The following is a 43059-nucleotide window of genomic DNA, read 5'->3' on the forward strand; positions in this document are numbered from 1 at the left end:
CCCCCCCCCCCCCCCCCCCCCCCCCCCCCCCCCCCCCCCCCCCCCCCCCCCCCCCCCCCCCCCCCCCCCCCCCCCCCCCCCCCCCCCCCCCCCCCGGTCCCGTACGAGCGAGGGGCTTACTTCTCCGACTGCTTGCGCCAGCGGATGCCCGCCTCCAGGAAGCCGTCGATCTCGCCGTCCAGGACGGACTGCGGGTTGCCGACCTCGAACTCCGTACGGAGGTCCTTGACCATCTGGTACGGGTGGAGCACGTACGAACGCATCTGGTTGCCCCAGGAGCTGCCGCTGTCCTTGAGGGCGTCCATCTTGGCCCGCTCCTCCTGGCGCTGGCGCTCCAGGAGCTTGGCCTGGAGGACGTTCATGGCGCTCGCCTTGTTCTGGATCTGGGAGCGCTCGTTCTGGCAGGAGACGACGATGCCGGTCGGAAGGTGCGTGATGCGCACGGCCGAGTCGGTCGTGTTGACGCCCTGGCCGCCGGGGCCCGAGGCGCGGTAGACGTCCACGCGCAGCTCGGACTCGTCGATCTCGACGTGGTCGGAGGACTCGACGACGGGGAGGATCTCGACGCCCGCGAAGGACGTCTGGCGGCGGCCCTGGTTGTCGAAGGGCGAGATGCGGACGAGCCGGTGGGTGCCCTGCTCGACGGAGAGCGTGCCGTAGGCGTACGGGGCCTTCACGACGAAGGTGGTGGACTTGATGCCCGCCTCTTCCGCGTACGAGGTCTCGTAGATCTCCGTCGGGTAGCCGTGGCGCTCCGCCCAGCGCAGGTACATGCGCTGGAGCCGCTCGGCGAAGTCGGAGGCGTCGACGCCGCCGGCCTCGGCCCGGATGTTGACCAGGGCCTCGCGCTCGTCGTACTCGCCGGAGAGGAGGGTGCGGACCTCCATCTCGTCGAGGGCCTTGCGGACGGAGGTCAGTTCCGTCTCGGCCTCGGCGAGGGTGTCCGGGTCGTCCATCTCCTCGGCGAGCTCGAAGAGCACCGCGAGGTCGTCGATCCGGCCGCGCAGGGTCTCGGCCTTGCGGACCTCGGCCTGGAGGTGCGAAAGCTTGCTCGTGATCTTCTGCGCCGCCTCCGGGTCGTCCCACAGGGACGGGGCCGCGGCCTGCTCTTCGAGCACGGCGATGTCGGCCCTCAGCTTCTCGAGGTCCAGGACGGCCTCGATCGACCCCATGGTCGAGGAGAGGGACTTCAGCTCTTCGGATACATCGACGACTGCCACGCGTCCAGCGTAACGGCTCGGCGCCGCGCCTACGGCAGGGAGGACTGCTTGGAGTCCTGCGGCGGGGCCTCCGCGTCCCCGGAGGCCGCCAGGTAGCCGCCCGCGCCGAGCGCGCCGGCGATGACGACCGCCGCGACGGTGAGGGTGATGCGGCGCTTGCGGACGGCCTTGTGGCGGGCCGAACCGGGGCGGCGGGCGCCGGCGGGACGCGGGGCGCGCGCCGTGCCGAGGGGGCCGCCGGAGAGCTCGTCGGGGGCCGGGACCCGCATGGAGGTGTGGGTGTCGCGGTGGGAGTCGGCGGAGGCGCCGGGGACGAGCGGGACGGCGGCGCGGCGGGGGCCGGGCTCGCCGGTGCCCGTGCCGGTGGCGTACGTCTCCTCCTCGTACGGCTCCGGGGCCGGCTCGGCGCCGGGCTCGTCGACGTCCAGCGGCGGGATGCCCTTGAGCATCGGCAGGACGTCCGCGAGGCGGGCGGCGAGCTCGGAGGCGCGCAGCCGGGAGGCGGGGGCCTTGGCGAGGCACTGGACGATCAGCTGCCACAGCTCCTCGGGGATGCCGGGCAGCGGGACGACGGTCTCGGTGACGTGGCGGCGCAGGACCGCTCCGGGGTGGCCGCCGCCGAACGGGGTGAAGCCGGCGAGCAGCTCGTACAGGACGGTCGCGAGGGCGTAGATGTCGACGGCGGCGCGGGGCGGGAGGCCCTCGACGATCTCGGGGGCGAGGTAGTCGGGGGTGCCGATGATCCGGGTGGCCTTGGTGCGGCCGGGGGTGTCGATCAGCTTGGCGACGCCGAAGTCGGTGAGGAGGGCGGGGTGGGCGCCGCCGGGGCCGAGCGGGCCCTCCATGTCGAGCAGGATGTTCTCCGGCTTGACGTCCCGGTGGACGACTCCGGCCTTGTGCGCGACGGCGAGGGCCTCGGCGACGTCCTTGACGATCGCGACGGCGGCCTCGGGCGCGAGACGCCGCTCGCGGTCGAGGCGGGTGCGCAGGTCGGTGCCGCGGACGAGGTCCATGACGAGGGCGAGGTCGTTGCCGTCGACGACGAGGTCGCGGACCTTGACCACGCGGGGGTGGTCGAGGCCGAGGAGCGCGGTCCGCTCCTGGACGAAGCGGCCGACGAGCTCCTGGTCGGACGCCAGGTCCTCGCGCAGCAGTTTGACGGCGACGGGCCCCTCGGGTCCCTCGCCGAGCCACACCGTTCCGGCGCTGCCCCGCCCGAGGATCTGATGGGCGGTGTAGCGGCTGCCGATGTTCCGTGCCAAGACTGCTCCCTCAGCGGCTGCGGTTCTCGACAAAGCTACGCGTCCACGGCCGCCGGTCTCGACCTCCGAGGGGAAATCACCCCTCGGAAGTCGACAAATCGGCAGTGTTACTGCCCTGTACCGCCGGTAGCACCCCCGGAACCGGTGGCTTCGCCGATCGAGGAGATCCAGTCGGTGATGGCCGAGATGCCGTCGCCGATGGCCTCCCAGTAGCCCTTGCCCTGGGCGATCCAGTCCTGGAGGGGCGTGAGGTCCCAGATGAGCCAGCCGGCGACCACGAACAGGACGATCATGATCAGGCAGCCCTTGAGGCAGCCGAGACCGGGGATGTGCACCGGGTTCGCGCTGCGCTGGCGCGGCGGGCGCGGCTCGCGGGGCGCGGGGGCCTGGGGCGGCGGCTGCGGCGGCGTGTACTGCTGCTGGGGCGGGGCGGCGTACTGCTGGGGCGGGGGCGGCGGGGGCGCGTACTGCTGCTGGGGCTGCTGGTACGGCTGGGGCGCGCGCTGCGGGGCCGGGCGCTGCTGCTGGTACGGCGGGGGCGGCTGCTGGCCGTACTGCTGCTGACCGTACTGCTGCTGGCCGTACGCACCGGGCCGGGCGTCCTGCGGCGGCTGCGGCTGGCGCTGCGGGCGGCGGCGCAGCGGGTCCTCGCTCGGGTCCAGGTACTGCACCTGGGTCTGCTCGTTGCGGTCGCGGACCTGTCGCAGCTGGGTCTGCCAGGGGTGCGGGTCCTCCGGCTGCCCGGTCTGGGGGGCCTGAGGCGGTACGGGGGGCATGACGGCCGTCGGGTCGGCGGCGCCCGGGCCGCTGGTCGGCATGACGCTGGTCGCGGCGGCGGGGTCGTACTGCGGGGGCGTCCCGGCGGCGGCCGCGGCTCCGGCGGCGCCGGTGGGCAGCACCTGGGTGGGGTCGGCGGCACCCGGGGTCTGCGCCTGCGGGGTGCCCGGGACGGGCGCGGGTGCCGGGTCGGGGGCGAGGAGCGCGCCGACGCCCTCCGCGGCCTGGATCTGCGCGGACGTGGCGTGCACGCCGATGCCGGCGGCGACCGCGCGCAGGCCGCGGGCGAGGTTCACGGCGCTCGGCCGCTGGTCGGGGTTCTTGCTGAGGCAGCGCTCTATGACCGTCCACAGCGGTCCGGGCACGGTCGAGGGGCGGCGGGGCTCCTCGCTGAGGTGCTGGTGGAGGACCTCGAGGGCGGTGCCGCCCGTGAACGGGGGCCGGCCGGTGACCAGCTCGTACAGGAGGATGCCCGCGCCGTAGATGTCGACGGCGGAGGTCTGCGGGCGGCCCTCGGCGGACTCCGGCGCCACGTACGCGGGCGTGCCGACGAACTCGTGGGTGCGGGTCAGGCCCGGGGAGTCGGCGAGGCGCGCGATGCCGAAGTCGGTCAGCATCGGGTGCATCTGGCCGCCGTGCTCGGCGAGCAGGACGTTGGCCGGCTTGAGGTCGCGGTGGACGACGCCGTCGGCGTGGCTGGCGGCGAGCGCGTCGGCGATCTGGGCGGTGAGGAGCGCGGCGGCGACCGGGGTGAGCGGGCCGCTCTCCCGGATGTACCGGTGCAGGTCGGGGCCCTCGACGAGGTCCATGACGAGGGCGAGGACATCGCCCTCGACGACCAGGTCGCGGGTGCGCACGATGTTCGGGTGGGTGAGCCGGAGCAGCACGGACCGCTCGCGCAGGAAGCGCATCACGATGTCCGCGTCGTTGGCCAGCTCCTCCTTGAGGACCTTGATCGCGACGGTCTCGCCGGGCTCGCCGGGCACGGCCGCCTCGGCGCCCGCCGTCTCCCGCTGGCGGGCTCGCCAGACGGTGCCCGTGGCGCCGCGGCCGAGCGGCTCCTCGAGCAGGTACTTGCTGCCGATAGGCCGCACGTCACGCGCTCCCTGCTGATCGTGGTCCTGGGGTGTTCCCTGATGTGTCCCCGGGGTCCCTGTCCTCTGTTGTGACCCGTCCGGGCGTCCGACCCACTTTAGTGCCGCCGAACGGGTCACAGGCCGGTCGTCCACAGGCCGTTTCCGCTGCCGTGTCCGAGCCCCGCCCGAGGTCCTGGGCGGACCGAACTTGTCCGGAAGAAGACGCTCCACGGGAGGCGACGGTTGCCATGCATGCTCCGAAGGCATGCCCAACCAGGCTATTTCTCGTCCTCGGCCGACCATTCAAGATCACTTGTGGCCGACCCGCGGGCGTGTTGTCGGTGGCAGGTGCGAGGATGCCTACAGCACGTCGCATCGACGGGGTCGGGAGCCCCGCGCCGTGCCGACCTGTACCGGGCGATGCGTCCGTGCCGGGTGGGGGGAGACACAGGGCGGTTCCCCCCTGCCGAGCCGGCTCGCGCAGAAGGGACCGCTGACGGCGATGCAGATCCGGCTGACCGTCCTCGCGCCGTACGCCGGCCACGGCGCCGGGCGCGCCTGCGACGTGCTCGTCACGGCCCCCGCCGGGACGGCCCTGGCCGCCGTGGCCTCGAACGTCGCCGCCGCCGTCACCGGCCCCGAGACCTCCGCCTCGGGCAGCACCGTGCTCTACGCGGGCGCGGAGCGGCTCGACGGCCGGCGCTGCGTCCTCGGCGAGCCCCCGCTCGTCGACGGCGCGGTCCTCTCCCTCCAGGTGCCAGGACCGGACGACCGGGCCGACGAGACGGCCTCCGCCCGGCTGCACGTGGTGGCCGGACCCGACGCGGGCGGGGTGCACCTGCTGCACGGCGGAGCGATCAGAATCGGCCGTTCCGTCGACGCCGACGTGCCGCTCGACGACCCGGACGTCTCCCGCTCCCACTGCACGGTGACCGTCGGCGAGGACGGCCGGGTCACGGTCTGCGACCGCGGCTCCACGAACGGCACGACGCTCGACGGCGCCCCCGTCGGCGACCGCCCCGTCCCGCTCCGGCCGGGCGCGCTGCTGCGGCTCGGCGAGTCCGCCGTGCGCCTGACGGGCGCCGCCGGTACGGACGCGCTGGCGACCGCCCCCGACGGCGAGGGCCACCTGCGCGTCGCGCACGGGACGGACCGGGGGGCGTCCTCGGACGACACCCCGCACGGCGGGGCGCTCGGCATCGCGCTCGGGGAGACCACCCACGGCGGGGCCCGCGGCATCGCGTTCGGCGAGGTCTACGACGGTGGCAACGCGCACGCGGGGGACGCGCACGACGGCCCCTCCGGCCTCGACGGGGCCGAGCCGCACGGCAGGACCCGACAGGCCGACCCGGCCGCCGCACCCACGCCTCCCGTCAAGCGCGGGCTCGGCGCGTGGGCCCGGCGCCTCGCGGGCGGCCGCGAGGAGCACCCGGCCCCCGCCGCCGACCGCCACCCCTCCCCCGACACGCACGCCGGCACCCGCCCAGGACCCCTCACGCGGGCCGGCGCCCCCGGCCCCGTACCGGTCGCCGACACCTGGCCCGACCCGGCCACCGTCCTCCTCACCGCCCTCGGCCCCGGCCCCCGGCTCTGGGAGCGGGCCCAGGACCACCCCGAGTCCCTCGTCGTCCGGCTCGGCACGACGGACCGCGCCGAACTCTCCGGCGTCCCCGTCACCGTCGGCCTGCGCGAGGCCGGCTCCCTCGGCCTCGCGGGCCCCGGCGACCGGCTCACCGGGCTCGCGCGCTCGGTCGTGGCCCAGCTCGCCGCCCTGCACTCCCCCTCCGACCTGGAGATCGTGCTCATCAGCGCCGACCGGAACCGCTCCCTGGAGGAGCGGCGCCGCGCCTGGGGCTGGCTCGGCTGGCTCCCGCACGTCCGGCCCGCCCACGGCCAGGACTGCCGGCTGCTCCTGGCGTACGACCGCGAGCAGGCCCAGGCCCGTACGGCCGAGCTGACCCGGCGGCTCGACGACGGCCCGCTCGGCCCCGGCTGGCCCAGCGCCGACCGCGCCTCCGTCGCCGAGGCCGCCGCCCGCCACGACGGGCCGACGACCGTCGTCGTCGTCGACGGCGACCCCGGCTCCGCCGCCCTGCGCGAGACGGTCGCGCGGCTCGCGGGCGCCGGCGCGGCCGCCGGCATCCACCTCCTGTGCCTCGCCGAAGCGCCCGCCGCCACCCCGGACTCGCCGCTCGCCGCCACGTACGAGGCCGCGTGCGCCGCGTCCCTCGCCTTCCGCGAATGCGGCGCCGCCGCGCTCCTCAGCGGTGACGTGGCGACGGCGCTGCGGCTGCTGCGCACATCCGGCGGGCGGCTCGCGGGCCACGGCACGGTCGGCGTGGTGGACGCGGTCTCCGTCGCCTGGGCCGAGCGGTTCGGCCGGGCCCTCGCCCCGCTGCGCCCCGAGACGGCCGCGGCGCCGGGCGCCCGGGCCTCCGCGCTGCCGCCGTCCGCCCGCCTCCTCGACGAGCTCGGGCTCGCCCGGGCCACCCCCGCCTCCCTCATGGCCCGCTGGGCCTCCGCCGCGGACGGCACCGCCGTCCTGGGCGCCGGCCCGCGCGGGCCGCTCGCCGTGGACCTCACCAAGGAGGGCCCGCACCTGCTGATCGAGGGCCCGGCCGGCAGCGGGCGCACGGAACTGCTCCGCTCGATCGCCGCCTCGCTCGCGGCGGGCGGCCGCCCGGACCGCCTCGGCCTGCTCCTCGTGGACGGCGCGGGCGGCGAGCGCGGCGAAGGACTCGCGGTCTGTACGGAGCTGCCGCACGTCACCGAGCACCTGGTCGCCTCGGACCCGGTACGGATGCGGGAGTTCGCGCAGGCGCTCGGCGCCGAGCTGAAGCGCCGGGCGGAGCTCCTGGGCGACGGCCACTTCGCGGACCGCCGGGGGGCGGCGCGTGCCGCCGACCGGATGATCGGGCAGCGCGCCCCGAGCGCGGCGGAATCCGTGCCGCAGGGCGCCCGCGCGACCGTCCGCCTCCCGGACACCGCCGACCTCACGGACCGCCCGAGCGGCCGCACGCTCCGCACGGGCGACGGCCCGATCGGCGCGCTCCCGAACACGAACGACCTGAACCCCCGCACGAGCGGCCGCACCCTCCGCACAACCGCCGCGGAGGCGCAGGGCCGCGCCGCGTACCCGGGCGCGGACGACGTGCCGGGACGGGTCCCGTACCCCGGCAGCGAGGACCTGACAGGCCGGGCGAGCGGACGCGTGCCCTACCCGGGCGCGGACGACGTGACGGGCCGTACGAGCGGACGGGTCGCGTACCCCGGCGCGGACGACGTCACCGGACGGCCCAGCGGGCGCGTCCCCCGCCCGGCCGGTGCAGGCGATCTCGCTGAGCGCCCGAGCGGGCGCGTCCCCCGGGCCGGGGATCTGGCCGACCGTTCCAGCGGGCGCGTCCCCCGGGCGGGGGACGGGGCGCTCGACGAGCGTTCCGGGGCGCGGGCGCGGGCCGGCGGGGAGGCCTTCCTGGCCGATACGCCCAGTGGGCGGCTCCCGCGCCGGGAGGGCGGGGCCGTCGACGACCGCCCGAGCAGCCGCACCCTCCGCACGACCGACGGCGACCTCACCGACCACCCGAGCGCCCGCACCCTCCGCACGGGCGCCGACGACGTGACCGGCCGGGCGAGCGGACGCGCCCCGTACCCCGGCGCCGACGACGTCACCGGACGGCCCAGCGGGCGCGTCTCCGTCCCCGAGGAGGTCGCGGGGCGGATTCCTCGGCCCGCCTCCGGGGAGTCGGCTGCCGCGCGGGCCGGTGGTGTCGGGCAGTTGCCTCGGCTCGTCGTGCTCGTCGACGACTACGACGCCCTGGTCGCGCCCGCGCTCGGTGCCCCCGGGCGGCCCGCCGCCGGGTCCGTCGTGCGGGCCCTGGAGGCCGTCGCGCGGAACGGGGAGCGGCTCGGCGTGCACCTCGTGGCGACCTCGTCGCGCCCCGACCGCACCTCCGACACGGAGCTGGCCCACGGGGCCCGGCTGCGGATCGTGCTCGACGCTCCTCCGGTGGCGGCGGGCCCGGACGTGCCGGCCGCCGGGCGGGGCCGTCTCGGGCATCCGGACGGCCGGGTGACCCCGTTCCAGGCGGGCCGCGTGACGGGCCGGATCCCCCGGACGGCGACGCTCCGGCCGACGGTCGTCCCGCTGGAGTGGGAGCGGATGGGCGACCCGCCCACCCGGCGCCCGGTCCGCGAGCTGGGCAACGGCCCGACGGACCTGGCCCTTCTGGCGAGCGCCCTCGACCGCGCGGCGCGCTCGGTCGAGGCGACGCCCGTACCCCCGCTGACCCCCACCCCGCACGCCTGACGGCGCGTCACGAGGGCGTCACGATCGCCCACTTGGAGCCGAAGGCGGTATTGCGGGGCCCCGCACCCCGGCGTAGACCTGTCGGACGGACAGCGAAGCGCACGGGAGAGACGGGGCAGCGATGCGTACAACTCTTCGTCCACGCAGGGCACGCAGGACACGCAGGACAAGCGCGGCACGCACGGCCGCAGTGTCCCTGACCGCGTTAGCCACGCTGACCGCCCTCGCGGGCTGCGGCAGCGACGACGGCGACAGCACGTTGCCGTCCGACCCCCCGCTCTCCCTCAAGGGCGAGAAGATCGAGGTCGCCGCCGTCTGGACGGGCCCCGAGCAGGAGAACTTCACCAAGGTCCTGAAGGAGTTCGAGAAGCGCACCGGCGCGACCGTCACCTTCGTGCCCGCGCAGGACCCGATCGTGAACTTCCTCGGTACGAAGATCGCCGGTGGCGCGCCGCCCGACGTGGCGATGCTCCCGCAGGTGGGCGCGATCCAGCAGGCCGCCGCCCAGAAGTGGCTGAAGCCGGTCGGCCCGGAGGGCAGGGCGGCGCTCGCGGCGAACTACTCGCGCGGCTGGCAGGAGCTCGGCGCGGTGGGCGGCACCCAGTACGGGGTCTACTTCAAGGCCGCCAACAAGTCCCTCGTCTGGTACAACACCGCCGTCTTCGACAGCGCGGGCGCCGCGGAGCCGAAGACCTGGCAGGAGTTCCTCGCCACCGCCGAGACGGTCTCGGCCTCCGGCGTGACCCCGGTCTCGGTCGGCGGCGCGGACGGCTGGACCCTCACCGACTGGTTCGAGAACGTCTACCTCTCCCAGGCGGGCCCGGCCAAGTACGACCAGCTGGCGAAGCACGAGATCAAGTGGACGGACCCGTCCGTCGCCGCCGCCCTCAAGACCCTCGCCGAGCTCTTCGGCAACCCGTCGCTGATCGCGGGCGGTTCGGCCGGCGCGCTGCAGACGGAGTACCCGGCCTCGGTCACGCAGACCTTCACGGGCGGCGACCAGCCCAAGGGCGCGATGGTCTTCGAGGGCGACTTCGCCGCGGTCAACATCGCGCAGACGAAGGCGGAGATCGGGAAGGACGCGAAGGTCTTCCCCTTCCCCAAGACCGGCGGCACGTCCCCGGTGGTGACGGCGGGCGACGCGGCCGTGGCCCTGAAGGACACCAAGGGCGCGCAGGCGCTGCTCGCCTTCCTCGCCTCCCCGGACGCGGCGCGGATCTGGGCGGCCGAGGGCGGGTTCCTCTCCCCCAACAAGAACCTGGACCCGGCGGCGTACCCGAACGACGTCCAGCGCGAGATCGCCAAGGCCCTCATCGGCGCGGGTGACGACTTCCGCTTCGACATGTCGGACCAGATGCCGCAGTCGTTCGGCGGGACGCCGGGCAAGGGCGAATGGAAGGCGCTCCAGGACTTCCTGAAGAACCCTGAGGACATCGCCGGGACCCAGGCGCGCCTGGAGGCGGACGCGGCGAAGGCGTACAAGGGCTGAGGCCCCCATGCCACGCATCACGAGAAGGAGCAGGACCGTCGCGGCCGGGTTCCTGCTCCCCGCCCTGGTTCTCCTCGGCGCGCTCGTCGTCTACCCGATCGGGTACTCCGTCCGGCGTTCGCTCTTCGACCGTTCCGGCGGCTCGTTCGTCGGCCTCGACAACTACCTCGCGCTCGTCACCGACGACTCCCTGCGCACCGCCGTCCGCAACAACCTGATCTGGCTGGTGGTGGCCCCGGCGGTCGCCACCGCGCTCGGTCTGGTCTTCGCCGTGCTCACCGAACGGGTGCGCTGGGGGACGGCGTTCAAGCTGGTCGTCTTCATGCCGATGGCGATCTCGATGCTGGCCGCCGGGATCATCTTCCGGCTGGTGTACGAGCAGGACCCGGACCGGGGCGTCGCCAACGCGGTCTGGGTCGGGGTCCACGACACCTTCGCCGAGGCGTCCGGCTTCCCCCGGGCCCGGCCGCTGCCCGTGCACCCGTTGAAGGCGGCGGGTGGCGGCGCGTTCGTCACGAAGGAGCCGGTACGGGCCGGGGCGCCCGTCCTCCTCCCGCTGGTCGGGGTGGCGCCGGGGCGGATGCCGAAGGACGCGCGCCCCGCTCACGCGCCGACCGCGAAGGACGGCGAGATCACCGGAACCGCCTGGCTGGACTTCACCCGGGGCGGCGGCGGGAAGCCGAACGTGGCCGATCCGGGCGAGCTCGGCCTCAAGGGGCTGCGGATCGAGGCCGTACGGGACGGGAAGGTGGTCGCCACGGCCACGGCGGCGGCCGACGGCGGCTTCGCCCTGCCCGCCGACCGCGCCGAAGGAGCCGTACTCCGGCTGCCCGCGAGCAATTTCCGGGAGCAGTACGACGGCGTGGAGTGGCTGGGCCCCGAGCTCGTCACCCCGGCCGTGATCGGGTCGTACGTGTGGATGTGGGCCGGGTTCGCGATGGTCCTGATCGGCGCCGGGCTCGCGGCCGTACCGCGCGAACTCCTGGAGGCGGCGCGGGTGGACGGGGCGAACGAGTGGCAGGTGTTCCGGCGGATCACGGTGCCGCTCCTGGCGCCGGTCCTCGTGGTCGTCCTCGTCACCCTGATGATCAACGTGCTGAAGGTCTTCGACCTGGTCTTCGTCATCGCGCCGGGCTCCGCGCAGGACGACGCGAACGTGCTCGCGCTCCAGCTGTACCGCTCGTCCTTCGGCACGGACGCGGATCTCGGGGTCGGTTCGGCCATCTCCGTCGTCCTGCTCCTTCTCGTGCTGCCGGTGATGGTGGTCAACATCCGCCGCATCCGAAGGGAGTCACGCCGATGAAGAGCTCCGGAGTCCCGCCGATGAAGGGCTTCGCGGCGAAAGCCTCGGCACGCGCGGCCGGGGGCGCCGTCCGGGTCTTCCTCCTGCTCGCCGGCCTCTTCTGGCTGCTGCCGACGGTCGGGCTGCTGCTCTCCTCGCTCCGCTCGCCGTCCGACATCGCGGCGAGCGGCTGGTGGCGGGTGTTCACCGCCCCGGCCCAGCTGACCACCGAGAACTACACCCGCCTCCTCGCGAACGACACGATCACGGGCTCTCTCCTCTCCACGGTCCTGATCACCGTCCCGGCCACGCTCCTGGTCCTCCTCATCGGCTCGCTCGCCGGTTACGCCTTCGCGTGGCTGGAGTTCCCGGGCCGGGACTGGTGGTTCCTGGGCGTGGTGGCGCTGCTCGTGGTCCCGGTGCAGGTGGCCCTGGTCCCGGTGTCGAAGCTGTTCGGGGCGGTGGGTCTCTTCGAGACGACGGCGGGGGTGGTCCTCTTCCACACGGCCTTCGGCCTGCCGTTCGCGATCTTCCTGCTGCGGAACTTCTTCGCGGAGATCCCGCGCGAGCTCCTGGAGGCGGCGCGGCTCGACGGGGCGGGCGAGATCCGGCTGTTCACGCGTGTGGTGCTGCCGCTCGGCGGTCCGGCGATCGCCTCGCTGGGGATCTTCCAGTTCCTGTGGGTGTGGAACGACATGCTGATCGCGCTGATCTTCGCGGACTCGCAGTCGCCGCCGATCACGGTGGCGCTCCAGCAGCAGGTGCGGCAGTTCGGCAACAACGTGGACGTGCTCGCGCCGGGGGCGTTCGTGTCGATGGTGGTGCCGCTGGTGGTGTTCTTCGCGTTCCAGCGGCAGTTCGCGTCGGGGGTGATGGCGGGCGCGGTGAAGTAGGCGGGGTTACGCGCGCAGCGCGCAGCGCGGACCGAGCCCCGCGCCGGGCGGCCCCGCGCCGGTCACGCCGTGAGCGCCGCGACCGCCGAGCGTGCGAGTTCGTCCAGGTACCCCTTGGGCAGGGGCGTGCGGACGACGACGAGGCGCCAGTAGAGCGGGCCGACGGCCAGGTCGAGGGCCTTGCCGGGGTCGGCGCCCTCGGGGAGTTCGCCGCGCGCGACGGCCTCGCGGACGATCTGGGTCATGACGCCCTGCTGCCCGTCGAGGAGCACGGCCTTGACGGTCTCGGCGATCTCGGGGTGCCGGGCGGCCTCGACGAGCAGGTCCGGGATGACCTGCGAGGCGACCGGGTGGCGCAGGGCGTGCGAGGCGACTTCGAGGAGGGCGCGCACGTCCCCGTAGAGGGAGCCGCTGGCGGGTGCCGGCAGGCCCTGGGCGGCGAAGGCGCCGACGAGGTCGAGGACGAGGGAGAGCTTGGACTTCCAGCGCCGGTAGACGGCCGTCTTGCCGACTCCCGCGCGGCGCGCGATGCCCTCGATGGACATCCGGGCGTAGCCGACGGCCGCGAGCTCCTCGAAGACGGCGGCGCGGATGGCCTCGGTCACGTCCTCGCGGAGTACGGCGGCTCCGGCGGGGGCGCGGCGGGGGGTCGGATCGGTCATGAACGGCATCCTAACCAACCGCGATATCCCGGAGCCGTTGCGACGATACGGTTGCGTTCCGTCGTGAGGGCGCCCTACTCTCCCCGTAGCGACGATACGGACCCGTCCCATCGCCGACGACATCACGCGCCCCCGCACCCTCGTCGAAAGCGCCCGCCCGTGACCACGACCCTGGCCCCCGCCGTACCAGCCCCGACAGCCGCGAGGGAGGCCCCCGAGGACCTCGCCGCCCTCGCCCGCCGCCACGGCCTGAGCGTCAGCGGCGCCCGCCCCTCGCTCCCCGTCTACGTGCGGGAGCTCTGGTCGCGCCGCGACTTCGTCACCGCCTTCGCGACCGCCCGCCTCACCTCCCAGTTCAGCCAGGCGCGCCTCGGCCAGGTCTGGCAGGTGATGACCCCGCTGCTCAACGCGGCCGTGTACTACCTGATCTTCGGCATCGTGATGAACGCGAAGAACGGCGTGCCGGACTACGTGCCCTTCCTGATCACGGGCATCTTCGTGTGGACCTTCACCGCCAACACGGTCCAGGCGGGAACCCGCGCGATCAGCGGCAACCTGGGCCTGGTCCGCGCCCTGCACTTCCCCCGCGCGAGCCTGCCGATCTCGCTCGCGTTCCAGCAGCTCCAGCAGCTGCTGTTCTCGCTCGCCGCGCTCGTCGTGATGCTGGCCTGCTTCGGCGAGTTCCCCACCTGGAGCTGGCTGCTCGCCGTCCCGGCGCTGTTCCTCCAGTCGCTGTTCAGCACGGGCGTGGCGCTGGTGCTCGCCCGGCTCGCCGCCCGCACCCCGGACATCAGCCAGCTGATGCCGTTCGTGCTCCGCACCTGGATGTACGCCTCGGGCGCCATGTTCTCGATCCAGAACCTGGCGGGCAGCGGGCGCTTCCCGCACGCCGTGGTGATCGCGCTCCAGTACAACCCGGCGGCGCTCTACATCGACCTCATGCGCTTCGCGCTGATCCGGAGCTTCACCGCCGCGCAGCTGCCGCCGCACGTGTGGGCGCTGGCGGCCGGCTGGGCCGTGCTCGCCTTCGCGGGCGGTTTCGTCTGGTTCTGGAAGGCGGAGGAGACGTACGGCCGTGGCTGAGTCGACGAGGACGCCCACCGTCGTCGCGGACGGCGTCCACATCACGTACACCGTCCATGGCGGGCACCCCGGCGGCCGGGGGGCCGCCACCGCCGCCCTCGGCCGGATGCTGCACCGGCGCAAGGCCCCGGCCGGCCGCCGGGTGCACGCCGTGAAGGGCGTCAGCTTCGTCGCGTACCGGGGCGAGGCAATTGGCCTGATCGGTTCGAACGGATCCGGGAAATCCACCCTCCTGAAGGCCGTCGCGGGGCTCCAGCCCGTGGACCGGGGCCGGATCTACACCCAGGGACAGCCCTCCCTCCTCGGCGTGAACGCGGCCCTGATGAACGATCTGACCGGCGAGCGGAACGTGATCCTGGGCGGCCTCGCGATGGGCATGAGCCGCACGGAGATCCGCGAACGCTACGACGGGATCGTCGACTTCTCCGGCATCAACGAGAAGGACGACGCGATCTCCCGCCCGATGCGGACGTACTCCTCCGGGATGGGCGCCCGGCTGCGCTTCTCCATCGCCGCCGCCAAGAGCCATGACGTGCTCCTCATCGACGAGGCCCTGTCGACCGGCGACGCGCGCTTCCGCCGCCGCAGCCAGCGGCGGATCGACGAGCTTCGGGCGGAGGCGGGGACGGTCTTCCTGGTCAGCCACTCGAACTCCACGATCACGGAGACCTGCGAGCGGGCCCTGTGGCTGGAAGCCGGGACGCTGCGGATGGACGGGCCGGCGAAGGAGGTCGTGGCGGCATACGAGGAGTTCACGGCCAAGCCGGGACCGAAGAAGCCGAACGAAAGGGACATAAGTAGCTAAAGTGCGGTGGGATGACGAACGATCACCCCCAGTCGCCACCCGACGCCACGTCCGACGCCCCGCCCCGCCCCGGAAGCCGCCCCGGGAGCCGCCCCGGAAACCGCTCCGGAAGCGAACCCCCCACCCTCACCGGGTCCCCCTTCGACTCGGACACCTTCACCTCCGCCACCTTCGTCACCGTCGGCCGCGGCCCCCTCCTCGCCCTCGCCGCCGCCTGGCTCCTCAGCCGGGCCGGCATGCTCCTGCTGCTCTCCCGCGACAGCCTCGGCATCGGCGGGGTGGCCCGCGAGGTGGACCTCTACCGGCACTGGTACGGGCAGTTCGCCGCCGGCACCTTCCCGCCCGGCGACGTCACCTGGCAGTACCCGCCCGGCGCGGGACTCGTGATCATGTCGCCGGGCATCCTCCCCTGGCTCACCTACTTCCAGGCCTTCGTCACCCTCACCCTCCTCGCCGACGCCGTCGTCACGCTCGCCCTCGCCCGCGCCGACAGCGCCCGCCTCACCCACGGCACCTGGATCTGGGTCTGCGGCCTCCCGCTCCTCCTCCACATCCCGCTCGCCCGGTACGACGTCCAGACCACCGCCCTCGCCGTCCTCGCGCTGCTCGCCCTGAACGCCCGCCCCACCGCCGCCCACCAGCTCGGCGGGGCGCTCGCCGGGATCGGCGCCATGGTCAAGGTGTGGCCCGCGCTCGCCCTGATCGGCACGCCCCGGGGCCGTACCACCCGCGAGGCCTGGACCGCCGCCGCCGTCACCGCCCTCGCGCTCCTCGCCACCCTGGCGCTGTTGTTCTCCGAGTCCCTCGGCTTCCTGCGCCAGCAGGGCAGCCGCGGCATCCAGATCGAGTCCCTGTGGGGCACGGCCCTCGCGGTGGCCCACGCCACCGGCGCCTGGGCGGGCACGGTCGAGTTCCGCTACGGCGCCTTCGAGTACGTCGGCCCGTACGTCTCCAGCCTCGGCCACCTCGCCCTGCTGTTCACCGTCATCGCCTTCGCCTGGCTGCTCCTGTGGCGCCTCCAGGCCCGCCGCTGGACCCCCGCCACCCCGTTCGACGCGGCCCTCGCCGCCGTACTGCTCTTCACCGCCACCAGCCGGGTGATCAGCCCCCAGTACATGATCTGGCTGCTCGGCCTCGCCGCCGTCTGCCTGACCTCCCGGCACACCGTGATGCGGCCGGTCGCCCTGCTGCTCCTCCCGGCGGCCGCCCTCAGCTCCCTCGCGTACCCCGTCCTCTACGACGAGGTCTTCTACGGCACCACCACCGGCGTGGCCGTCATGGTGCTCCGCAACGGTCTGCTCCTCACGGCGGCCCTGCTCGCCGCCCGCCGCCTGTGGACCTCGACGGCCGCACCCGTGCCAGCGGCACCCGTGAAGGAATGAGGAAGGGCCCCGCCGGAAAACCGGCGGGGCCCTTCCTCACTCACGTGTCAGCTGTGCGAGCGGAGCAGCGTCCGCATCGTCCGCATCGCCACCGACAGGTTCGCCAGGTCGAAGGTGTCCGAGCCCTGGATCTCCTCCAGGGTCGTCCGCGCGCGGCCCAGGATCGCCGCGTTCTTCTCCTCCCAGGCCTTGAACCGCTCCTCGGGGCTCGTCGTGCCGTTGCCGACCGTCAGGACGTCGGCGGTCAGCGCCGCGTGCGCCGCGAAGAGGTCCTCGCGGATCGAGGCGCGGGCCATCGACTGCCACCGGTCGCTGCGCGGCAGCTCGATGATCCGGTCCATCAGGTCGGTGATCCGCAGCCGGTCGGCCAGGTCGTAGTAGACCTCGGCGACCGCGAGCGGCTCCTTGCCCATCCGGTCGGCGATCGCGACGACGTCGAGGATCGGGAAGGCGGAGGAGAAGCCGGCGACGCGCAGCGCGAGCTCCTCCGGCACGCCGACCTCGGTCAGCTCGTCCAGGATCGACTGGTACCACTCCAGGTCCGCACCGCGCAGCAGGCCCGGCAGCTGCGTCCAGACCTCCTCGACCCGGTCCGCGAAGAACTCGATGGTCTCCGTGAGCTGGAGCGGCTGCGGCCGGTTGTTGAGCATCCAGCGCGTGCCGCGCTCGACGAGCCGGCGGGAGTGCAGGCGCATCTGGGTCTGGATCTCGGCCGGCACCTGGTTGTCGAGGTCCTCGACGGCGTCCCAGACCTGGCCGAGGCGGAAGACGACCCGGGCGGCGGTCTGCGCGCGGACGATCTCCTCGATCGACGCGCCGGTCTCCTCGCGGAGGCGGTGCAGGAAGGTCGAGCCACCGGTGTTGACGGTGTCGTTGACCAGGACCGTCGTGATGATCTCGCGGCGCAGCGCGTGGTTGTCGACGGCCTCGGTGAACTTCTCGCGCAGCAGCGTCGGGAAGTACGCGTGGAGCAGCCCGCGCAGGTACGGGTCGTCCGGCAGCTCCGTACCGATCAGCTCGTCGGCCACCGTGATCTTGGTGTACGCGAGGAGGACGGCGAGCTCGGGCTGGCTCAGGCCCTTGCCGCCGTTGAGGAGGTCGCGGATCTGCCGGTCGTTGGGCAGGAACTCCAGGGAGCGGTCGAGGGCCCCGTCGCGGCCCAGGCGGCGCATGAACCGCTGGTGGGCGTGGAGCAGGGACGGCGACTGGGCGACGGCGTTGGCCAGGGCGGTGTTCTGCGCGTAGTTGTTGCGCAGGACGAGCGCGCCGACCTCGTCCGTCATCTCGGCGAGGATCTTGTTGCGCTGCTTGACGGTCATGTCGCCCTCGGCGACGAGCCCGTTGAGCAGGATCTTGATGTTGACCTCGTGGTCGGAGGTGTCGACGCCGGCGCTGTTGTCGATGGCGTCGGTGTTGACCTTGCCGCCCTGGCCCTCGGGGCCGCCGCTGCGGGCGAACTCGATGCGGCCCAGCTGGGTCGCGCCGAGGTTGCCGCCCTCGCCGACGACCTGGGCGCGGACGTCCTGGCCGTCGACGCGGATGGCGTCGTTGGCCTTGTCGCCGACGTCGGCGTTGGACTCGGCCGAGGACTTCACGTACGTGCCGATGCCGCCGTTCCACAGCAGGTCGACGGGCGACTGGAGGATCGCCTTCATCAGCTCGGCCGGGGTCAGCTTGGTGACGCCGTCCTCGATGCCGAGGGCGGCCCGCATCTGCGCGTTGACCGGGATGGACTTGGCGCTGCGGGGGTGGATGCCGCCGCCCGCGGACAGCAGCGAGGTGTCGTAGTCCGCCCACGAGGAGCGCGGCAGGTCGAAGAGCCGGCGGCGCTCGGCGTACGAGGTGGCCGCGTCCGGGTTCGGGTCGATGAAGATGTGGCGGTGGTCGAAGGCGGCGACCAGGCGGATGTGCTCGGAGAGCAGCATGCCGTTGCCGAAGACGTCGCCGGACATGTCGCCGACGCCGACGACGGTGAAGTCCTCGGTCTGGGTGTCGTGGCCCAGCTCGCGGAAGTGCCGCTTGACGGACTCCCAGGCGCCGCGGGCGGTGATGCCCATGCCCTTGTGGTCGTAGCCGGCGGAGCCGCCGGAGGCGAACGCGTCGCCGAGCCAGAAGCCGTACGACTCCGCGACGCCGTTGGCGATGTCGGAGAAGGTGGCGGTGCCCTTGTCGGCGGCGACCACGAGGTACGTGTCGTCCTCGTCGTGGCGGACCACGTCGACCGGCGGCACGACCTCGCCCGCGACCAGGTTGTCGGTGATGTCGAGGAGCGCCGAGATGAAGGTCTTGTACGAGGCGATGCCCTCGGCCAGCCAGGCGTCGCGGTCCACGGACGGGTCCGGGAGCTGCTTGGCGACGAAGCCGCCCTTGGCGCCGACCGGCACGATGACGGTGTTCTTCACCATCTGCGCCTTGACCAGGCCGAGGATCTCCGTACGGAAGTCCTCACGGCGGTCGGACCAGCGCAGACCGCCTCGGGCGACCTTGCCGAAGCGCAGGTGGACGCCCTCGACGCGCGGGGAGTACACCCAGATCTCGAAGGCCGGGCGCGGGGCCGGCAGGTCCGGGATGGCCTGCGGGTCGAACTTCATCGACACGTAGGAGTGCGGCTTGCCGTCGGCGGCCGTCTGGAAGAAGTTCGTCCGCAGCGTCGCCTTGATGACGGTGAGGAAGGACCGCAGGATCCGGTCCTCGTCCAGGCTCGCGACCTGGTCGAGGGCGCCGTCCAGCTCCTCCAGGAGGCCGTCGATCAGCTCGGTGCCGGCGCGCTGCCGCTCCGGGGCCATGCGGGCCTCGAAGAGGTTGACGAGCAGCCGGGTGGTGTGGACGTTGTCGCGGAGGGTGTCCTCCATGTAGTCCTGGCTGAACGTCGCTCCGGCCTGGCGCAGGTACTTGGCGTAGGCGCGCAGCACCATCGCCTCGCGCCAGGTGAGCCCGGCGGAGAGGACGAGCGAGTTGAAGTTGTCGTTCTCGGCCTGGCCGGTCCAGGTGGCGGCGAAGGCCTCCTGGAAGCGCTCGCGGGCGTCCTCGCCGATGTAGTCGCCGCCGTTCCCGGTGGCGACCGGCATGCGCAGACCGAAGTCGTAGATCCAGGCGTGGGTGCGGTCGGCGCAGCGCAGCTCGTACGGACGCTCGTCGGTCACCTCGACGCCGAGCCGGTTGAGGACCGGCAGGACGGCGGACAGGGAGATCTGCTCGCCCGTCTTGTAGATCTTGAAGCGGCGCTCGCCGGGGCCGGCGACGACCGGCTCGTACAGGGAGAGCGCGAAGTCCTTGCCGCTGCCGGCGAGGGCCTCCAGGTGGCAGAGGTCGGCGACGGCGGCGCGCGGCGAGTGGTCGGCCTTGTAGCCCTCGGGGAAGGCGTTGCCGTAGCGGCGGAGCAGCTCGGCGGCGCGCTCCTCGCCCAGCTCGGCGTTGAGCGCCTCGCCGAAGCCGTCGGCCCAGGAGCGGGTGGCCTCGACGAGCCGGCTCTCGATGCGGTCGACGTCGGCGTCGGTGAGCTTGGCCAGCTCGGTGCCGGGCTTGACGCGGACGACGAAGTGCAGGCGGGAGAGGATCGACTCGGTGTTCCAGGCGGTGAAGTCGACGCTGGTGCCGTCGAGCTCCTCCTTGAGGATGTCGATGATCCGCAGCCGGACGCGGGTCGTGTAGCGGTCGCGCGGCAGGTAGACGAGGGCCGAGTAGTAGCGGCCGTACTCGTCCTGGCGCAGGTAGAGCCGCAGCCGGCGCCGCTCCTGGAGGTACAGGACGCTGGTGACGACGGACTGCAGCTGGTCGGCCGGGGTCTGGAAGAGCTCGTCGCGCGGGTAGGTCTCCAGGATCTGGAGCAGGTCGCGGCCGTCGTGGCTGTTCGGCGAGAAGCCGGCGCCGTCCAGGACCTCCTGGACCTTGCGCTTGACGACGGGGACGCGGCGGACGGACTCGGTGTAGGCCGCGGACGAGAAGAGGCCGAGGAAGCGGCGCTCGCCGATGACGTTGCCGTCGGCGTCGAACTTCTTCACACCGACGTAGTCGAGGTACGAGGGGCGGTGCACGGTCGCCCGGCTGTTGGCCTTCGTCAGGATCAGCAGCTTGTGCTCGCGCGCCTTGGCGCGGGCGTCGGCGGGCAGCCGGCTGAACGACGGCGAGACGGGGTGGGCGTGGTGGCCCTGGTCGTCGGCGCCGTGCTGCGGGTCGGAGCGCAGGATGCCGAGGCCGGTGCCGGGCACGGCGGACAGGGCGTCGCCGTTGACCAGCTCGTACTCGCGGTAGCCGAGGAAGGTGAAGTGGTCGTCGGCGAGCCAGCGCAGCAGCTCGCGGGCCTCCTCCACCTCGGTCGGACGCAGGTCGGAGGCGGTGGGCTCGTCGGGCAGGCCGTCGGCGATGCGCAGGGCGGCATCGCGCATCTTCTCCCAGTCCTCGACCGTCTCGCGGACGTCGGACAGGACGCGCAGCAGGTCGTTGGTGATCTGCTTGAGGTCGGCCTTGTCGGTCTCGCGGTCGATCTCGACGTGGATCCAGGACTCGGTGAGCGCGTCGTGCGGCAGCTCGCCGTGGATCTGCGCCGAGAGGACCTCGATGAGCCTTCCGGCCACGTCACGGCGGACGAGGACCTGCGGGTGGATCACGACATGGATGCCGCGGCCCTGGCGGGACAGCTCGTTGGTGACGGAGTCGACGAGGAAGGGCATGTCGTCGGTGACGACCTCGACGACGGAGTGGCTGCTGGTCCAGCCGTTCTCCTCCACCGTCGGAGTGTGGACGCGCACGTTCGCGGTGCCCTGCGGGCGGTTCTCCGCGAGCCGGTAGTGAGAGAGCGCGGCGCCGAACACGTCGACCGGGTCGCGGTCGGCGAGGTCCTCGGGCGCGGTGTGCAGGTAGTAGCGCTGGAGGTAGTCGAGCACGGTGTCCCGGTCCGGACGCTCACCGGCGCCTTCGGGGCCCGTCGGAAGTCGCCCTCCGACAGGGCTGTGCTCAGCTACCCGGGCGGCCCTCTCGAGCAGCTCGGCCTTTGCTTCGTCCAGCTTGGTCTGCATGTCCTCTGACTCCTGTCGCGCGCCGTTGCGTGACGTCGGTGGAAGAAAGGACACAACGCCACGACGCGGTGATTCCGGTCGAAGTCGACGTTATGCCCGGATGAGAGATGCCCAGGACGTTATCGGCCACGGAGCGTGGCGCGCCCGGACGGAGAGGATCGAACGCACGGTCGGCCCGGCCGCTGTCGCGGACCGGGCGGCAGCCGGGGGCTTCGCTGCCCCCACGGCGTATCGCGCTGATCACGGGAAAAGCCTATCGCTCATGACCCCCGAACCGTCATGAGCCGTATGCGTACAAAAGAGCGGGGGAAGTTTGACGCTTTGGACAGCGACACATGACCTCTTGGTAAAGCGCCCCGCCGGCGGCACGGTGTACGCGAGCATGGGCGCAGCACGACGGACCGACCATCTGTGATCTGGGAGAGCCATGGCGAAGATCCTGATCGTGACCGGGGACGCGGCGGAGTCGCTGGAGGTGATGTACCCCTACCAGCGGCTTCTGGAGGAGGGTTACGAGGTCGACATCGCGGCCCCGGCCCGCAAGACGCTCCGCTTCGTCGTCCACGACTTCGAGCCGGGGTACGACACGTACACGGAGAAGCCGGGCTACACCTGGCCCGCCGACCTGGCCTTCTCGGAGGTCGACCCGGGCGCGTACGCGGCGGTGGTGATCCCGGGCGGCCGGGCGCCGGAGTACCTGCGCAACGACCCGGAGCTCCGCAAGATCCTCAAGGCCTTCTTCGACGCCGACAAGCCGGTGGCCCAGATCTGCCACGGCCCGCTCGTGACGGCGGCGGTCGGCAGCCTGGAGGGCCGCCGCGTCACGGCCTACCCGGCCCTGGAACTCGACATGCAGGCGGCGGGGGCGACCTTCCAGGACAGCGCGGCCGTGGTCGACGGCCTCCTGGTCTCCTCCCGAGCCTGGCCGGACCACCCCACCTGGATGCGCGAATTCCTGAAGGTCCTGCGCGCGAAGGGCTAGCGCGGCTCGGGGGGGGGGGGGGTGGCGTTCCCCCCCCCCCCCCCCCCCCCCCCCCCCCCCCCCCGCCGCCCCCCCCCCCCCCCACCCCACCCCCCCCCCCCCCCCCCCCCACCCCCGCCCCCTAGACCAGCTCCTCCGCGACGGCGACGGCCTCCTCCAGGGAGTCCACCACCGGCACCCCGACCCGCTCCAGCGACGCCCGGCTGTGCGACCCGCCGGTGTAGAGCACGGCCCGCGCCCCGACGTGCGCCGCCGCCACCGCGTCATCGGCGGCGTCACCGATCACGACGATCCGGTCGGCCGGGACCCGCAGCGCGTCGAGGTGCCGCACCATGTGGCCCGACTTCCCGTCGCTGGAGTCGTCGAGGCGCCCGTCCATGCGGAGGAACCGCTCGGCGATCCCGTGGTGCCGCACGAGCGGTACCAGCTCGGCCTGCGGCGCGAGCGACAGCAGCGACTGCGTGCCCCCGGCCTCCTGCCGCGCGGCGAGCAGCTCCGCCGCGCCGGCGGTGAGCCCGCAGGAGCCGGCCCGCTCCCGGTAGTGCCGGTGGAAGGTCCCGTTCATGACGGTCCACTCCGCGTCCGTCGGCAGCCGCCCCATGAGCCGCTCATAGAACTTCGGCACCGGCACCGTGTACAGCTCGCGGTACTGCTCGAGCGTGATGGACGCGAGCCCGAGCTCGGCGAAGGCCGCGTTCGTCGCGCCGATCACCGCCCCGGTGTCGTCGAGCAGTGTGCCGTTCCAGTCCCAGACCAGGTGTTTTCCGTGCTTCCCCATGGAGAGACGGTACCCGGCGACTCAGCCGAGCAGGGAGGGGATCTCCTGCACACCGAACCAGAGCAGCTCGTGGTCCTCGGCCCCGTCCACGACGAACTGGGCGTCGTCGTCGCCCTGGTCCGCCGCGCCCAGCGCGTCCGCCGCCGCCGTGACGTCCGCCTCGGCGTCGTCCGCGTCGGCGTGCACGGCCGCGGCCTTGGCCAGCGGTACGGCTCCGGCGACGCGGACCTCGCCGATGGAGCCGGAGTCGAGCCCGCGGTCGGGGTCGACGGTCGCGTCCTTGTCGGCCACGTCGACGGCGACCACGATCCGGCGCCGGGGCGCCTCGGGGTCGCCGGCGAGGAGCCGCAGGGAGGCGGCGGCGGCCCGGTTGAGCGCCGCGTACTCCAGCTCCTCGATGTCGTCGGAGACGTACCACTCGCGCAGGGCGGGGGTGACGGCGTAGGCGATCAGCGGTCCGGGGCCGAGCTCGCCCGCCTTGTGCGCCTGTGCGAGACCGGGGAGGGTCAGGGGGATGTAGACGCGCATGGCAGGCCGCTTTCGTAGACGGAGAGGCCCTCAGGATACGTGCGGAGTCCCCCTTCGGGGCGGCGGGCCGGACTCGCCGTCCGTCCACCGTGGAAGGCCGTCCGCGGGGGCGCCGGAGACCCGATTTCCGATCGCGTCACCCTGATAGGTGATCCGTTTTCGGGACCGCCCCGCCGCGGCGGCGTCCTTGCGGGGCCTCGGAGCACCCCGTACAAGATCCCCAACAGAAGTTACCGACTGGTATCGCTCGGTTACGCAACGACAGGGGATCGCCATGAACGCCACGCTCACCAGCACGCCCTCCCCGCTCCCCCGCCCCCGCACGGCCCCGGGCGGCCGGGCCGGCACGCGCCCGCGCGGCGCCGCCGGCAGCCGCCCCCGTACGCCCGCGCAAGGCGGCCCACACCGCACCCCGGCCCGTACGCTCCCCCCGCACACCGTCTTCGCCGAGCGCCTGCTCGCCGTGCTGAGCGGGGAGCGGCCCGTCCACTGGATGCTGGGCCACACCGTCGGCGACGCGTACGAGCAGCTGGTCAGGCTCGCCCCGCAGACCCCCCTGCGCTCGCACGGCCCCCGCCCCGTCCTGCGCCGCTGCTCGGTCCAGGTGCACGCCCCGCAGTCCGTGGTCGAGGCCTTCGCGAGCATCGCCACCGGCGCCCGCGTACGGGCCATGGCGTTCCGCCTGGAGCGCGGCGAGGACCAGCGCTGGCGCTGCGCGGCGGTGGAGCTGGACGGCCTGGGCACGACCACCCGGCACGGATGACGAACGAGACCGCCCGCGACGCACGACGAAGGGGCCGGCCGCCCAGAGGCACGACGAAGGGGTCGGCCGCCCACCGGGCGACCGACCCCTCACGCCACTGCTACGGACGCGTCACTTCTTGCGGCGACGCCCGCCGCCCGCGTTCTTCTGCGCCTTGCGGCGCTCGGCGCGGGTCATCCCGTCGCCGTCCAGGTCGTCGGAGCCGAAGTCGCCCTCGACGACACCGCCGTCCCCGTCCACGGTCGGCGCGGAGAAGTGCAGCCGGTCCGGCCGCTGCGGGGCGTCGAGCCCCTTGGCACGGATCTCCGGACGCCCGGCACCCGCCGCCACCGCGTCCTCCTTGGTGAGCGAGGGAGCGGACGCCTGCACCGGGACCTCCTCGACCTGCTGCTCGACCTGGACCTCCAGGTTGAACAGGTAGCCGACGGACTCCTCCTTGATGCCCTCCATCATGGCGGTGAACATGTCGAAGCCCTCGCGCTGGTACTCGACCAGCGGGTCCTTCTGCGCCATGGCGCGCAGGCCGATGCCCTCCTGGAGGTAGTCCATCTCGTAGAGGTGCTCGCGCCACTTGCGGTCGAGGACGGAGAGGACCACGCGCCGCTCCAGCTCACGCATGATGTCCGAGCCGAGCTGCTTCTCGCGCGTCTCGTACTGCTCGTGGATGTCGTCCTTGATGGACTCGGCGATGAACTCGGCGGTGATGCCCGCCCGGTCCCCGGCCGCGTCCTCCAGCTCCTCCACGGTGACCTTCACCGGGTAGAGCTGCTTGAAGGCGTTCCACAGGCGGTCGAGGTCCCACTCCTCCGCGAAGCCCTCGGCGGTCTCCTGGCGGATGTAGTCGTCGATCGTGTCGTCCATGAAGTGCTGCACCTGCTCGTGCAGGTCCTCGCCCTCCAGGACGCGGCGGCGCTCGCCGTAGATGACCTCGCGCTGCCGGTTGAGGACCTCGTCGTACTTCAGGACGTTCTTACGGGTCTCGAAGTTCTGGGTCTCGACCTGCGACTGGGCGGAGGCGATGGCACGGGTGACCATCTTGTTCTCGATCGGGACGTCGTCCGGCACGTTGGCCATGGCCATCACGCGCTCGACCATCTGCGCCTTGAACAGACGCATCAGGTCGTCGCCGAGCGAGAGGTAGAAGCGGGACTCGCCGGGGTCGCCCTGACGGCCGGAGCGGCCGCGCAGCTGGTTGTCGATACGGCGCGACTCGTGGCGCTCGGTGCCGAGGACGTACAGACCGCCGAGGTCCTTGACCTCCTCGAACTCCGCCTTCACGGCCTTCTCGGCGCGCGCCAGGGCGCCGGGCAGGGCCGCGGCCCACTCCTCGACGTGCTCGACCGGGTCCAGGCCCGCCTGGCGCAGCTCGGCCTCGGCGAGGTCGTCCGGGTTGCCGCCGAGCTTGATGTCCGTACCACGGCCGGCCATGTTCGTGGCGACGGTGACGGCGCCGCGGCGGCCGGCCTGGGCGACGATCGTGGCCTCGCGCTCGTGGTGCTTGGCGTTGAGGACCTCGTGCGGGATGCCGCGCTTGGCGAGCTGCTGCGAGAGGTACTCGGACTTCTCGACGGAGGTCGTGCCGACGAGGACCGGCTGGCCCTTCTCGTGCTTCTCCGCGATGTCGTCGACGACGGCGGCGAACTTGGCGACCTCGGTCCGGTAGATCAGGTCGGACTGGTCCTTGCGCTGCATCGGCCGGTTCGTCGGGATCGGGACGACGCCGAGCTTGTAGATCTGGTGGAACTCGGCCGCCTCGGTCATGGCCGTACCGGTCATGCCGGAGAGCTTGTCGTAGAGGCGGAAGAAGTTCTGGAGGGTGATCGTGGCGAGCGTCTGGTTCTCGTCCTTGATCTGCACCCCCTCCTTCGCCTCGATCGCCTGGTGCATGCCCTCGTTGTAGCGGCGGCCGGCGAGGATACGGCCGGTGTGCTCGTCGACGATCATGACTTCGCCGTCCATGACGACGTAGTCCTTGTCCTTCTTGAACAGTTCCTTCGCCTTGATGGCGTTGTTCAGGTAGCCGACGAGCGGCGTGTTCACCGACTCGTAGAGGTTGTCGATGCCCAGCCAGTCCTCGACCTTGGCGACGCCCGCCTCGTGGATGGCGACGGTGCGCTTCTTCTCGTCGACCTCGTAGTCGCCGGTCTCCTCGATGCCCTTGAGCGGGTTGCCGGGCTCGCCCTTGCTCAGCCGGGTGACGAGCTTGGCGAAGTCGCCGTACCACTTGGTCGCCTGGTCGGCGGGGCCGGAGATGATCAGCGGCGTACGGGCCTCGTCGACGAGGATGGAGTCGACCTCGTCGACACAGGCGTAGTTGTGGCCGCGCTGGACGAGCTCGTCCTGCGACCACGCCATGTTGTCGCGCAGGTAGTCGAAGCCGAACTCGTTGTTCGTGCCGTACGTGATGTCGCAGGCGTACTGCTCACGGCGCTGGGCCGGCGTCATGTTGGCCAGGATGCAGCCGACGGACAGGCCGAGGAACTTGTGGACGCGGCCCATCATCTCGGAGTCGCGCTCGGCCAGGTAGTCGTTGACCGTGATCAGGTGCACGCCCTTGCCGGAGAGCGCGTTGAGGTACGCCGGGAGGGTGCCGACGAGGGTCTTGCCCTCACCGGTCTTCATCTCGGCGACGTGGCCGAGGTGGAGCGCGGCGCCGCCCATCAGCTGGACGTCGTAGTGGCGCTGGCCGAGGACGCGCTTGGCGGCCTCGCGGACGGTCGCGAAGGCCTCGGGCATCAGGTCGTCGAGGCTCTCGCCGTCGGCGTACCGCTGCTTGTACTCCTCGGTGAGCGCCCGCAGGTCGGCGTCGGAGAGGTTGACGAAGTCCTCTTCGATGGAGTTGACCTGGTCCGCGATGCGGTGCAGTTTGCGCAGGATCTTGCCTTCGCCTGCACGCATGAGCTTGTTGAAGACGGACACTGAGGCTGGTCTCCTTGCCGGTCGGGCCTGGCACTGGGTCTTGTGATGGACGCGAGCGCGGGCACGGCAGGTGGTCCCCACCGCAACGGCCATCGTAAGCGAGACCGCCCTCGCGCAGGGAGGCCCGCAGTACCCGAGCCGTACGTCCGCCCGTAAAGAGAACGCACGAGGTGGGCGGAAGGTGCCGCCCCACCCGAAAAGTGTTCGCTTCCGGTCCGCGCGGTCACCACAATCCCGGCATGGATCCCATCACCCTCACCACCGACCGGCTGCGCCTGCGGACCTTCGTCCCCGAGGACGCCGACACGGTGTACGCGATCTGCCAGGACCCCGACATCCGCCGGTGGACCACCGTCCCCGACCCCTACAAGCGCGAGGACGCGGAGTTCTTCGTGCACCGGCTCGTCCCGGACGGCTGGCGCGAGGACACCGAGTACACCTTCGCCGCGGAGCCCGTGGAGGGCGGCCCGCTGCTCGCCGCGGCCACCCTGTCCAGTCGCGGCGCGGGCGTCTGGGAGATCGGCTTCTGGCTGGCGAAGGAGCACCGCGGCGCCGGCCACATGACGGAGATCGTCCGGGCCATGGCCCACTGGGCCTTCACCGGGCTCGGCTGCACCCGCCTGATCTGGCGCGCCGAGGTCGGCAACGCCGGCTCGCGCGCGGTGGCCGAGCGGGCCGGCTTCGTCGTCGAGGGCGTCCAGCGCGCCGCCCTGGCCAACAAGGGCACGCTCCGGGACGCCTGGATCGGCGCCCTCCTCCCCTCCGACTTCGGCCTCCCGAGCCCCCTGCCGTACCTCCCGGCCCGTGACGCCTGACCGCTCGGGTGCCGGGCCGGCTGCGTGGCGCCCGAGCGCACGGGCGCGGGGCCCGCTGCCGTGGCGCACGGGCCCGGTGGCAGCCGCTCCCGCTGTCAGTGCCGGGGCCTAGGGTGCGGTCCATGACGACTGCGCCGCGCCCCGCCGCCGAACTGTCCGCCGACGAAGCCCGCAGGATCGCCCTGCGCGCCCAGGGGTTCCTGGGCGCGCCCGACCGCAGGGCGGGCGTGCGCGGGGTGCTCCGGTCGCTCGGCCAGGTCCAGCTCGACACCATCTCGGTCCTCGCCCGCTCGCACGAGCTCATCCCGTACGCGCGCCTCGGCGCGGTGGGCCGCCCGACGGTGGAGCAGGCGTACTGGTCGCAGGCTCACGCCTTCGAGTACTGGTCGCACGCCGCCTGCGTCCTGCCCGTCGAGGAGTGGCCGCACTTCGCCTTCCGCCGCCGCGCCTACCGCGACCGCCCGCACTGGGGGCACGAGCTGTCGGCCGGGGCGTACGACAAGGTGATCGACCAGCTGCGGGACCAGGGCCCGCTGACGGCGACCGAGCTGGGCGGCGCGAAGAACAAGGGCGAGTGGTGGGACTGGTCCGACAGCAAGATCGCCGTCGAGCGGGCGCTGATGTACGGCGAGGTCGTGGTCACGGAGCGGCGCGGCTGGAAGCGGGTGTACGACCTGGCCGAGCGGGCGATCCCGCAGGACCTGCTCCACGACGACCTGGACGACACCGAGTGCGTGCGGCGCCTGGTGCGGCAGGCGGGCGAGGCGCTCGGCGTGGGCACGCGCGCGGACATCGCGGACTACCACCGGATCAAGGCGGAGCAGTTCGACGCGGTCGTGGAGGCCTCGGGTCTGGTGCCGGTGACGGTGGCGGGCTGGGGGAAGCCCGCCTGGGCGGATCCGGCGGCGCTTGCGACCGAGCCGCGCGGCCGGCACCGTACGACGCTGCTGTCGCCGTTCGACTCGCTGATCTGGGAGCGGCCCCGCACGGAGCGGATCTTCGGTTTCACGCACCGCCTGGAGGCGTACGTGCCGAAGCAGAAGCGGATCCACGGCTACTTCGCGATGCCGGTGCTCGCCGGCGGCCGTCTGGTGGGCCGGGTGGACCCGGCGCGGGAGGGCAGGACCCTGGTGGCGAAGCAGGTCTCGCTGGACGGCCCGAAGGCCGTGCCGCCGGTGGCGAAGGCGCTGCGCGAGGCGGCCGAGTGGGTGGGCTGCGACGCGGTGACGGTGGAGCGGGTGAACCGCCCGGAACTGGTGCCCGAGCTGCTCAAGGCCCTCGCCTGAGCCTCAGCGGATCTCGCGCTGATCCCTCGGATCACTCAGCGGATCCCTCGGATCCCTCAGCGGATCTCCAGGATCTTCTCCCGCATCGCGTACACCACGGCCTCCATCCGGGAATGCAGCTGCAGCTTCTCCAGGATGTTCCGGACGTGGTTCTTCACGGTGTTCTCGGAGATGAACAGTTCCTTGGCGATGTCCCGGTTGTTCATCCCGGTCGCGACGAGCTTGAGGACCTCCAGCTCGCGGTCGGTCAGCCGGGGCGCGGGGACGAGCCGGCGCTCGTCGGTGCGCTGGATCATCGACTTGAACTCGGTGAGGAGCTTGGACGCCATCGAGGGGCTGATCTGCGACTGCCCGTCGGCGACCGCGCGGATCGCGGTGGCGACCTCGTCGGTGGAGATCTCCTTGAGGAGGTAGCCGGTGGCACCCGCCTTGATCGCCTCGTAGAGGTCGGCCTCCTCGTCGCTGATCGTCAGCATGATGATCTTCGCGCTGGGGGCCACCTCCTTGATGGAGGTGCACGCCTCGATGCCGCCGCGCCGGGGCATCCGTACGTCCATCAGGACGATGTCGGGCAGCAGATCGGCGGCCTTGTCGACGGCCTCGGCGCCGTCACCGGCCTCGCCGACGACCTGGATGTCCTCCTCCTGGGCGAGGACGATCTCGAGTCCGCGGCGGAAGAGGGCGTGGTCGTCCACGACGAGGACCCGGATCGGCTCCTTTCGGAACGCACCCTCCGCGTCCGGACCCGCGCCTTCCGATCCCTCCGGGACCGCACCACCGTGCTCGTGCCCACTGAGCACCGGCCCGAAGCTGTCCGCCATCGTTCCTCCCCCTGAAGGCCGTGGCCTGAATTCGTTTCCGGTCCTCCAACCCGTACGCGATCGGCACCGGTTGGCGTGCACGCCATGATTTCACGTCCGGGCGGCGACGGGGGTGCTCCGCGGGCGCACGGGGGGTGCCCCTGGGGGCGCGAAGTGCGCTCCAGGGGCACCGAGAAGGACACCTGTTCGGAAGCGTGCGGTGCGGGTGCGGCGGGTCAGCCGCCGAGCGCACCGCCGGCGCCGCCGCCCTCGGCGAGCGGGTCGCTCTCCAGATGGATGACGCCGTAGTCGTAAGCGTGTCGCCGGTAGACGACGCTCGGCTGCTTGGTGTCGGAGTCGACGAAGAGGTAGAAGTCGTGCCCGACCAGCTCCATCTCGTAGAGCGCCTGGTCGAGCGTCATCGGTGCGGCCCGGTGGGTCTTCTCGCGGACCACGAGCGGGCCTTCACCCTGGACCTCGATGGAGCCCATCATCGTGGTGGGCACCTTGTCGGCCTCGTCGACGGCCAGTTGGCCGTCGCCGTTGAGCTTCGCGGCGCCGGGCACCACGTCCCCGACCTCCGCCGCGGACAGCCGGCCGTTGCCACGGCGGGTGTACCTCTTGTCGTGCTGCTTGCGCAGTCGTGCCTCGAGCTTGTCGCTGGCGAGGTCGAGCGCTGCGTACGCGTCGGCTGCCGCCGCTTCCGCCCGGATCACCGGGCCTCGGGAGTGGAGGGTGATCTCCACGCGGTCGGACCGGTCGGCCTGCCGCGGGTTGTGCTCCTTGGACACCTCGACGTCGAGGCTGATCACCTTGCCGTCGAGCTTCTGGATCTTCTCCAGCTTCAGCTTCTCGGCCACGTGCTTGCGGAACCGCTCGGGCACCTCGGTCTTGCGGCCCTTGACGACGATGTCCACGCAGAACTCCGTTCCCGGATCGCCCTGGTCGGCTCCTTGGCCGCCGGGCATCTCCCTTTGCACCAGCTCCGGTGGGTCACCGGAGCTCGGACTTGGCGACTTCGACCTCCTCCTCCCCAGTCGACAAGATCTCCACCCCATCGACAAGAGGTTAATTCGCCCTGAACTCCTGTCCTGTAGGCGCAACCATGTATTCGCTGAGGCGATGGCATTCGCCATTCCTCACAACCGAACATAGCCCCTTCGGACGGGTGTCGGCACCCTCTACCGCGACATACCTCCATACGGGTGCTTTCACCTCTCACCACCTGCAACGATCCAAGTTTCCGGCGAGTTCCGGTTTATTTCGAACGAGGCGGGAGAGGATGCGATCACAGCCGCCACCCGCTGTTCGATTTCACGCTGCGCCGAACCGGCCGGTAAGCCGTGCGGTATTCCCTGAATGAACGGAAGGTGTACGGCTCCGAGGGCGCGCGCCGCCTCCGCGAGCGAGGCCCCGGTGGTCATCAGGTCGTCCACGAGAATCACCCGTCCCGCCGTCAGGAGCCGTGCGCCGCCCGGCACGACCTCCAGCGCCCCGGACAGGTTCACGAGGCGCCCGCGCGCCCCGAGCCCCGCCTGGTCGGCCACGTACCGCCGCTGCCGGAGCACGGGCACGACCCGCGCCGGCCGTCCCGCCCGCCGCAGCCGGGCCGCCGCGGCCTGCGCGATCCGCCGCGTCGGATCGTGGCCACGCGCCCGTACAGAGCGCCGCGAGGACGGCACGGGTACGAGGAGCAGCGGTCCGTCCGCGGGCCCCGCACCGGGCGGGGCAGCGGCCTCCACGGCCCCGGCGAGGGCGCCGCCCAGGGGCCCGGCGAGCGTGAGCGCCCCGCGTTCCTTGTGGGCGAGGAGCAGCTGCCGTACGGCGTCGGCGTACGGCGCGGCGGCATGGACCGCGGGCAGTCCGGGCGGCTCGGGCGCGGGCCGCACCCTGCGCGGCGGCCTCCCGGCGAGCGCGTCCGCGCAGGCAGGGCACAGCTCCGTCCGCGGCCTGCCGCAGCCTCCGCAGGCGACCGGCAGCACCAGTCCGGCGATCTCGCGCCACCACCCCCGCATGGCTCCACTGTGCGCCTCCGGGCGCCTCCCGGCCACCCCTGTGGAAAACCCGCTCGCGGGAAGCCCGAAGTACGTCAGGTGCGGGCCCCACAGCCCTCGCGAGAGGGCTATCCGGGGCTGCCCACGGGACACCGGCGAACTATCCGGGGCTGCCCCCGGGACACCGGCGGCCTATCCGGGGTAGACCGGCGAGAACCCCTTCTTGGCCACCGGCTGCCAGTTCGTCCCCGGCGCGAGCCGCACGATCCCGTCGTCGTCGGAGTCGGCCACCACCGGCACGGTCTCCTTGTGCGGAGCGGCCACCGAGGTCACCCCGTTCAGGCCGGGGAGCACGGAGGTCGTCGAGGTCGAGCCGTCGGTCTGGAGGTAGCGGATCTGCTGGACGCCACCCGCCTCCCTGCCGACCACGACGAGCCGGCTGGGTCCGGCCCAGGAGACGGCCTTGACCGACTCCATCCGGGGGGCGGCGGGCTGGAGGTCCAGGACGGAGACGATCTGCTCCTCGTCGGTCGTCTGCCGCTGGATCCGGCCGATCTGCAGGGTCGTGCGCTCGCCCCGCTTGACGACCAGGGCGATCCGCACCCCGTCCGCGGAGACCCGCAGGGACTCGATGCGGGCGCCGTCCCCGAGCCAGGGCGTGCGGACCTTCACGGGGTGGCCGGTGCCGTCCGGCACCATCCACAGCCGGGGCGCGGCCGGGTCCCGGTCGGCGACCCACAGATCGCCCCGGCCGTCCCAGCTGGGCGCGGACAGCCGGTCGGCCGGCCGGGCGGCCCTGCTGGTCAGGACGGGCGGCAGCGGGTCCTGCTCGGTGGTGATGGAGGAGACGATCAGCTCGCGGCCGCTCTGCCCGACGCCCGCGGCCCGGGTCTCGCCCCGGTCGACGGCGACCGAGCGGAGCGGCACCGTGCCCTTGCCGAACGGGCCCGGCACCTCGACCGGCGCGTTCGCCTCCTTGCCGCCCACCAGGAGCATCATCAGCTTGCCGTGCTCGTCGACGAAGTACGGGTGCTCGTCGCGGTCGGAGTCCCGCAGCGCCGCGAACTCGACCGCCTGGCCCTTGCCGAGCCGGCACAGCGACTGCCCGCCGGAGCCCAGGAGCTCCACCTGCTCGACCCGTACGGAGGTGAGGTCGCCCAGCGTGAACAGCAGCTGCGCCGCCATCCGCCGGCACGCCTCGCCGCCGGCCCGGTCCGCCTTCTCGTTGAGCGGGACCCGCAGGGTGGACTGGTCGTCCGTGGTCAGGGTGGTGACGCCGGCCTTCAGCTCCGTACCGGAGGGGAACTGCGAGTCGACGGCGGGCTTCAGCCAGTTCGTCGGGCCTTCGAGCAGCGCCTTGACCGTCTGCGTCACCGGATCCATCCGGGTGACGGGGTCCTGCCGCTGCCGGATGTAGACCGGGTCGGCGACGACCCAGTCCTCCCCGGAGGCGAAGTAGTACTTGTTGACCGACCGGTAGTTGCGGAGGAAATCCGCCTCGCCGAGGATCAGGCCGGGCGGGAGGCTGTCGATGCGCCACTCCCTGCCCTTGCCGTTCGCCGAGGGCTGCTGCACGACGTGGATCGACTGCAGGTACTCGGCGGGGCTGTTCGGCTGGTAGCCGTGGCGGGCGTCCACGGTCGCGAGCTTCCGGCCGGAGAGCGGGAAGGCGCGCCCCTGGGTGTCGGGGTCGGCGTTGCGGTCGGCCTGCTCACGGTCGGGCGCGGTGGTGAGCACGGTGATGCTCTGCTCCGGCTTCCAGCCCTGAGCGGCCTTCTTCGTCAGGTACTTGCGGGCGGTGGCGAAGCCGGGGTCGTCACTGGTCATGGCTTCCAGGAAGCCGTCGACGATCTCGTCCGGGTCGGCGTTCTCCCGGGGCGCGACGGCGTAGACCCGCACCTGCGAGTCGCCCGTGCCGGCCCCCTTCACGGGCGACACGTCCCCGCTGTCGGGCATCGTCGCGCACCCGGTCACCAGGAGTCCGCCGCACGCGGCGAGGACCACCGCGCGTGTGCTCCGTCCCCGCCCCGCGTGCTCCGCTCGGGAGTCAGCGCCCACGTGTCCCGTCCTCCCGCTCCAGATGCCCGTTCCCCCCGGCCGCCGCCGGGCCCGCCCCGCCGCCGTCGCCGTCCGTCGCCGCGCGCGCCACGACCCGTGCGCCGCTGCCGGGCAGCGCCGTCGGGTCGACGGTCGCCCGCGGCGCCTCGGGCAGCCTCGGCGGTACGGAGAGGGCCGACCGGTCGCCGGCGGACTGCGCCGGCACCGCCGCGAGCCGGTCCCGGTCGCGTCCTGCGGCCGCCTGCTCGCGGTTGCGCCGTGAGTCCTCCGGCTCCAGCGGGATCGGCGACCCCCGCAGCGGCTCGTCCGCGGTGCGCGGCAGGGTGAGCCGGAACTGCGAGCCGCCGCCGGCCTCGCCCCAGGCCTGGAGCCAGCCGCCGTGCAGCCGCGCGTCCTCGACGGCGATCGACAGGCCGAGGCCCGTACCGCCGGTGGTACGCGCGCGTGCCGGGTCGGCGCGCCAGAAGCGGTTGAAGACCCGGGTGGCCTCGCCCGGCTTGAGTCCGACGCCGTAGTCCCGCACGGCCACGGCGACGGCTCCGCCGGCGGCGGCGAGCTTCACGACGACGTCGCGGCCCTCGCCGTGCTCGACGGCGTTGACGACGAGGTTGCGCAGCACCCGCTCGACGCGGCGGGCGTCCGCCTCGGCCACCACGGGCTGCTGGTCGCCGAGGACCACGATCCGGGTGCCCTTGCGCTCGGCGAGGGGCTCGGCGCCGCCGATGACCCGCCGTACGACCTGGCGCAGGTCTATCGGCTCGGCCTCCAGGGCGGCCGCGCCCGCGTCGAAGCGGCTGATCTCCAGTAGGTCGGAGAGCAGCGACTCGAAGCGGTCGAGCTGGTCGCCGAGGAGCTCGGCGGAGCGTGCGGTGATGGGGTCGAAGTCGACGCGGGCCTCGTGGATGACGTCGGCTGCCATCCGGACCGTGGTCAGCGGGGTGCGCAGCTCGTGCGAGACGTCGGAGACGAAGCGCCGCTGCATCCGCGAGAGCTCCTCCAGCTGCTGGATCTTGAGCTGGAGGTTGGAGGCCATCTTGTTGAAGGCCTCGCCGAGGCGCGCGATGTCGTCCTCGCCGGTGACCTTCATGCGTTCCTGGAGGCGGCCGGCGGAGAGCCGCTCGGCGATCCCGGCGGCCATCCGCACGGGCGTGACGACCTGGCGCACCATGAGCCAGGCGATGGCGCCGAGCAGCACGACGACGAAGAGACCGGCGGTCGCCAGGGTGCCCTTGACCAGGGTCAGGGAGTCCTCTTCCTGACTCAGCGGAAAGAGGTAGTACAGCTCGTACTGATCGCCGTCGGCGTCGTTGAGCCGCTTGCCGATCACCAGACCCGGCTCGGACGCCTTGCCGCTGGTGTAGTGGATCCGCGAGAACTTCTGGAGGGTGCCGGTGCCCTGCGCGACGTCGTGCCGCAGGTCGGCCGGGATGCTCGTGGTCGGGTCGACCTCGCCGGAGGCGCGGGCGCCCCGGCTCGCGGTGTCACCGCTGTCGAGGGAGAGCGCGACCACGTTGAACGCGCTCTGGCCACCGCTGGCGAGCTGCTCGACGAGCGTGGAGCGCCAGTTCACGGAGGCACCGGTCCGCACGCCGTCCTGTTGCACGGGCGTGGAAGGGGTGGTCGCCGCCCGGTCCTGGGCAGCGGAGAACCCTCCTGCGGCCTGGCTCTGGGCGGCCTTCTCCTTGGCCTCGAGCAGGCCGTTGCGGACCTGCACGATCACGACGATGCCGAGCAGGAGCACGACGCCGAGCGACATGAGCAGGGTGCCCGCGACGATCCGCAGCTGGATGTTCCGCCGCCACAGCCGCACGGCGGGCAGCAGCGGCCGGCGCACCCAGCGCGCGAAGAGCCGGAGGACGGCCCTGCTGCGGAGCAGACGGCCGAATCGCGAGCCCCCCCGCCCCGGTCCGGCAGTCCGCCCCGTACGGACTCCCGGCTTCCCGGGCTTCGGAGCAGCGCTGCCCACACTCATCTCAGCTCGGCCCCGCCTTGTAACCGACACCGCGGACGGTGACCACGATCTCCGGGCGCTCGGGGTCCTTCTCGACCTTCGAGCGCAGCCGCTGGACGTGCACGTTCACCAGCCGGGTGTCGGCCGCGTGCCGGTAGCCCCAGACCTGCTCCAGAAGCACCTCGCGCGTGAACACCTGCCACGGCTTGCGCGCCAGCGCGACCAGCAGGTCGAACTCCAGCGGGGTCAGGGCGATGGACTGCCCGTCCCGCTTCACGGAGTGCCCGGCCACGTCGATGACCAGGTCGCCGATGGTGAGCTGCTCGGGAGCCGGCTCCTCGGACCTCCGCAGCCGCGCCCGGATACGGGCGACGAGCTCCTTCGGCTTGAACGGCTTCACGATGTAGTCGTCGGCCCCGGACTCCAGGCCCACGACCACGTCGACGGTGTCGCTCTTGGCCGTGAGCATGACGATCGGCACCCCCGACTCGGCGCGGATGAGCCGGCACACCTCGATGCCGTCCCTTCCGGGCAGCATCAGGTCCAGCAGCACCAGATCGGGCTTGGCCTCTCTGAAAGCGGCAAGCGCCTTGTCACCGTCCGCGACGAACGACGGCTCGAACCCTTCACCCCGCAGCACGATGCCGAGCATCTCGGCCAGTGCGGTGTCGTCGTCGACGACGAGAACGCGTCCCTTCATATCGACATCATCCCATTTCCGTATCAGTCCTAAGGCGGCTGGTGAGATACCTCACTGACCTGCGGCGACGTCCTTGATCAACCGTCGGTGACTGCCCGTGTTCGTGGGTGTTGATGCCAGTCATGGATGTCACCCCCGTGTCCCCCGGTGGTCGCGCAGAACCGTACCGCGCGCGGCCTCACGTAGCCCACGGGGAGGCCGGGCCTCTTCTCCGTGTGCCCGCCGTACCGGGCCTCGTGCAAGCGATTCCACGGTCCCGATCGTGAACGGCGCCGCCCTCGCTGTGCGCGGGTCATGATCCACGTCGGTTCAGCGTTCGCGCCGAGCACGCATCGTTGCCCACACCGGAGCCCATTCGCCACCCACGGCACGGCATCCCGCCGCCCGCCCGGCCCGTCGCCGCACGGTTCGTGCGGCCTGGTGGGGCATCCGCACCGTGTGCCGCCTGCCGCTCGCACGATGAAGGTCCGGACAAAGGTACGAAGGAGATGCGGGCTCCGGCCCACGGGCGGGCCCCGCGTGGCACGATGGCACCCGGCCCGCCGCCGTGTCAGGTGTCGGCCGCCGTGACCGAGCCGGTTCGCCGATCCGGCACCGCGACCATTCCTCCGAGGTGGACGACCGTGAACGACACGCCGGGCTGGACCTCGCCCGGATCCACCCCCTCCGACGGCCAGGACGGCTCGGGAACCCCCGGGCCCGCCTCCTCGGCCGACGCGAACGGCTCCACCGCCCAGTGGTCCAAGGACCAGCCGCCCGCCGGCCAGTGGTCCCCGCCGTCCCAGGCGACCCCGCCTCCGGCACCCGGACAGAGCTGGGGAACCCCGCCTCCGAACGTCAACTGGGGCAGGCCCCCGGCCGCGAAGCCCGGAGTCATCCCGCTGCGCCCGCTGGGCCTGGGCGAGATCCTCGACGGCGCGGTGAAGACCCTCCGCACCTACTGGCGCACGGTCCTCGCCATCACGGTCACGGTCGCGGTGATCTCCCAGATCGCCACCATCCTGGCCCAGCGGTACCTCGTGCCGGCGGCCCCGGCGATCGATCCGGACGCCACGCCGGCCGAGCGGCTCCAGCAGTCCCTCGACTCCGCGCAGGCCTCCCTGATCGACCTGGGCCCCTCGCTCCTCGTGACGATGATGGCGTCGCTCGTGAGCGCCGCCCTGCTGACCGTCGTCATCAGCCGCGCGGTCCTCGGCCGCCCGGTCTCGCTGGGCTCCGCCTGGCAGGAGGCGCGCCCGCGCCTGCTCCAGCTCCTCGGCCTGACCCTGCTGCTCGCGGCGATGACCGTCGCGATCATGACGGTCGGCGTGCTCCCGGGCCTCCTGATCGGCGGCGCCCCGGGCGTGGCGCTGTCCCTCCTCGGCGGTCTCTGCGCCATCGTGGCGACCGTATGGCTGGTGATCCGCTTCAGTCTCGCGTCGCCGGCCCTGATGCTGGAACGCCGGGGCGTCGTCCAGTCGCTGAAGCGGTCGGCGAAGCTGGTGCAGGGCTCGTGGTGGCGGATCTTCGGCATCACCGTGCTGACCATGGTGCTGCTCTTCCTCTTCGGCATGATCATCGCGATCCCGTTCACCATCCTCGGCTTCCTGGTCGACAGCGAGGGCTTCACCGGTCTGCTCTCCGGCAGCTCCACCACGTTCGGCTGGCCGTTCCTGATCGTCACGGGCATCGGCGGCGTGATCACCAACGCGATCACCTACCCGATCTCCGCCGGTGTGACCGTCCTCCTCTACGTCGACCAGCGCATCCGCCGCGAAGCCCTGGACCTCGAACTGGCCCGGGCGGCGGGCCTCCCCGGCTACGGCCCCACACCGGACAACGACACCGTCGGGGGCTGATGCGGTGACGTTCACGGGGGGAGCGGCCGCGGCACTGGCCCGGCTGCGCGGCGACGACGGCGACACACCGGTGGACATCTCCCGCGTCCCCGCCCGCGAGGCGGCGGAGCGGGAGCTGTCCGATCCGAAGTACCACGAGAACGACCCGAACCTCCTCCAGCGCGGCCTCAGCCGCTTCTGGGAGTGGCTCGACGAACTCTTCGGCGCCGCTTCGACGGCCACCCCGGGCGGCGTCCTCGGCGTCGTCGTGATCGTCGTGCTCGCGGCCGCCCTCGTCGCCGCCCTCTGGTGGCGCCTCGGCACCCCGCACCGGGCGCCCGGCACCACCGCCGACTCCCTCTTCGCCGACGGCCCCCGCACCGCCCGTGACCACCGGACGGCCGCCGCCCGCCACGCTTCCGCCGGCCGCTGGAACGAAGCCGTCCAGGAACGGATGCGCGCCATCGTCCGCTCCCTGGAAGAACGCACCCTCCTCGAACCGCGCCCCGGCCGCACCGCCGACGAGGCAGCCGCCGAAGCCGGCCGCTCCCTCCCGACCCACGCGGACGACCTGCGCCTCGCGGCCCGCACGTTCGACGACGTCACGTACGGCGGCCGCACCGCCGACGAGCCCGCGTACCGCCGCGTCGAGGAACTGGACACCGCCCTGGAGCGCACCCGCCCCACCCTCGACACCGCCTCCACGGAGGCGCCCGCATGAGCCGCCCGGTTACCGGCACCACCTCGACCGCCCCCTCCGCCCGCCAGGTGTGGACGCGCGTGCGCGGTGCGGTCCTCGTCCTCGCCCTGATCCTGACCGGCGGCCTCGCCCTCGCGACGGTCCGGTCCGCCGACGCCCACGGCGCCCTCGACCCGCGCTCCGCCGACCCCCACGGCAGCCGCGCCGTCGCCGAACTCCTCAAGGCCCGCGGCGTCACCGTCACCCTCGCCACCACCCTGGCCGAGGCCACGGCGGCCACGGACACCGGCACCACCCTCCTGGTCACCACCCCCGACCTGTTGACGGACGCTCAACAGTCGACGCTCCACGCGGCGATGAAGGGCTCCACCGCCCGCATGGTCCTCATCGGCGCCGGCAGCGCCTCCCTCGACACGCTGGCCCCGGGGGTCGCCAGCGCCCCCAGCACCCCCGTGACGGAACGCGCCCCCGCCTGCACCCTGCCGGCCGCCACCCGCGCCGGCAGCGTCGACCTCGGCGGCGAACGCTACGAACTCTCCCCCGGCACCACCGCCGAGACCTGCTACCGCGCCGAAGGCCTGCCCACCCTGCTCCTCCTCCCCGGCACCGGCACCGCCGACACCGTCCTCCTCGGCGCGCCCGACATCCTCCACAACTCCCGCCTCGACCAACTCGGCAACGCCTCGCTGGCCCTCCAACTCCTCGGCTCCCGGCCCCATCTCGTCTGGTACCTCCCCTCCCTCTCCGACACCTCGGCCGCCGCCGACGCACCCGCCGACGACACCACGGGCAACTTCCTCGCCCTCATCCCCTCCGGCTGGCGGTGGGCCACCCTCCAACTCGCCCTCGCGGCCCTGCTCGCCGCCCTCTGGCGCGGCCGTCGCCTCGGCCCCCTGGTCACCGAGCGACTCCCCGTCGCCCTCCGCGCCTCCGAGGCCACCGAGGGCCGCGCCCGCCTCTACCGCAAGGCGAACGCCCGCGACCGCGCCGCCTCCGTCCTGCGCACCGCGACCCGCACCCGGCTCGCCCCGCTCCTCGGCGTCCCCGTCAAGGACGCCCACTCCCCCGACCTCCTCCTCCCCGCACTCTCCGCCCGTCTCCCCGAGACCACCGCGGACCCCAGGAACCTCCTCTTCGGCCCGGCTCCCGCCGACGACGCCACCCTCATCCGCCTGGCGGACCAACTCGACGCCCTCGAAAGAGAGGTACGCACCTCATGAGCGCCCCGACCCCCGAGACCGCCACGGACTCGGACAGCGCCCGCGCCTCCCTGGAGGCCCTGCGCACCGAGATCGCGAAGGCCGTGGTCGGCCAGGACCCCGCCGTCACCGGTCTCGTCGTCGCCCTGCTCTGCCGGGGACACGTCCTCCTCGAAGGCGTCCCCGGAGTCGCCAAGACCCTCCTGGTCCGCTCACTGGCCGCCGCACTCGAACTCGACACCAAGCGCGTCCAGTTCACCCCCGACCTGATGCCGAGCGACGTCACGGGCTCCCTCGTCTACGACGCCCGCACCGCCGAGTTCTCCTTCCAGCCCGGCCCGGTCTTCACCAACCTGCTGCTCGCCGACGAGATCAACCGGACGCCCCCGAAGACCCAGTCCTCCCTCCTTGAAGCGATGGAGGAGCGTCAGGTCACGGTCGACGGGAGCCCGCGCGCCCTCCCGGAGCCCTTCCTGGTCGCAGCGACGCAGAACCCCGTCGAGTACGAGGGCACCTACCCGCTCCCCGAGGCCCAACTGGACCGGTTCCTCCTGAAGCTGACGGTCCCTCTGCCCTCACGCGCGGACGAGATCCATGTCCTCACCCGTCATGCCGAGGGCTTCGACCCCCGCGACCTGAAGGCCGCCGGCGTCCGCCCCGCGGCGGGCCCCGCCGAGCTCGAAGCAGCCCGGGCCGCCGTCGCCAAGGTCTCGGTCTCCGCCGAGATCGCCGGCTATGTCGTCGATATCTGTCGTGCCACGCGTGAATCCCCCTCGCTCACGCTCGGGGTCTCCCCCCGAGGCGCCACCGCCCTGCTCTCCACCGCCCGCGCCTGGGCCTGGCTCACCGGCCGGGACTACGTCACCCCGGACGATGTGAAGGCCCTCGCTCTCCCCACCCTGCGTCATCGCATCCACCTGCGGCCCGAGGCCGAGATGGAGGGGGTCACCCCCGACTCCGTCATCAACTCGATCCTCGCCCACGTCCCCGTACCCCGCTGAGAACGGCGCCCCATGGCCCTCACCGGACGAACCGCGCTGCTCGCCGCCCTCGGATCGCTCCCCGTCGGCATCCTCGCCCCCAGCTGGGCGGGGATGCTCGCGGTGAACGCGCCCCTCTCCCTCGCAATTCTGTGCGACTACGCCCTGGCGGCGCCAGTACGAACGCTCCAATTCACCCGAAGTGGTGATACATCCGTTCGACTCGGTGACAGCGCGGAGGTACAGCTCACCGTCACGAACCCGTCCCGCCGCCGCCTCCGCGCCCAGCTCCGCGACGCCTGGCCGCCCAGCAGCTGGCCCCCCGGCACCGAACAGGCCGCCTCGCGCCACCGACTGACGGTTCCCGCCGACGAGCGCCGCCGCCTGACCACGAGCCTGCGCCCGACCCGCCGCGGCGACCGCCGGGCGGAACGGATCACCGTCCGCTCGTTCGGCCCTCTCGGCCTCGCGGCCCGCCAGGGCCACCACGAGGTCCCCTGGACGGTCCGCGTCCTGCCGCCCTTCACCAGCCGCAAGCACCTGCCGTCGCGCCTGGCCCGGCTCCGCGAGCTCGACGGCCGCACCAGCGTCCTCACTCGCGGCGAGGGCACGGAGTTCGACAGCCTCCGCGAGTACGTCCCCGGTGACGACACCCGCTCGATCGACTGGCGGGCCACGGCCCGCCAGACCGCCGTCGCGGTCCGCACCTGGCGCCCCGAGCGCGACCGGCACATCCTGATCGTCCTCGACACCGGCCGCACCTCGGCCGGCCGCGTCGGCGACGTGCCGCGCCTGGACGCCTCCATGGACGCGGCACTCCTCCTCACCGCGCTCGCCTCCCGGGCCGGCGACCGCGTGGACCTCCTGGCCTACGACCGCCGCCTCCGCGCCCAGGTCCAGGGCCGCTCCGCCGGCGACGTCCTGCCGGCCGTGGTCGACGCCCTCGCCCCGCTGGAACCCGAACTCGTGGAGACCGACGCCCGAGGTCTGGCCGCGACCGCGCTGGCGCGTGCTCCGCGCCGCTCGCTGATCGTCCTCCTGACCAGCCTCGACGCCGCCCCGATCGAGGAGGGCCTCCTCCCGGTCCTCCCGCAGCTGGCCCAGCGCCACACGCTCCTGGTGGCCTCCGTCGCCGATCCCCACGTCACGCGCATGACCAAGGCCCGCGGCACGCTCGAAGCCGTCTACGAGGCCGCCGCAGCCACCCAGACACAGTCCCAGCGCTCCCGCACCGCGGACCAGCTCCAGCGCCACGGTGTCACGGTCGTCGACGCCACCCCCGACACCCTCGCCCCGGCCCTGGCGGATGCCTACCTCGCTCTGAAGGCGGCCGGCCGTCTCTGAGAGCCCCGTACCAACCCGCCCTCGAAAGGGGGTCCCGGGTCCCTGGCCGTAAACGCAGAAAAGCCCCGCACCATGAGGTGCGGGGCTTTCCCACAATGATTGTTCGGCGGCGTCCTACTCTCCCACAGGGTCCCCCCTGCAGTACCATCGGCGCTGAAAGGCTTAGCTTCCGGGTTCGGAATGTAACCGGGCG

General features: G+C 72.8%; 30 protein-coding genes and 1 rRNA gene. 16 read left to right on the forward strand and 15 right to left on the reverse strand.

Annotated elements, in window-relative coordinates:
• Positions 1-116 precede the first annotated feature (116 nt).
• The 3 genes from prfB to ACZ7HT_RS36015 all read right to left on the reverse strand — a co-directional run bounded on the left by prfB (position 117) and on the right by ACZ7HT_RS36015 (position 4353).
• On the reverse strand, positions 117-1220 hold the full coding sequence (gene prfB / locus ACZ7HT_RS36005) for a peptide chain release factor 2 (protein WP_471173822.1): 1104 nt from the start codon (positions 1218-1220) through the stop codon (positions 117-119).
• Between the two features lie 29 nt (positions 1221-1249).
• Positions 1250-2482 carry a serine/threonine-protein kinase gene (locus tag ACZ7HT_RS36010; RefSeq protein WP_471173824.1) on the reverse strand — a complete coding sequence of 411 codons (1233 nt, stop codon included), beginning with the start codon at positions 2480-2482 and terminating at the stop codon, positions 1250-1252.
• Positions 2483-2589: 107 nt separating this feature from the next.
• Entirely contained in the window at positions 2590-4353 is a 1764-nt protein-coding gene (locus ACZ7HT_RS36015) for a serine/threonine-protein kinase (RefSeq protein ID WP_471173826.1), read from the reverse strand.
• Positions 4354-4837: 484 nt separating this feature from the next.
• On the opposite strand from ACZ7HT_RS36015, the gene ACZ7HT_RS36020 reads away from it, so the two are divergent.
• The 4 genes from ACZ7HT_RS36020 (at position 4838) to ACZ7HT_RS36035 (ending at position 12305) form a co-directional block, all read left to right on the forward strand.
• Complete coding sequence (locus tag ACZ7HT_RS36020; protein WP_471173829.1) at positions 4838-8641, forward strand: FHA domain-containing protein; 3804 nt, start codon at positions 4838-4840, stop codon at positions 8639-8641.
• A 121-nt stretch (positions 8642-8762) separates the two neighbouring features.
• Entirely contained in the window at positions 8763-10130 is a 1368-nt protein-coding gene (locus ACZ7HT_RS36025; protein WP_471173831.1) for an ABC transporter substrate-binding protein, read from the forward strand.
• Between the two features lie 7 nt (positions 10131-10137).
• A complete protein-coding gene (locus ACZ7HT_RS36030; RefSeq protein ID WP_471173833.1) occupies positions 10138-11433 on the forward strand; it encodes a carbohydrate ABC transporter permease in 1296 nt (431 codons plus the stop codon).
• Entirely contained in the window at positions 11430-12305 is an 876-nt protein-coding gene (locus ACZ7HT_RS36035; RefSeq protein WP_471173835.1) for a carbohydrate ABC transporter permease, read from the forward strand. Before ACZ7HT_RS36030 ends, ACZ7HT_RS36035 begins: the two co-directional genes overlap by 4 nt.
• Positions 12306-12367: 62 nt before the next feature.
• Here ACZ7HT_RS36035 and ACZ7HT_RS36040 read toward each other — a convergent pair whose 3' ends face one another.
• Positions 12368-12967: a TetR/AcrR family transcriptional regulator gene (locus ACZ7HT_RS36040; protein ID WP_471173837.1), complete on the reverse strand. Its 600-nt coding sequence runs from the start codon at positions 12965-12967 to the stop codon at positions 12368-12370.
• Positions 12968-13126: 159 nt separating this feature from the next.
• On the opposite strand from ACZ7HT_RS36040, the gene ACZ7HT_RS36045 reads away from it, so the two are divergent.
• From ACZ7HT_RS36045 to ACZ7HT_RS36055, 3 genes are read left to right on the forward strand one after another with little or no spacing between them, the layout of a single operon-like run.
• Positions 13127-14050 (forward strand): ABC transporter permease, encoded by a 924-nt coding sequence (locus ACZ7HT_RS36045; protein ID WP_471173839.1) that lies wholly within the window; start codon positions 13127-13129, stop codon positions 14048-14050.
• The gene (locus tag ACZ7HT_RS36050; RefSeq protein WP_471173841.1) at positions 14043-14855 is read left to right on the forward strand and encodes an ABC transporter ATP-binding protein; all 813 of its coding nucleotides are present in this window, start codon (positions 14043-14045) and stop codon (positions 14853-14855) included. The genes ACZ7HT_RS36045 and ACZ7HT_RS36050 overlap by 8 nt, the downstream gene beginning before the upstream one ends.
• A gap of 11 nt (positions 14856-14866) precedes the next feature.
• Entirely contained in the window at positions 14867-16237 is a 1371-nt protein-coding gene (locus ACZ7HT_RS36055) for a glycosyltransferase family 87 protein (protein WP_471173842.1), read from the forward strand.
• 47 nt (positions 16238-16284) lie between these two features.
• On the opposite strand, the gene ACZ7HT_RS36060 is transcribed toward ACZ7HT_RS36055, so the two are convergent.
• A complete protein-coding gene (locus ACZ7HT_RS36060) occupies positions 16285-21252 on the reverse strand; it encodes an NAD-glutamate dehydrogenase (protein WP_471173844.1) in 4968 nt (1655 codons plus the stop codon).
• 427 nt (positions 21253-21679) lie between these two features.
• Here ACZ7HT_RS36060 and ACZ7HT_RS36065 point away from each other — a divergent pair, with 427 nt between their 5' ends.
• Positions 21680-22234 (forward strand): DJ-1/PfpI family protein, encoded by a 555-nt coding sequence (locus tag ACZ7HT_RS36065; RefSeq protein ID WP_471173846.1) that lies wholly within the window; start codon positions 21680-21682, stop codon positions 22232-22234.
• A 121-nt stretch (positions 22235-22355) separates the two neighbouring features.
• Here the strand turns inward: ACZ7HT_RS36065 and ACZ7HT_RS36070 are convergent, their stop codons facing one another.
• Positions 22356-23012, reverse strand: coding sequence for an HAD family hydrolase (locus ACZ7HT_RS36070; protein WP_471173848.1), 657 nt, complete (start codon positions 23010-23012; stop codon positions 22356-22358).
• 21 nt (positions 23013-23033) lie between these two features.
• Positions 23034-23540: a DUF6912 family protein gene (locus ACZ7HT_RS36075; RefSeq protein WP_471173849.1), complete on the reverse strand. Its 507-nt coding sequence runs from the start codon at positions 23538-23540 to the stop codon at positions 23034-23036.
• 274 nt (positions 23541-23814) lie between these two features.
• Between ACZ7HT_RS36075 and ACZ7HT_RS36080 the strand changes: the two genes are divergently transcribed.
• The gene (locus tag ACZ7HT_RS36080) at positions 23815-24303 is read left to right on the forward strand and encodes an Rv3235 family protein (protein ID WP_471173851.1); all 489 of its coding nucleotides are present in this window, start codon (positions 23815-23817) and stop codon (positions 24301-24303) included.
• 111 nt (positions 24304-24414) lie between these two features.
• On the opposite strand, the gene secA is transcribed toward ACZ7HT_RS36080, so the two are convergent.
• Positions 24415-27222, reverse strand: a complete 2808-nt coding sequence (secA, locus tag ACZ7HT_RS36085; RefSeq protein WP_471173853.1) for a preprotein translocase subunit SecA — start codon at positions 27220-27222, stop codon at positions 24415-24417.
• A 239-nt stretch (positions 27223-27461) separates the two neighbouring features.
• Here secA and ACZ7HT_RS36090 point away from each other — a divergent pair, with 239 nt between their 5' ends.
• Positions 27462-28037 carry a GNAT family N-acetyltransferase gene (locus ACZ7HT_RS36090; protein ID WP_471173855.1) on the forward strand — a complete coding sequence of 192 codons (576 nt, stop codon included), beginning with the start codon at positions 27462-27464 and terminating at the stop codon, positions 28035-28037.
• 122 nt (positions 28038-28159) lie between these two features.
• The gene (locus tag ACZ7HT_RS36095; protein WP_471173857.1) at positions 28160-29323 is read left to right on the forward strand and encodes a winged helix-turn-helix domain-containing protein; all 1164 of its coding nucleotides are present in this window, start codon (positions 28160-28162) and stop codon (positions 29321-29323) included.
• Between the two features lie 56 nt (positions 29324-29379).
• On the opposite strand, the gene ACZ7HT_RS36100 is transcribed toward ACZ7HT_RS36095, so the two are convergent.
• From ACZ7HT_RS36100 to mtrA, 6 genes are all read right to left on the reverse strand, one after another.
• Positions 29380-30144, reverse strand: a complete 765-nt coding sequence (locus tag ACZ7HT_RS36100) for a response regulator (RefSeq protein ID WP_471173859.1) — start codon at positions 30142-30144, stop codon at positions 29380-29382.
• 215 nt (positions 30145-30359) lie between these two features.
• A complete protein-coding gene (gene hpf, locus ACZ7HT_RS36105) occupies positions 30360-31040 on the reverse strand; it encodes a ribosome hibernation-promoting factor, HPF/YfiA family (RefSeq protein ID WP_376593531.1) in 681 nt (226 codons plus the stop codon).
• A 294-nt stretch (positions 31041-31334) separates the two neighbouring features.
• Complete coding sequence (locus tag ACZ7HT_RS36110; protein ID WP_471173863.1) at positions 31335-32138, reverse strand: ComF family protein; 804 nt, start codon at positions 32136-32138, stop codon at positions 31335-31337.
• Between the two features lie 171 nt (positions 32139-32309).
• Complete coding sequence (locus ACZ7HT_RS36115) at positions 32310-34175, reverse strand: LpqB family beta-propeller domain-containing protein (RefSeq protein ID WP_471173864.1); 1866 nt, start codon at positions 34173-34175, stop codon at positions 32310-32312.
• The gene (gene mtrB / locus ACZ7HT_RS36120) at positions 34165-36147 is read right to left on the reverse strand and encodes an MtrAB system histidine kinase MtrB (RefSeq protein ID WP_471173866.1); all 1983 of its coding nucleotides are present in this window, start codon (positions 36145-36147) and stop codon (positions 34165-34167) included. Before mtrB ends, ACZ7HT_RS36115 begins: the two co-directional genes overlap by 11 nt.
• A gap of 1 nt (position 36148) precedes the next feature.
• On the reverse strand, positions 36149-36826 hold the full coding sequence (mtrA, locus tag ACZ7HT_RS36125; RefSeq protein WP_010356958.1) for a two-component system response regulator MtrA: 678 nt from the start codon (positions 36824-36826) through the stop codon (positions 36149-36151).
• 623 nt (positions 36827-37449) lie between these two features.
• Between mtrA and ACZ7HT_RS36130 the strand changes: the two genes are divergently transcribed.
• The 5 genes from ACZ7HT_RS36130 to ACZ7HT_RS36150 are packed head-to-tail and all read left to right on the forward strand — an operon-like array spanning position 37450 to position 42866.
• A complete protein-coding gene (locus ACZ7HT_RS36130) occupies positions 37450-38664 on the forward strand; it encodes a DUF7847 domain-containing protein (RefSeq protein ID WP_471173868.1) in 1215 nt (404 codons plus the stop codon).
• Positions 38665-38668: 4 nt separating this feature from the next.
• Positions 38669-39364 carry a DUF4129 domain-containing protein gene (locus ACZ7HT_RS36135; RefSeq protein WP_471173871.1) on the forward strand — a complete coding sequence of 232 codons (696 nt, stop codon included), beginning with the start codon at positions 38669-38671 and terminating at the stop codon, positions 39362-39364.
• A complete protein-coding gene (locus tag ACZ7HT_RS36140) occupies positions 39361-40563 on the forward strand; it encodes a DUF4350 domain-containing protein (RefSeq protein WP_471173874.1) in 1203 nt (400 codons plus the stop codon). The genes ACZ7HT_RS36135 and ACZ7HT_RS36140 overlap by 4 nt, the downstream gene beginning before the upstream one ends.
• Positions 40560-41543, forward strand: coding sequence for an AAA family ATPase (locus tag ACZ7HT_RS36145; protein WP_471173876.1), 984 nt, complete (start codon positions 40560-40562; stop codon positions 41541-41543). The genes ACZ7HT_RS36140 and ACZ7HT_RS36145 overlap by 4 nt, the downstream gene beginning before the upstream one ends.
• Positions 41544-41555: 12 nt before the next feature.
• Positions 41556-42866: a DUF58 domain-containing protein gene (locus ACZ7HT_RS36150; protein ID WP_471173878.1), complete on the forward strand. Its 1311-nt coding sequence runs from the start codon at positions 41556-41558 to the stop codon at positions 42864-42866.
• A gap of 101 nt (positions 42867-42967) precedes the next feature.
• Here the strand turns inward: ACZ7HT_RS36150 and rrf are convergent.
• Positions 42968-43059: ribosomal RNA gene (rrf, locus tag ACZ7HT_RS36155) — 5S ribosomal RNA — on the reverse strand; the annotation flags it as partial.

It is taken from the genome of Streptomyces sp. NPDC037410 (genome assembly GCF_055602235.1).

What these genes read in the sequence shown, in the direction of transcription:
- ACZ7HT_RS36020 (WP_471173829.1), top strand. Translation starts at nt 4,838, where the DNA reads ATGCAGATCCGGCTGACCGTCCTCGCGCCGTACGCCGGCCACGGCGCC.
- ACZ7HT_RS36025 (WP_471173831.1), top strand. Translation starts at nt 8,763, where the DNA reads ATGCGTACAACTCTTCGTCCACGCAGGGCACGCAGGACACGCAGGACA.
- ACZ7HT_RS36030 (WP_471173833.1), top strand. Translation starts at nt 10,138, where the DNA reads ATGCCACGCATCACGAGAAGGAGCAGGACCGTCGCGGCCGGGTTCCTG.
- ACZ7HT_RS36035 (WP_471173835.1), top strand. Translation starts at nt 11,430, where the DNA reads ATGAAGAGCTCCGGAGTCCCGCCGATGAAGGGCTTCGCGGCGAAAGCC.
- ACZ7HT_RS36040 (WP_471173837.1), bottom strand. Translation starts at nt 12,967, where the DNA reads ATGACCGATCCGACCCCCCGCCGCGCCCCCGCCGGAGCCGCCGTACTC.
- ACZ7HT_RS36055 (WP_471173842.1), top strand. Translation starts at nt 14,867, where the DNA reads ATGACGAACGATCACCCCCAGTCGCCACCCGACGCCACGTCCGACGCC.
- ACZ7HT_RS36060 (WP_471173844.1), bottom strand. Translation starts at nt 21,252, where the DNA reads ATGCAGACCAAGCTGGACGAAGCAAAGGCCGAGCTGCTCGAGAGGGCC.
- ACZ7HT_RS36065 (WP_471173846.1), top strand. Translation starts at nt 21,680, where the DNA reads ATGGCGAAGATCCTGATCGTGACCGGGGACGCGGCGGAGTCGCTGGAG.
- ACZ7HT_RS36070 (WP_471173848.1), bottom strand. Translation starts at nt 23,012, where the DNA reads ATGGGGAAGCACGGAAAACACCTGGTCTGGGACTGGAACGGCACACTG.
- ACZ7HT_RS36075 (WP_471173849.1), bottom strand. Translation starts at nt 23,540, where the DNA reads ATGCGCGTCTACATCCCCCTGACCCTCCCCGGTCTCGCACAGGCGCAC.
- ACZ7HT_RS36080 (WP_471173851.1), top strand. Translation starts at nt 23,815, where the DNA reads ATGAACGCCACGCTCACCAGCACGCCCTCCCCGCTCCCCCGCCCCCGC.
- ACZ7HT_RS36090 (WP_471173855.1), top strand. Translation starts at nt 27,462, where the DNA reads ATGGATCCCATCACCCTCACCACCGACCGGCTGCGCCTGCGGACCTTC.
- ACZ7HT_RS36095 (WP_471173857.1), top strand. Translation starts at nt 28,160, where the DNA reads ATGACGACTGCGCCGCGCCCCGCCGCCGAACTGTCCGCCGACGAAGCC.
- ACZ7HT_RS36100 (WP_471173859.1), bottom strand. Translation starts at nt 30,144, where the DNA reads ATGGCGGACAGCTTCGGGCCGGTGCTCAGTGGGCACGAGCACGGTGGT.
- ACZ7HT_RS36110 (WP_471173863.1), bottom strand. Translation starts at nt 32,138, where the DNA reads ATGCGGGGGTGGTGGCGCGAGATCGCCGGACTGGTGCTGCCGGTCGCC.
- mtrB (WP_471173866.1), bottom strand. Translation starts at nt 36,147, where the DNA reads ATGAGTGTGGGCAGCGCTGCTCCGAAGCCCGGGAAGCCGGGAGTCCGT.
- mtrA (WP_010356958.1), bottom strand. Translation starts at nt 36,826, where the DNA reads ATGAAGGGACGCGTTCTCGTCGTCGACGACGACACCGCACTGGCCGAG.
- ACZ7HT_RS36140 (WP_471173874.1), top strand. Translation starts at nt 39,361, where the DNA reads ATGAGCCGCCCGGTTACCGGCACCACCTCGACCGCCCCCTCCGCCCGC.
- ACZ7HT_RS36145 (WP_471173876.1), top strand. Translation starts at nt 40,560, where the DNA reads ATGAGCGCCCCGACCCCCGAGACCGCCACGGACTCGGACAGCGCCCGC.
- ACZ7HT_RS36150 (WP_471173878.1), top strand. Translation starts at nt 41,556, where the DNA reads ATGGCCCTCACCGGACGAACCGCGCTGCTCGCCGCCCTCGGATCGCTC.